General features: G+C 47.9%; 31 protein-coding genes. 19 read left to right on the top strand and 12 right to left on the bottom strand.

Annotation, left to right across the window (positions count from 1 at the left end; translation table 11 throughout):
* Nucleotides 1-197 precede the first annotated feature (197 nt).
* The 3 genes from ACFI32_RS13665 to ACFI32_RS13655 all read left to right on the top strand — a co-directional run bounded on the left by ACFI32_RS13665 (nucleotide 198) and on the right by ACFI32_RS13655 (nucleotide 4,789).
* The gene (locus ACFI32_RS13665) at nucleotides 198-605 is read left to right on the top strand and encodes a CPCC family cysteine-rich protein (protein WP_462627161.1); all 408 of its coding nucleotides are present in this window, start codon (nucleotides 198-200) and stop codon (nucleotides 603-605) included.
* Nucleotides 606-1,021: 416 nt separating this feature from the next.
* Complete coding sequence (locus tag ACFI32_RS13660; RefSeq protein ID WP_462627160.1) at nucleotides 1,022-2,734, top strand: molecular chaperone HscC; 1,713 nt, start codon at nucleotides 1,022-1,024, stop codon at nucleotides 2,732-2,734.
* Between the two features lie 9 nt (nucleotides 2,735-2,743).
* A complete protein-coding gene (locus ACFI32_RS13655; RefSeq protein WP_462627159.1) occupies nucleotides 2,744-4,789 on the top strand; it encodes a J domain-containing protein in 2,046 nt (681 codons plus the stop codon).
* A 184-nt stretch (nucleotides 4,790-4,973) separates the two neighbouring features.
* On the opposite strand, the gene rpoD is transcribed toward ACFI32_RS13655, so the two are convergent.
* The 3 genes from rpoD to ACFI32_RS13640 form a co-directional block, all read right to left on the bottom strand.
* Nucleotides 4,974-6,851, bottom strand: coding sequence for an RNA polymerase sigma factor RpoD (rpoD, locus tag ACFI32_RS13650; protein ID WP_462627158.1), 1,878 nt, complete (start codon nucleotides 6,849-6,851; stop codon nucleotides 4,974-4,976).
* A 442-nt stretch (nucleotides 6,852-7,293) separates the two neighbouring features.
* Entirely contained in the window at nucleotides 7,294-9,414 is a 2,121-nt protein-coding gene (locus ACFI32_RS13645; protein WP_462627157.1) for a DNA primase, read from the bottom strand.
* A 200-nt stretch (nucleotides 9,415-9,614) separates the two neighbouring features.
* On the bottom strand, nucleotides 9,615-10,826 hold the full coding sequence (locus tag ACFI32_RS13640; RefSeq protein ID WP_462627156.1) for an outer membrane protein assembly factor BamD: 1,212 nt from the start codon (nucleotides 10,824-10,826) through the stop codon (nucleotides 9,615-9,617).
* A 776-nt stretch (nucleotides 10,827-11,602) separates the two neighbouring features.
* On the opposite strand from ACFI32_RS13640, the gene ACFI32_RS13635 reads away from it, so the two are divergent.
* The 3 genes from ACFI32_RS13635 to ACFI32_RS13625 all read left to right on the top strand — a co-directional run bounded on the left by ACFI32_RS13635 (nucleotide 11,603) and on the right by ACFI32_RS13625 (nucleotide 14,404).
* Nucleotides 11,603-12,715 (top strand): RluA family pseudouridine synthase, encoded by a 1,113-nt coding sequence (locus ACFI32_RS13635; RefSeq protein WP_462627163.1) that lies wholly within the window; start codon nucleotides 11,603-11,605, stop codon nucleotides 12,713-12,715.
* Between the two features lie 3 nt (nucleotides 12,716-12,718).
* The gene (locus ACFI32_RS13630) at nucleotides 12,719-13,678 is read left to right on the top strand and encodes a purine nucleoside phosphorylase YfiH/LACC1 family protein (RefSeq protein ID WP_462627155.1); all 960 of its coding nucleotides are present in this window, start codon (nucleotides 12,719-12,721) and stop codon (nucleotides 13,676-13,678) included.
* Nucleotides 13,679-13,786: 108 nt separating this feature from the next.
* Nucleotides 13,787-14,404 (top strand): flavodoxin family protein, encoded by a 618-nt coding sequence (locus ACFI32_RS13625; RefSeq protein WP_462627154.1) that lies wholly within the window; start codon nucleotides 13,787-13,789, stop codon nucleotides 14,402-14,404.
* 66 nt (nucleotides 14,405-14,470) lie between these two features.
* Here ACFI32_RS13625 and ACFI32_RS13620 read toward each other — a convergent pair whose 3' ends face one another.
* A complete protein-coding gene (locus tag ACFI32_RS13620) occupies nucleotides 14,471-14,623 on the bottom strand; it encodes a hypothetical protein (protein WP_462627153.1) in 153 nt (50 codons plus the stop codon).
* A gap of 386 nt (nucleotides 14,624-15,009) precedes the next feature.
* On the opposite strand from ACFI32_RS13620, the gene ACFI32_RS13615 reads away from it, so the two are divergent.
* The 3 genes from ACFI32_RS13615 (at nucleotide 15,010) to ACFI32_RS13605 (ending at nucleotide 18,666) form a co-directional block, all read left to right on the top strand.
* Nucleotides 15,010-16,314 carry a c-type cytochrome gene (locus tag ACFI32_RS13615; protein ID WP_462627152.1) on the top strand — a complete coding sequence of 435 codons (1,305 nt, stop codon included), beginning with the start codon at nucleotides 15,010-15,012 and terminating at the stop codon, nucleotides 16,312-16,314.
* 96 nt (nucleotides 16,315-16,410) lie between these two features.
* Nucleotides 16,411-18,012 carry a flavin monoamine oxidase family protein gene (locus ACFI32_RS13610; RefSeq protein ID WP_462627151.1) on the top strand — a complete coding sequence of 534 codons (1,602 nt, stop codon included), beginning with the start codon at nucleotides 16,411-16,413 and terminating at the stop codon, nucleotides 18,010-18,012.
* A 27-nt stretch (nucleotides 18,013-18,039) separates the two neighbouring features.
* Nucleotides 18,040-18,666: a c-type cytochrome gene (locus tag ACFI32_RS13605; RefSeq protein ID WP_462627150.1), complete on the top strand. Its 627-nt coding sequence runs from the start codon at nucleotides 18,040-18,042 to the stop codon at nucleotides 18,664-18,666.
* A 99-nt stretch (nucleotides 18,667-18,765) separates the two neighbouring features.
* Here ACFI32_RS13605 and ACFI32_RS13600 read toward each other — a convergent pair whose 3' ends face one another.
* From ACFI32_RS13600 to tolQ, 5 genes are all read right to left on the bottom strand, one after another.
* Nucleotides 18,766-20,100, bottom strand: coding sequence for a translocation protein TolB (locus ACFI32_RS13600; RefSeq protein ID WP_462627149.1), 1,335 nt, complete (start codon nucleotides 20,098-20,100; stop codon nucleotides 18,766-18,768).
* A gap of 156 nt (nucleotides 20,101-20,256) precedes the next feature.
* Nucleotides 20,257-20,718, bottom strand: coding sequence for an energy transducer TonB (locus tag ACFI32_RS13595; protein ID WP_462627148.1), 462 nt, complete (start codon nucleotides 20,716-20,718; stop codon nucleotides 20,257-20,259).
* Nucleotides 20,719-20,873: 155 nt separating this feature from the next.
* On the bottom strand, nucleotides 20,874-21,848 hold the full coding sequence (locus ACFI32_RS13590) for an energy transducer TonB family protein (protein ID WP_462627147.1): 975 nt from the start codon (nucleotides 21,846-21,848) through the stop codon (nucleotides 20,874-20,876).
* An 85-nt stretch (nucleotides 21,849-21,933) separates the two neighbouring features.
* Complete coding sequence (gene tolR / locus ACFI32_RS13585; protein ID WP_462627146.1) at nucleotides 21,934-22,392, bottom strand: protein TolR; 459 nt, start codon at nucleotides 22,390-22,392, stop codon at nucleotides 21,934-21,936.
* Nucleotides 22,389-23,102, bottom strand: a complete 714-nt coding sequence (gene tolQ, locus ACFI32_RS13580) for a protein TolQ (protein ID WP_462627145.1) — start codon at nucleotides 23,100-23,102, stop codon at nucleotides 22,389-22,391. Before tolQ ends, tolR begins: the two co-directional genes overlap by 4 nt.
* Nucleotides 23,103-23,698: 596 nt before the next feature.
* On the opposite strand from tolQ, the gene ACFI32_RS13575 reads away from it, so the two are divergent.
* The 6 genes from ACFI32_RS13575 (at nucleotide 23,699) to ACFI32_RS13550 (ending at nucleotide 37,928) form a co-directional block, all read left to right on the top strand.
* Nucleotides 23,699-24,994, top strand: a complete 1,296-nt coding sequence (locus ACFI32_RS13575; protein ID WP_462627144.1) for an NCS2 family permease — start codon at nucleotides 23,699-23,701, stop codon at nucleotides 24,992-24,994.
* An 804-nt stretch (nucleotides 24,995-25,798) separates the two neighbouring features.
* Nucleotides 25,799-29,017: a bifunctional proline dehydrogenase/L-glutamate gamma-semialdehyde dehydrogenase PutA gene (putA, locus tag ACFI32_RS13570; RefSeq protein ID WP_462627143.1), complete on the top strand. Its 3,219-nt coding sequence runs from the start codon at nucleotides 25,799-25,801 to the stop codon at nucleotides 29,015-29,017.
* Between the two features lie 11 nt (nucleotides 29,018-29,028).
* Nucleotides 29,029-29,721, top strand: coding sequence for a 1-pyrroline-5-carboxylate dehydrogenase (locus tag ACFI32_RS13565; protein WP_462627142.1), 693 nt, complete (start codon nucleotides 29,029-29,031; stop codon nucleotides 29,719-29,721).
* Nucleotides 29,722-30,051: 330 nt separating this feature from the next.
* A complete protein-coding gene (hrpA, locus tag ACFI32_RS13560) occupies nucleotides 30,052-34,191 on the top strand; it encodes an ATP-dependent RNA helicase HrpA (RefSeq protein ID WP_462627162.1) in 4,140 nt (1,379 codons plus the stop codon).
* Nucleotides 34,192-34,633: 442 nt separating this feature from the next.
* Nucleotides 34,634-36,994: an ATP-binding protein gene (locus ACFI32_RS13555; protein WP_462627140.1), complete on the top strand. Its 2,361-nt coding sequence runs from the start codon at nucleotides 34,634-34,636 to the stop codon at nucleotides 36,992-36,994.
* 19 nt (nucleotides 36,995-37,013) lie between these two features.
* Nucleotides 37,014-37,928, top strand: coding sequence for a response regulator (locus ACFI32_RS13550; RefSeq protein ID WP_462627139.1), 915 nt, complete (start codon nucleotides 37,014-37,016; stop codon nucleotides 37,926-37,928).
* A gap of 22 nt (nucleotides 37,929-37,950) precedes the next feature.
* On the opposite strand, the gene ACFI32_RS13545 is transcribed toward ACFI32_RS13550, so the two are convergent.
* From ACFI32_RS13545 to pnuC, 3 genes are all read right to left on the bottom strand, one after another.
* Nucleotides 37,951-38,799 carry a DMT family transporter gene (locus ACFI32_RS13545; protein ID WP_462627138.1) on the bottom strand — a complete coding sequence of 283 codons (849 nt, stop codon included), beginning with the start codon at nucleotides 38,797-38,799 and terminating at the stop codon, nucleotides 37,951-37,953.
* Between the two features lie 148 nt (nucleotides 38,800-38,947).
* Nucleotides 38,948-39,523 (bottom strand): AAA family ATPase, encoded by a 576-nt coding sequence (locus tag ACFI32_RS13540; RefSeq protein WP_462627137.1) that lies wholly within the window; start codon nucleotides 39,521-39,523, stop codon nucleotides 38,948-38,950.
* Entirely contained in the window at nucleotides 39,474-40,163 is a 690-nt protein-coding gene (gene pnuC / locus ACFI32_RS13535) for a nicotinamide riboside transporter PnuC (RefSeq protein WP_462627136.1), read from the bottom strand. The genes ACFI32_RS13540 and pnuC overlap by 50 nt, the downstream gene beginning before the upstream one ends.
* A gap of 264 nt (nucleotides 40,164-40,427) precedes the next feature.
* Here pnuC and ACFI32_RS13530 point away from each other — a divergent pair, with 264 nt between their 5' ends.
* The 4 genes from ACFI32_RS13530 to dnaX all read left to right on the top strand — a co-directional run.
* Nucleotides 40,428-41,573 (top strand): beta-ketoacyl-ACP synthase III, encoded by a 1,146-nt coding sequence (locus tag ACFI32_RS13530; protein WP_462627135.1) that lies wholly within the window; start codon nucleotides 40,428-40,430, stop codon nucleotides 41,571-41,573.
* A gap of 227 nt (nucleotides 41,574-41,800) precedes the next feature.
* Nucleotides 41,801-42,892: a peptide chain release factor 1 gene (gene prfA, locus ACFI32_RS13525; protein WP_462627134.1), complete on the top strand. Its 1,092-nt coding sequence runs from the start codon at nucleotides 41,801-41,803 to the stop codon at nucleotides 42,890-42,892.
* A gap of 119 nt (nucleotides 42,893-43,011) precedes the next feature.
* Complete coding sequence (lysS, locus tag ACFI32_RS13520) at nucleotides 43,012-44,535, top strand: lysine--tRNA ligase (RefSeq protein ID WP_462627133.1); 1,524 nt, start codon at nucleotides 43,012-43,014, stop codon at nucleotides 44,533-44,535.
* Between the two features lie 150 nt (nucleotides 44,536-44,685).
* Nucleotides 44,686-45,966, top strand: a 1,281-nt coding sequence (dnaX, locus tag ACFI32_RS13515; RefSeq protein ID WP_462627132.1) for a DNA polymerase III subunit gamma/tau, incomplete at its 3' end; no start/stop codon positions are given.

The raw sequence follows: 45,966 nt of genomic DNA, 5'->3' as shown, positions 1-45,966 counted from the left end.
CTCACTTGACAGATGTCACCAGTCGTTAGCGTGACTGCCTCGATATTTGGCTGCGTTTGAGTTGGGTTGTTGATATGCTGTGGTAGTTTTCGCCACAATCTAGGATTATTAAGACGGCGCATCCATAAGTCTGTAAAGTAAGTATTAAAGCTTTTATTGCCAATACCTTCATCGTAACCATTACCAATCGAGCCATAATGTATCGGATAGCATCGACACCAGCCGATAAGCTGCTTAACGATTTAGAATATCAAACTGGGGCAATAGAAAAAGATGTTTTTGACGCGGTATATCATGAGCTAAGTGGGTGCTCAAATGGTTTTTTATCAGCGTTTTATTTAACATTAACTGGGAAAAAATTCGAAGTTATTGGACATGTGCAGCCGTTATACGCCTGTCCTTGTTGCGGTTTGAAGACGCTATCAGAAATTTACGATATAAAAAAAGGGACTGGTTACGATATCTGTCGTTATTGTCAGTGGGAAGATGATGGTACTACTGAAGTGGGAAAACATAGTAGCGTTAATCGAGGTAGTATCAGCGACTATAGACAGCGTATTTTAGAGAATAGCAGTTTTTTCTATAAAGATAAGTGGTTAAGGTGATACTAAGCTTTATAGAAGAGCATAATTTTACCATAAGCAGTGCATCACAATCTGATATACATCATCCTGATATACATCATCAAGCCCTTTGATCATCCTTAATAACCAAAACCGCATAGCCCAGCCGTCACCTCAATGAGCATGCTTCCATTATACTGATATCCTTTTACTGTTGAATATTTGTCTGGAAAATAGCAAAAATCAATCGTAACTAACGCATATTATTGACTGATTTATGTTTATAATACCTGCTGGTCAATAGACTATAGTAGGGTCTATATGTCAGTATCACCAGATTTATATACAGGGCATATTGCAGGTACGGCAGTATTTGCCTTATGTCTCAATAGCCATGTTGACTGTAGATAAAACAGATGACCGTTGACACTAAACAACTGATAAAGAGACATCATAATATGATTATAGGTATCGATCTGGGCACGACTCACAGCTTGTTAGCTGTTTGGCAAGATGGCGCCGCAAAATTGATCCCCAATGCCTTAGGCGCATTATTAACCCCCTCTGTGGTGAGTATCGATAAAGATGGCACGGTGCTGGTGGGGCAATCAGCTAAAGAGCGACTAATCAGCCACCCTGAACAGACTGCGAGCGTCTTTAAACGTTTTATGGGTAGTAAAAAAGTTTATCGTCTCGGCACGCAGCGCTTTAGTAGCGAGGAGTTGTCGGCGCTGGTGCTCAAGTCACTAAAAGCGGATGCTGAGGCGCATTTGGGTCAGCCTGTGACCGAAGCCGTCATCACCGTACCTGCGTATTTTAATGATCACCAACGTCAAGCCACCAAGCATGCGGCCCAAATGGCAGGTTTGACGGTGCGCCGCTTGTTAAACGAACCAACAGCAGCAGCAATGGCGTATGGTTTGCACGAAAATGCCGGCGACTGTGAGTTTTTGGTTTTGGACTTGGGCGGTGGTACGTTTGATGTCACCTTACTGGAGCTGTTCTCAGGGATAATGGAAGTACGCGCCAGCGCTGGTGACAATAGCCTTGGCGGAGAAGATTTTACCCAAGTATTGGTACAAGGGTTTATGGAGCGCTGCCAGCCTAGCCAGCCATCTGGCGAATTTTGGCAGCCACATTTGTCGTTACTGTATGGTGAGGCAGAAACTTGCAAACGTATATTAACCCGTCAAAAAAAGGCGATGATGACTATGACGGTCGATGGCGTCACCTATACATGGGAGGTGAGTGAGTCTACGCTTGAAAAACTGTGTGAACCACTGTTTAAAAGACTGCGTGACACCATTGAGCGAGCTGTTCGCGATGCCAGATTGCGCGTAAAAAATTTGGATGAGGTCGTATTGGTGGGCGGTGCCACCCGCATGCCGATTTTTAGACAGTTGATGACGCGCCTGCTTGGCCGCTTCCCCTCTGTACAGATGAATCCAGATGAGACAATCGCTATTGGTGCAGCTATTCAAGCAGGATTGGTTGCAGAGGATGCCGCGTTAGACGAGGTGATCTTAACCGATGTGGCACCGTATTCTATGGGTGTTGATACCACCATTGAGATTCGGGGTAAGCAATATCAACATGGTGTGTTTTCGCCCATTATTGAGCGAAACACCGTGATTCCCACCAGTAAGGTACACAATTTTTCTCCAATGGACGATCGCCAGCAGCAGGTTCAGTTTAATATCTATCAAGGAGAAGCCCGTTTAACGCGTGACAACATCAAATTGGGTGAGCTCAATGTCGATGTACCAGACAGCTACCGTGGCAGGGCTACGGAGCTGTCTATTGATGTGCGCTTCTCTTACGATGTTAATGGATTATTAGAAGTGGATATTGACATGACCGACAGTCAGGAGCGTTATAATTTGGTCATCCAAAATGGCGCAAAGCAGCTGTCTGAGGATGAAATCAAGCACTCCAAAGATCGACTGTCTGGTCTCAAAGTCCATCCACGCGATCAGGCACAAAATCGTAGCTTTTTGGCACGTGCAGAGCGTCTATACGCTCAGCGTCTGGGCTATGAGCGTGAGCAGCTATCACGCCTGATAGGTTGGTATGAGGGTATTCTTGATAGTCAAGACCCACAAAAAATTCGTCAGGCCAATATTGATCTTGAACAAAGCCTAGAGCAGTTTGAACGTGAAGATTGGTTTTAGCGAGATAAGATGATGACAGAACGATGCTGGGATTATTTGGATATCGAACCCACTGCAGATACGGCAGCCATTAAAAAAGCCTATGCCAAGCAGCTAAAATTCAATAAGCCTGATAAAAACCCACAAGGATTTCGGGATTTGCGTGCCGCCTATGAGCAGGCATTGAATGAAAGCTATTGGTATCTTGAGGAAGAGGATGAAGACGAAGACGAGGATAGTCATCCTGAGGAATTGCTCTTTACTGTAATTAAAAATACGCCAGATGTACCATCGCACTACGACAGTAATGATCATGACGATGATGTAACAGCTGGCGCGGCGTATCATGGTCTTCCTGAAGAAACTCCATTTGCGATAGCGGATGCTGCGCCAGATTCACCATCGCACTACGACAGCAATAATCATGACGATGATGTAACAGCTGGCGCGGCGTATCATGGTTTTCCTGAAGAAACTCCATTTGCGATAGCGGACGCTGCGCCACACTCACCATCGCAGTATGCCAGTAATGATGATTATGAGGCAGAAGATAGTGAAGGGTATCGTGATGTTCCTGAAGATATACCTTTTACGGATGAAGACAGTCTTGAGTCGTCGTTAGAGAATGACCACTCCATATCAGCTTTTGTAGATGATGAGTCAGTATGGGTCGCGTCATGGGAGCAGACGGTTAGCGATGAAGACGCCATGATTGATGGCGGCGATCAGCGTCTGCTTGAGCTTTTGCAGGCACAAGTTGCAGAGCCGCGTCCTTTAGATGAACAAAACGACTTTGAAGAAGCGCTGTTGATGTGGTTGGCTGATAAGCCGCCGCTATTCTCGCTCAGTTATCAATGGGCGAGAGAGTATTATCAGTGGGAGGGGAGATTGACCCACTGGTCCTATGGCCATTATCCTTGGTATATGATTGAGCCGCTTGATGGCCGCTATCAACAAATGAGTTATTTTCAATCACCTGTGGCGTTTCGTCAGTTTTTGATGCTACGCTATCCTGTTGTCTGCATGTACTGTCCTGAAACGAGACCAGAAGACAGTCATAGCGACGATATCAAGCGGATTAAACGCTTTGGTTTTTTTAAATCACTGTTCTTCCCCATTCACGTGATCAATCTGGCATATGAGTTAAGCACGCTAAATGCTGAGCTGGCATATTATAGCCAAGACGAAATGGCCTATAATGATGAGCTGGGAGCAAGCAGCAGTCGTGATGGCAAAATATTTAACGCGCAGTATTGGCAACAAAATGCCGCACTGGCTCAGCTCAACAATTGGGTGTTTAAGCGTTTTATTGAATTTGAAGATTTTGGGGTGATCGCGCTCGGTGCAGCAGTGAGCATCGCCGTATTGTCTTTTGCTTTTCCATCATTATGGCAGAATATCTATCATGATGGCTTAGGCGTCTTTATCACCATAGCGCTATATTACTTGTTTTGGCAGTTGATGCTGCGTTTATTTGCGACGCCCGATACGCTTGTATTGCAGCAACAATCTTGGATAACAGGGTGGCACATTGCCAGTATCGTCCTATTTGTTATGGGCTATGTGATGTGGATGGATATTGCCAGCTTAGATGCTATCGCCGTGTTTGCATCACCTGTTTATTATCTGACCCATATTGTAGGTTTGAGTTTGTTTATCGCCAGCAGTCTGCGAAGCAGTAATTTTGTTTTAAAAGCGATAGCGTGGCATGCAGGCATCTTATTGCTGCTGGTGGCTGTCATTGTACCTTTACTGATGATGACCGTGACACCTAGGCTGTCCACAGCCATTGGAACATCTCCTACAACGCCTTTGTTGTGGTTATTTCTTGCTGTCCCCATAGTGTTTTTTAATCTAAGTGAATCGCATGCGAAATTAGCATGGTTGGCAAAGATCGGTGATGTCTTTGTTAAACTATGGATGTATCTAATGATTATTGGCGCTATTATGCTGTTTGCTCATTGCATTGATACGTTGCCAGAAATAAATTTTGGTTTTACGGCGACAGCCATTATGCTTGTTACTGTCATTATGGCGATAAGTTTGTCGAAGACTATTAATGCGATTGAAGCGTAAAACGATCGCAATGGGTGATACATGAGCGGTGTCACTGATACTTCAATAAACAATCTATCTGGCAGCATATCACTATCATATATGTTGCCCCTTGCATAAAAATACCCCATAAGTTGTGTCCAACTTATGGGGTTCACGTTACAAACTCGGCTTTTGTATCACACGTATGTTAATTACTTAGCGTTTAGTCATTCTCTAAGAACGAGCGCAGATGCTCAGAGCGTGAAGGATGACGCAATTTGCGTAGCGCTTTTGCCTCAATCTGACGGATACGCTCACGGGTCACGTCAAACTGCTTACCCACTTCCTCTAGTGTATGATCCGTTGGCATATCGATACCAAAGCGCATCTTCAGCACGCGCGCTTCACGTTCGGTTAGGTTGCCAAGCACGTCACGAGTCGCTTCGCGTAGACCTGCTGAGGTGGCGTCATCGACAGGACTTGAGATGGTGCCGTCTTCAATAAAGTCCCCTAAGTGTGAATCTTCATCATCACCGATGGGCGTTTCCATTGAAATGGGCTCTTTGGCGATTTTTAACACTTTGCGGACTTTAACTTCGTCCATCTCCAAGCGCTCGCCCAATTCCTCTGGCGTCGGCTCACGGCCCATTTCTTGGAGCAGCTGACGTGAGACGCGGTTGATTTTATTAATCGTCTCAATCATGTGTACAGGAATACGGATGGTGCGCGCTTGGTCAGCGATAGAGCGGGTAATCGCCTGACGGATCCACCATGTGGCATAGGTCGAGAATTTATAACCGCGGCGGTATTCAAACTTGTCTACCGCTTTCATCAAGCCGATATTACCTTCTTGGATCAAGTCGAGGAATTGTAGACCACGGTTGGTGTATTTTTTGGCAATAGAGATAACCAAGCGTAGGTTGGCCTCGACCATCTCTTTTTTGGCACGGCGGGCTTTGGCTTCACCAATGGCCATACGGCGCGCCACGTCTTTCATGTCATGGATTTCCATGTCGAGCTTTTGCTCGTAATCCAAGATTTTGCGCTGCAAGATGATGACATCATCGATGACTTTTTCTAAGCTTTCAGCAAAAGCAGGTTTGCCTTTGAGACGTTCGGTGAGCCAGTCGACGTTGGCTTCGTTGCTTGGGAAGGTCTTGCGGAATTCAGCGCGCGGCATACGGCCACGGCGAATGACTAAGCGCATGATTTGACGCTCTTGTTTACGAACATCATCATAGACATCATGCATGATGGCCATGACTTGGTCAGACAAACGGTTGTTTAGCTTGAGCATCATAAAGCGATTGGCCAGTAGCTCATACGCCGCTTCCGCTTGAGCACTACCACGACCATAGTCAATCAAGGCTTGTTTGGCATTGTCAAATAGCGCTTCGATCTCTTCTAGGCGGGCGCGAACTTCTTCAGGGTCGATACCGCTGGTTTCTTCTTCAGCATCATCATCTTCGACGTCGTCGCTGTCATCATCTTCGTCATCATCGTCAAGATCTGCCTTGGCATTGGCTTTGGTCTTGATAACAGGGATTTTTTCTTCTTCAGCATTAGCATCGGCATCTGTTTCAGGATCCAAAAATCCTGTAATCACGTCAGAGAGCTTTTTTTCACCCTCTAAAACACGCTGATATTCATCTAATACAAACTGCACCGTACCTGGCCAGTAAGCCATGGCGTGTTGTACGTCACGGATGCCTTCTTCGATACGTTTGGCAATGGCAATCTCACCTTCACGGGTCAGCAAGTCCACGGTACCCATTTCACGCATATACATACGCACAGGATCAGTGGTACGACCAGGCTCAGTCTCAACCGACGCCAGTACGGCCGCCGCTTCGTCAGCTGCCATGTCATCGTCGCTTGAGTCATCATTCATCAAGATGTCATCATCATCAGGCGCTGCTTCGAAGATTTTGATGCCAACGTCAGTCAGCATCTGGACGATATCTTCGATTTGGTCGCTTTCAGTGATAGAGTCTGGCAGTTGGTCGTTGACTTCAGCGTAGGTGAGATACCCTTGCTCTTTGCCCATCTGAATTAAGGTGGCCAGCTGAGATGTGGGCTTAGAAACTGACTTGTTGTTCATAAATACTCGCTTTGCTTGTATCGGGCATCTTCATGGTATTTGGTGTTTGTTTATCAGTTTATGTTGCGCTTGCCAGTGGCATCATAAACCATAAATCAAACAGCCATAGTCATAAAAATGAGTTGATATGAATATAGAGGCTCAAAAAACTACAATAAAATGGCTCAAACAGGTGACACCATTTAAAAAAACAATCTTAAAATACTTCAAGCAATACAGATGGATAAAAACCACTGATGACGGCTGTGACGGGTCTTGGTTGTGGCTGTCAGCATAATAACAGCGTATTTTAGCACAGACCACGGTCATCAAGCACGGTGTTCGCATTACTGCTTGGCATAATCATAACAATGGGGATAAAGGCTTTACTTTTAAAGGTCGACCTTAGTTTTGAGTGGTTAATCGATAGGTGAATGGCGCAATACAAATGGCCAAATAAAGGCTACATACTGACCATTTGCGCTGATTGTTCAGCGTGCTGGATTCGTAGCCAATCATTTAACTGCTGTGCTTGCATACGAACAATGGCAAGCTTGACAGTATCTGGGTTACTGACTAAATCCTGTCGTTTTTTCTTCATACTGCGTTCGAGCAGCTGACTCAGCAACTCCTCAATAAGGCCATCGAGACTCAAAACGCTTCGCGTAGTTAACGACTTATAAAACGACCCCCAGTTTCGGCTGAGCGCTTCTTGGGTGCTTGATTGTAGGTTAGACAGGATAAAGTGGGCTGCAGCATTAGCATCTAGTGGTAAATAATCTAAGCAGCGCTGAATGGTACTGACGACATCTAACAAAGGCTCATCCTGCAGGTCGGCCCATGCTAGAGGGCGTAGCGCATCGGAAGGGGCTCTTTGTTTAATATGCATAGGTAAATGAATGCGATTAATACCGGCTTGCTGCCAGATATCATCAATGGGGTTGCCTTGTAGGGTTCGCGGCTGAAATAAAAAGCACAGCTGCAACTGCTGACTGATGGTCATACCACCATCGAAGTTCAGCAGGGCGTCTTTGGCCTCGACATTTTGATTGCGCTTGCCGCCCAGTTTTTGATAAATATCATTGTTGAGCAAATAACGAAAGCTACTGCCTTTAGGCAGCGCAGTCGTTAAGGCGCGCACTTGTGACATGAGCTTGGCTTTGCCCTCAACCAGCGTCAAATCATGGCGCTCGCTCAGATAAGCAAAGATGTATTGTGACAGTGGCATGGCGTGGCTGATTTGCTCACGCATCGCATCGCTACCAAGTGCTTTGATATAAGTATCTGGATCATGATTATCAGGCAAGGTCAAAAAACGCAGCTCTTTGTCATCACTGAGCACGGGCAAACTGACTTCAAGCGTCCGCCACGCCGCCTTTTGTCCCGCACTGTCGCCATCAAAGCTCAGGGTTAACGTTGGGTTGAGCGTTAATAAGCGCGAGATTTGGCTTTCATTGATCGCGGTTCCCATCGAGGCCACCGCGCCATAAATGCCTGCTTGATAAAGCGCAATCACATCCATATAGCCTTCGACCACCAGCCAGCGATCCGCACGCTGAAGGCGCGACTCATAATAACCGTAGAGCACGTGCTGTTTGTGAAACACGGGTGAGTCTGAGGAGTTGATATACTTAGGTTTTACGTCATCATCAAGGGCGCGTCCTGCAAAGCCAATGGTGCGTCCTTGGTTGTCACGAATGGGGAAAATAACCCGATCACGTAGCAGGTCATAGTCGCGGCCTGACTCAGATTGACGCACCAGCCCCAATGCTTTAAGTCCTTCGATGTCTTGCGGGAATTGATGTTCCAAGTGCTGCCAGCCAAACGGCGCATAGCCCAGCCCAAAAGTGCGAATGCTCTCGTCACTGACGCCGCGTGCGCTAAAGTAGTGTTTGGCATGAGGGTGGGTGATCAAGTTGTGTTCATAAAAATCTTGAATACGGGTCAACAGCTCGTAAAGGTTGCCATCTTCATCGGGTACTTGGCTGTTTTCAGGCTGACCGATGCCGCCTTCTGGCCATGATGGCGGCAGCCCATAATTGATATCATCGCTTATGTCATGATCATCACCGTCGTAGTCTGCACCATCATAATCTGCTGCATAAGGAATGTTGGCGGGTGGGTAATCGGTGCTTACATTGTCTTCATAAACAGGATAGTCGCTGCTATTCGCATGCGGGGCATCTTGTCTGTCCCGCATGCCCACGGTAGGCGCTTGCGGCGGCGGATAAGATGGCGGCTGCGGGGTAGGTTTGGTAGGGGTACGCTGATAGCTGACGTTCTTCTGCTCCTCTTTCGGCACCTCGATACCTGTCTGTTTGGACAGCTCGTTGACCGACTCCATAAAGGTCAGGCTTTCATAGTCGCGCAAAAAACTGATGGCGTTACCGCTTGCCCCGCAGCCAAAGCAGTGATAAATATTTTTTTGGGGATTGACATAAAATGACGGTGATTTTTCACCATGAAAGGGACAGCATCCTTTGTATTCACTGCCAGCGCGTTTAAGCGTGGTATGGCGACCAATAATGCTGATTAGGTCAGCTTGGCTGTTTAACTGTTCGAGAATATGATTGGGAATGCTCATGCAAAAAGTCAAATACCGTAGGTGATAAAAAAGAGGAGGCAAAGGGGAGCTGCAAGGTCGCGTCAATATGCAGGCACTATTATATTATCAATACATCAGCAATAGGCAAATAAGGCCAACTAAAATGTTGACCTTATTGGGTATGGTGCACAAGAAGGACCACTCAGACGCTAGCTACTAGAAGGATGGTGCCAACACCATCAATTGTTGTCGTCTACGTCCATCATATCATCATCCACAGGGCCAAGACGGATGCGGCTATTGCTGCCATTAGGAGAGACGTTGCGTGTTGGGTTTATATTTTGTGGATCGACCGCCGCATCATTGGCTGCCGCCGCCGCACTGGCAGGACTGGTCACTTGCGTGGCTTGACTTTCAGGCAGACCAAGGCCAACGTTGATGCCGCGTTGACGGGTCGGCGCGTCAGCGGTGGCAGAAGCACTTGCCGCATTGTCCGTAGGTAGTCTGAGCTGACCTGCATTGCGGATCATTTGGGTTTTGGTTGCACCGTTGTATTCACCGTCCGCAGTTGAGGTGTCGGTAATGCCAGAGCGACCCAATTTGCCAAAGGTTACTTTGTTGAGCCACGAGCGGTTGCGCTTGGTATCAAGCTTGACTCGGCCATCATTGGTGAGCCACTCAGGATAATTGATCTGAAGTAGGGTGGTGTACTCTTGCGCCAAATCTGTCAGGCCAAGTTGTTCGTGGCTGTAGGCGAGTATGGCAAGAACTTCAGGAACAGAATCGCTGAGCGGATAATATTGGAATACCCATTTGGCACGGTTGGCGGCTGCCACATAAGCTTCACGCTCGATATACCAGTTGGCAGCGGTCAGCTCGCTTTGGGCAAATTGATTGTAAATAAAAATCATGCGCTGGGCGGCATCAGGGGTATACGGACTGTTTGGGTATTTGCTGACCAACTCTTGGAAGTTGGCAAAAGCAATACGCAAGTAAGCAGTATCGCGCTTGGCTTGATTGAGCTTGAAGAGTTGCAAGCCCTCTGATGAGCCTTCCATATTGGCCACGCCGCGCACATAATAGGCATAGCTGGCTTGCGCGTTTGCAGGGTAGAGGCGGATAAACTGCTCGGCGCTGGCAGCGGCCGTTTCATATTGGCCGTTTTCGTACTGGGCGTACATCATATCGAGCAGGGCTTGCTCAGCATACTGACCTGTGGGATAAAAGGTGCGCAAGTTGGTCAGGCTTTCGATGGCTGGCAAGTAGTGGCCGCGATCGATGTCGGTGATGGCGTCACGGTAGTAGCTTTGCTCTGATTTTTCTGCCGTCTCGACAGTGTTATCATCGTTGCCAGTCAAATTTTTAAAAGTCTGACAGCCTACCAAGTTAACACTTAGGGCAAGTAGGGTTATTGATGATAATTTAACAAACGTGTTGCCAACAGGGCGCATACTTCTCTCCGACGCAAAACGCACAATAGCAGTGGCGCTATCATACTGTATAACAGATTGGTGAAAAAACAACAGACAATCAAGACATCGCCACCAGCACTGCGGCGTGAGTGGCGGATAATACGCACCAAAAATGGGCGCGCTCACCGCAAAATCTTGCTTACTTTATACAATAACAGACGTTTCGTCTATTTTTCATTGTCTATTTTTGGATACAGGCTAAGTTTATTAGCCGCCAATAAGCGCCGCTGCGCTCATATATATTGCCACGTGAGGACACAAAAAACGGTCATCGCATCAAACGTAGCGTCTATCAGCGCTAAAACAACCAGCACAAAAATAACGGTCTACAGTTTAGCATGTACAGTAGTGATGAGCGATGGCAAATGGCCGTTGCCCCGTCAAATATACAGTAAATTACCACAACGTTATATTGTAGTGAGTTAAGTTCAGTGGTCACAGCATGGTTATATCTGGCGCACAAGTCATGAAAAATCTTCATATTGTAAGCACGCGATCAGATAACGGCGCGCTCCTATAGGGCTTGCGCCATTAGCGTGCTACACTATGGCGATACCAACCGCCTTGATATCGAGCTGTGTGTTGATGGCAACGTTTTTGCCAGCTTGGCTGATAGACAGCGGTTGTGTGACCCAATAACACCTTTATAAAGATAAAATATGTCTTTATTCTTTTGCGACGTATGAGCCTCTATGACGAATGATGCTATGACCACCAATATAACACCAAACCCAACACCAAATGACGCGCCATATCTGTCAGAAGATGACCACTTGGTAGATGCAGACTATGAGCAGCCAGATAATGATATCGATACGGAAGTTGATGAGGATATCGATGAGCTGGATGCTGAAAGCATCGATGACGAAGACCATGCTGACTTGCCGAATGGTAGTGGTACGCTAGATGTGATCAATGCTACCCATACGGTCAGTGTTGATGAAGCGGGCTTGCGTATTGATAAGCTGGCGTCACAGGTGTTTACTGACTTTTCGCGTGCCCAATTACAAGGATGGGTTACCGATGGTAGCTTATTGTGTAACGGCGAGGTACTGAAACCAAAACACCGCGTTAAAGCGGAAGATGTGCTGCACTTATCCACCACCTTGCAGCAGCACAGCGAAGATTTGCCTGAAAATATTGACATCGATGTGGTTTACGAAGATGAGGCGGTACTGGTCATTAATAAACCTGTCGGTATGGTGGTGCACCCAGGTGCGGGCAATCAAACGGGCACGTTGGTCAATGCCTTGCTCTACCACTATCCGCAGCAGCACCATTTGCCGCGTGCAGGCCTTGTTCACCGTATTGATAAAGACACTTCAGGTCTACTGCTGATTGGCAAAACCAAACCAGCGCAAATGGCACTCATGGCGCAGCTTAAAGACAAATCCGTTTATCGTCATTATCAGTGCGTGGTGGCGGGTGATCAAGACAGCCTCAAGCGTCATCGCCGTATCGATGCGCCAATCGGCCGTCATCGCAATCAGCGTACCAAAATGGCCGTAATGACTGCAGGACGTGATGCGGTGACCCATCTGCTTGAGATCACCCCGCTCAATGACAACTACTGCCTGCTTGATGTTGGCCTTGAGACTGGGCGGACGCATCAGATCCGCGTACATTTAAGCCATGTTTCGCATCCTTTGGTCGGCGATCGTGTCTATGGCGGACGCCGTCAGCTGCGTGCTGGCTTGACCGACATGCAGCGCCGCGTGATTACCAACTTCCCGCGTCAAGCGCTGCATGCGTATGCGCTCGGCTTTGTGCATCCAACGACTGATGAAGATATCGAAGTGACCGCGCCGCTACCAGAAGATATGCAACAATTGATCGCTGCACTCAGCGATGGCTATGTTGATGAGTAACTGATGACGACCATTCCTATTGAAGTACGGACAGCACTGGCGCAAGTGACGGTGTTCCAAACGGCTGCGCTGACACCTGTTAATACTGATGAGGCTGATAATGACCATCAGCCAGTAGCCATGTGCCGTCAGGGCAAGGCCAACTATGGTGATTTTAACCTTGGCTTGCATGTGGGTGACACGCCCGCGTCAGTGCTGGACAATCGAATGCGTCTACTGGCGACAATCAATCGACATATTGCGCCGCAGTCTACGGTAGCCAGTCAGCCCCTCACGCGTTTGTACTGGGTTGATCAAGTCCATGGCAATCAGGTACATGATGTTGACATCAAGCGTGAAGACACCAGCGCCTTCAGTATGCGACCAACGGCAGCAGATGCGATGGTCAGCACGCAAGTCGGCGTGGGACTGGCGATCATGACTGCTGATTGTGTGCCCATCGTGCTCTATCAAGCCAAGACAGGACGTATTGCCGCTATTCATGCGGGCTGGCAAGGGCTTGCCTGCGGCGTGATCGCCCAAACCGCCACGCATTTTGAAGCCGATGCGCCCATCACGGCATGGGTAGGGATCTGTATCAGTCAGGATAACTACGAAGTGGGGCAGGAGGTCGGTACTAAGCTGCTGGCAGGTTGCCGTAACCATCAATTGCTACCGACCGCGTATTTGGACACCTTTGATACCCGCTATGCGGTGCCGTCTGAGATGACCACGCAGACGCCGTATTTACATAATACAGTTGATAAATTATCAAATAACGCTACAGTAAGCACGGACAAAATAAAGCTGGACTTACCAAAGCTGGCAGTAGACCAACTGACCGCTGCTGGCATCACGGTATGTACAGATAGGCCGCAGCCTTGTAGTTATGCTGATACGCATTATTACTCTTATCGCCGTCAGACCCACCGTCAGCAGCCAGCGACAGGGCGTATGGCCTTAGTGATTGTCCGTCACTCATAGTCCGCTATTGCCCGTTTGCCGTAGATTACGCTGGCAAGTCAGCGGCTACTTTTTTATGTCTCAACCGTTGATGACTTACCGAATTCACCACCCAATACTAGAGCTTGTATGAATACATCTGTTACCGCATCTTCACTATCGTTGCCAGCCCACACAGCGGCCTTGTCTGTGGCAGTCATTTACCACAGCAACTATGGTCACACCAAGCGCGTGGCTGAAGCCATCGTCACAGGCGCACGCCAGCAGTTGCCTGATCATCAGGTCAAAGCCGTAGATGTGCACGATGTCGATTGGGATTTTTTGGATGCGGCAGATGCCTTGATATTTGGTAGCGCGGTGTATATGGGCAGCGTTACTGCCGAATTTAAAACCTTTATGGATGAAACCTCACAGCGCTGGTATCATCGCAAATGGGAGGGCAAATGGGCGGCAGGCTTTGCCAATTCAGGCGGGCTAAGCGGTGACAAACTTGCAGTATTGCAGCAGATTTGTCTGTACACCATGCAACATGGGATGAACTGGATTGGCATGCCGCTGATGCCGACAGGACATGCCGAGCAGGATCTCAACCGCTTATCAAGCTTTTTGGGACTCATGACCCAGTCGATCGACGCGCCACCAGAGCAGACACCGGGCAAAGGCGATATCGACACCGCGATTTGGTTTGGCGATCACGTGGCCAAAACCATCATCAAACACGCGCCCAATCAAGCAAGCCAAAGTTAAAACGGTTTTGATTTGACAGTGGTGAATGGTTTTTAAGGCAGGTATCTCTATGGATGCCTGCTTTTTTTATACTTGCTTGCTGCTTGGTTTAAGTAACTCATGATTGCCATAACTGGCGGTCACTGGAATGGGACTATCGACAAACTGAAACGACTGGCAGCCAGAGAGCAGAGTCAGCATACTGATAATACTGGCTGCGAGTATGTATTTTATGGTCATAACAATGACTTCCTAGCAAGTGAAGAACAATCGTACTAGGGCGTGTCCCTATGTTAACAATGGTGATAAACGTTTGAATCAGGGACACGCCCTAGACCGCTTATCATAAAAACGCAGGCTTATCGTGATAGGTTTTTTTGGGATATGACACGTTGCTGCACTGTGATAAGTCTATCGAGGCGTTAGTATAGCGCTGCATTCCTGTTCATGCTACTGATGACCTTTTGTAAAAAAATACCGATAACGCATAAATGATCGTGCAATCTATGAAAAATAGTTATAGTTTATAAAGACACAAGCAGGATGTGACAGCAAGGATGCTTGAAAAAATAAAAACAACGTGTGAACGCTGATGATTCAGTAGCGACTGGCGATATGAGGATATTATGAAGTCACTATCTATGGTGTTATCTATCTGTATCACAGGCTTGGTATCATCTGCCGTGTCTGCTCAAGGGCTGCCATTACCCAATGTCAGTCCTGCTCATAGCAACCTTGAAAATCGCGGGGCGTATCTGGCACGCGCTGCTGACTGCATGGCTTGTCATGGTGACAACTACCAAGGCGGCTTACCGATAGAAACGCCACTTGGCAACATCTACTCAACCAATATCACCCCGTCAGTACGCTATGGCATTGGTAACTATACCAAAGCCGATTTTAAGACTGCTTTAAAAAAGGGTCGGACGCCCGATCATTTTTTATACCCTGCCATGCCATATCCCTCTTATCATGATGTCGCTGATGCCGACATCGACGCACTATTTGCCTATTTTCAGACCGTGCCGATGGTTGATGAGCCTCCTGAAAAAACTACGCACTTGCCATTTCCGCTTAATATTCGCAGTCTCATGCTCGCTTGGAACCTTATCAACGTGCCTGCCACCGACAACCGAGCAGGCCTAACCGACAAGCAGCAGCGCGGTGAATACTTGGTCAATAACCTAGAACACTGCGGTACTTGCCATACCCCGCGTAACTTAACCATGGGGCTGGATCAAGACAAATACCTATCAGGCGCGCCGTTTGGCAAACTGTATGCGCCCAATATCACGCCCGATAATAACAGCGGTATCGGACGCTGGAGTGAGCAAGATATCGTCACCTATCTGCGTACAGGTGAGCTACACCAGCGCGCTCATGCAGGTGGCGGGATGGGAGAGGCGGTTTTTCACAGTACGCGCTACCTCACCGATGACGATCTCAGTAGTATTGCCGCCTATCTAAAAGCCATACCCAGTATGCCAACCGATAATACCATCATACCTGTGGTTTCTGAGCGTTTGCCGCCGCCAAGCAGCTCGTCCATCACTTATAACCTACTTGATCAACAGAGCTATCTGGCGCAGGCCAAACAGAGCATCTTAGCAACCGATACGCCAAAAGCGCTGTACCTGTCCGCTTGCGCCAGCTGTCACGGCGTTGACGGTTACGGTCAGCCAGCTGCCCATTATCCCTCTATTGTCGGTTTACGCAGTATTCGCGAGCAGCGCCCTGATCGGTTGGTCAGCGTCATCAACTATGGCGTTCAGAGCAGTTTAAACACCGCCCCCAGCATGCCAGGATTTGGAAAAGACTTAAGCAATGCCGAAATTGCCAGTATCACCAACTATGTGCGCGTCACCTTTGGCAGTCTAGCGCATAGCGAGATCAGTGCCGATGATGTCAAGCGCATTAAGGCGGCCAAGTAATAGTCTGAGCAACGTTTGCTGAATCAGCAAGATTGATAATAACGATAAACCATCATAAAACATGCAGCTATAGACCGTTTTTATAAGGATAGGATCATGACCGACTTGCCTCAATCTCCCACCCGTCGTCAGTTGTTGTCCATGATTGGCAAGACGGCAGGCGGGGCTGCCATGTATCAGGCCATGACCTCGCTGGGTTTTGCCTCTGAGTCAAGTTTTCAGGCCGAGATGAACCTAACAGGCGCACCAGAAGGCGCCAGTATTGTCATATTGGGTGCGGGATTGGGCGGGCTGACCGCTGCTTATGAGCTGAGAAAAGCAGGCTATAAGGTCAAGGTGCTGGAGTTTCAAAATCGCGGCGGTGGTCGCAGCTGGAGCCTACACAGCGGCGATAAATACACCGAGCTTGGTGGCGGCGTGGTCAGCTGCGACTTTGAAAAAGGCAACTATCTAAACGGCGGCCCGTGGCGCTTGCCCAGTCACCATTATGCCGTGCTGCATTACTGCAAAAAGTTCGGTGTGGCGTTGCAGCCCTTTATACAAACCAATGACCGCGCCTATTTGCATCGCACCAACCACTTTAACGGTGCGCCGCAACGCTTGGGTGATGTGACCAACGATGTACGCGGCTATGTCTCAGAGCTGTTATCTAAAGCGGTCAACGTCGGCAGTCTCGATCAGGTGGTCAACAAAGAAGACAAAGAAAAATTGCTCGAAGGCCTCAAAGGCTGGGGCGTGCTTGATCGAGACTATCGCTATGTGGCCAGTCATGAAACCAGCAAGCACCGCGGCTATAGTGTCTATCCGGGTGGCGGGCTGATGCCTGAGGCCAAGCCGTCACAGCCCATTCCCATGCACGATCTGCTACAGTCGGGTATGTGGTCTGACTTGTATCACAACTATACCGTCCACGTGCACCAACCGGTGATGTTTCAGCCTGTCGGTGGTATGGGTAAAATCGGAGAGGCCTTTACCCATGAATGCCGCGAGATGATTGAGTTCAATGCCAAAGTGACCAAGATCAATCAAGACGATAGCGGCGTGACCATTGATTATGTTGACAGCACACAACCTGATGGCCCATCCAAATCCATTCGCGCTGATTGGTGCGTGTGCAATATCCCTTTATCTATTTTAAGCCAAATCGACATCAATGTCTCAAAACCAATGAAGCAGGCCATTGCCGCCGTGCCTTATGAGACGTCTTTTAAGGTCGGTTTGGAGTTCAAACGGCGTTTTTGGGAAGAAGATGAGTGGATTTATGGCGGGATCACCTATACCGATATGCCCATTACCCAAATATCTTATCCCTCCGACAAGATGTTCAGCTCAGGCTCTGGAGTGCTGCTTGGAGCTTATGGCTTTGGCCCAACCTCATATAAGTTTAATACCTTAACGCCAAAAGAGCGCATCAATGCCGCGCTTGCTTACGGTAAACATATCCACCCGCAGTATCCAAAAGAATTTCGTTCAGGCACCTCAGTGGCTTGGCACCGTATCCCATGGACGCTTGGCTGCTATGGTATGTGGAGTGAGTCAAGCCGCGACCAGTATTACCAGACCTTGTGCCGTATCGACAATCGCATTGTGCTGGCAGGTGAGCACTGTTCGCACATCCCAGCATGGCAAGAAGGGGCGATCTTATCAGGGATGGATGCGGCCAAGCGCTTGCATCAAAAAGCCAAACTCATGGGTTAACTGACAATCACAGATGTAGAGACGACTATGACAAGCACCGTACAACCGCCTATGGCGATTCTGATTGGACTTAGCGTCGGTAGTATGCTGCTGGCAGGCTGTAATCAGCACATCAAAAAAGAGGCAGTCACTCTTGCCAGCAAACAGCAAGCGCAGTCGGTCTTTGACAATCAAGCCAGTCGCAATACAGGGGCATGGGGCGGGGTATACATGAGCCGTGCTGAGTTAAATGATCCCAATCGTAATATTGTCGCCAAGCATACCATTCCCATCATGAGCGCAGATAAGTCATTAAAAAAATGGCAAGCAAAGTTTGGCGATACTGACGCGTTCGTCAGCACCAATGGCAAAACACTATACCAAAACTCGTGTGCAGGCTGTCACATGGACAGTGGTGAGGGCGCACAAGGCGCAGGCTATTATCCGCCGCTCGCCCATAACAGCAAAATGCAATCAAAGTACTACATTATTAACATCTTACTTAATGGTTTGCGCGGTATGCCTGCTTTTCAGGGTACGATGAATGATGCACAAATCGCGGCTGTTACGCAGTATGTACATAGTGACTTGAATGATTTTACCGATACCATTACTGCTGATAATGTCGCTGCACTGCGCCATGAGAATCCGCCAGGGGCTGATCCAAGTGAGTAGCTGTGATATTCAGCAATGCTTAGACATAAAAAAGCGCCTGATAAATAGGCGCTTTTTCAAATAGAGACATGCCCTAATAGCATGTTACAGCGAAAATGATTATTTTGGGCTTGCTGACCACACAGGAGAGCGGACAATACCATCGGCCGTTTTGGTCAAGGTTGTACCATCGCTCAATGATTTAATCGTCAGCGCACCTTTGCTGCCTTGTTTGGTTGCGATGACTACACGCTTGCCACTGGGTGAAAAGCTCGGCGCTTCATCAAGGCCCGTACCGCCAAAGCTGGCAATGTTGCTGCCACCGCTGCTCATGACCGCTGCTGATCTGCCACTTAAATAGGCAATCTGTGTGCCATCTGCGTTAAATTGTGGCGTGGCCGCATAGCCGCCCCGAGAGATTTGTTGGCTGCTGCCTGAGCCAAAGGTATAGCGGTAGATGCGGGGCTGGTTGTTTTTTTCGTTGTCATAAACATAGGCAAAGGATTGACCGTCAGGCGCATAGCTTGGCTGAAAACCCTTAGTCAGCCTGCGCGGTGTGCCACCACTGGCACTCATTTCATAAATATAATTATCGCCTTCATGACTGCCAGAGAACAGAATGCGTCCACCATCGGGTGAAAATGATGGGTTCATACTAGAGCCCCACAAGTTGGCGGTGATGGGCTGAGCACCGCCACCACTGACGTTTTGTACATAAATGACAGGATTTGGGTTGTCAGACGGCGCCGGATGCGCCACCTGCACCGAGTAAGCGATACGACTGCCATCAGGTGACCAAGCAGGCGCGTAGATTGACCCTTTGACTGTAGCGATGGTTTGCTCGTTTTCACCTGTGGCATCCATGACTTTGATACGTGAGGTCTTATTCGCACCGACTCCCGTCTCTTCAATATAGCCAATGCGTCCTGCAAAGTCGCTTGGTTGTCCTGTGATTAAGTGATGCACATTGTCAGCGATTACACTTGCAGAGTAGCGCATGCTGTTAGTGTCTCGTTTAGAAGACCGCGTTTGCTTGCCTTCTATCGCGCGTCCTGTTTGGGTGTCAACGACTTCATAATCAATCACCACCTCACCACCTACCGTACGTGTATTACCGACCACGATATAAGGGATTGCGGTACTTTGCCACAGTGGAAGCTTACTTGCCACTTCGCGGCTGGTGTGCGGCTGCTCTGGCAGGTTCTGACTGGTGGTTTGTAGGTCGGTATTTAGTATTCTTGTAGCGATAGGTGAGATGACCGTATCACCAGCAAAGGGAACAAAGGCGACTTGGTTGGTTTGCTTGGGCACCGTATAGTCAAACACCAAAGGCTCAGGCGCAGCATTGGCATACGGTATAGCACAGACCGTGACCGCAGCACCAAGCAAAGGCAATAGATATTTTTTGCCGGCAGCGGCTTGTCTACGAGTTTTCTTAGCAATAGTAACTGACAAAATATAAACTCCTAAAGTCGTATATTTATTATGATTGGCGATAGCAGCAGCGCCTGATAGTCATAAGGTAATGCAATATGAAAAGGGATACAAGTGACACGCTGTAACTCACAAAAGTTGTCGTTTACTTGTGCTCAAGCTAAGTGATGACACACCCTAGTTACTGCCACGTAAAATGACGGTAAAGGTAGGATATCTGGGATCATTACTATCAATCGGGAAGCGGCCAACGGATTTGACTGCTCTGACAGCCTCACGGCTAAATATTGTATCTTCACCAAGTGATGCTATATTGATAACGCGACCGTTCTTATCAACAGTAATGCTTAGATGTGTATTACCTGAAGTCGGGGCAGTTGAATAAAACTGAGAACGAATAAGATTGACGATTTGAGTAGCACTTGCGTCAGAGTTGACATCTTCTCTGTACGAGTGGGTTTTTTGTCTAAAATCATTAGGTATAACAGGCGTATGATCACTTAGGTGATAAGCAGTACTAGTATTGCTTATATTACTGGCGGGCGTTGTACCTGTCACTGATGCTGAACAAGATGCAGTAAACATACTCATCATGACGGCAACAAAAGGCAATAAATGGGGTTTGCGTATCTTCATCAAAGAACTATAGCTCCACTCATGATTAAATGAGAAGATACTGAACAAATTTATACTTTTTGTCAATAAACCAATACTACTTATACAGAAAAGCCTATTTTTAATAGACACAATAAAAAATAGTTTTTTTGTAAGGGGTTTAAAAAATAATAGGACTATCAACGACTTCCATTGAAGGTGATAGGAATATTCGGATATTGAGGATGACTGCTGTCAATGTCAAAGCGCCCGACTGCTTTAGCTGCCCTAACAGCCTCACGGCTAAAGACTGTATCTTCACCAGGTGATTTTGCATCGATAACTCGACCACTTGCATCAACAGTAATAATTAATTGTACGCTACCAGTTTTGCCTGCAGGTGGATTAAATTTTTTACGAATCTCACCTAATATCTGTGCATCGCTTGCACCGCCGCCACCACCGCTAAGTGGACTTCTATTCTGGTTTGAATTTTGCCCAAAGTTATCAGGAAATACTGGGATACCATCATCCTCCATACTATGCGTTTTAGGTGTTTTGCTTGAGTCTGATTCGCTATTACTGTTTCGCGCTGGCGCTTTCCGTTTTTCAATAGGTGGCTGCGGGTTATTATAGCTGTCTTTGTATGCGTCTAACTGTCGTTGTAGTGCTTCTTCCTCACGGCGGCGTTGTTCCTGCCTGTTTTCAATACGTTGATTTGCTTCATCACTCATTTTGCGTTTTGACTCAGCAAGTTCACGCTCGTACTTCTCCATTTTCTCGATTATTTGCTGCTGTTGGCTATTGGTATACACAGGCTCATCAGACTTGGTAAAGACAGAGCGGCGCTGCGCTCCTGTCGTGACATTGTCGCTGCCTGAGCTGGGCGCATAGGTCGCACTGCTGTCAGCGGCGGTATCGCTTTGGCTACTGGCGAGGGCTTGGGCCGCGGCGCGATTGGCCAGTATTTGCCCTTGTATGTCTGCCAGCTGCTCTGGTGACACCATCATTGTCTCAAGGCTGCCTACCGTCTCTACTTCCGTATGCTGATAGCCGTAGATCAATGCCCCAATGATGATGCCATGCGCAAGCAAGCTGAGCAGTGTAGGTAGCGTGATACCATCACCTTCAGGCTGAGTAGGAACATAGACGGCGGAAACGTTTTTCATGGTCATGGGTCATCACATTAAGGTCTTACAACGGTAAAGTGTGGATATCGGAATGGCACAGTGGCGCTCAAGATTCAGCGCTATCGCCAAACTAGGGCTGCGGAACGGGTAAAGGTTTGCCAGTCAGCAAGCCGACTTTTTGAATACCGGCCTGCTGCAGACTTGCCATTAGGGTCATGATTGCACCGTACTGGTTATTTTGATCGGCGTTGATCATCACTTGTACAGGCGCTTCGCCCGCATTGCTGTTTTGCATTTGCAAATTAGACAGCGTGTTGATCAGTTCAGGCTCAGTGATGGACATGTCGACATTGTCTTCATAGCTGATAAAAATCTCACCGCTTTCGGTCAAAGAGACAATAACAGGCAGCTGTTTTTGGCTTAATGTATTGGTTTGCTCCTTGGGCAAATCTACATCAACCCCTGTGGTCAGCATTGGGGTGGTCACCATAAATATCACCAGCAGCACCAGCATCACGTCAATATAAGGGACAACGTTCATCTCGGCATTGAGTGACTTTTTTTTACGGCGATAGGGACTGGGTTTCATAGACCGGATACCTGTGTTCTGTTTGGCGTAGGTGCTACAGGACTGGTGCTGGTCTCGCGTTGTAGCATACCTGTCATCTCATCACAAAATAGCGCGCGTGAATCGTACAAGCGCTCAAGCTTGGCGGTAAAATGATTGTACGCCAATACGGCAGGGATGGCAGCAAACAGTCCCATTGCTGTGGCGATCAAGGCCTCGGCAATACCGGGTGCTACCGATGCCAGTGTCGCTTGCTCAGTCTGTGAGAGACCCAAAAAGGCATTCATAATACCCCATACCGTACCAAATAAGCCTACATAAGGAGCGACAGAGCCGACACTGGCTAAGATAGCGACCCCCGATTCAAGCTGCTGCTGCTGACGACCCAGCCCAACACGCAGTTTGCGCTCAACCCCATCAATAATGTCGTCTTTGGGCTGACGTTTTTTGTGCATCCGCAAATACTCAGAAAAGCCCACATAAAAAATCTGCTCAAGACCTTGGCGATCAGGTGATCCTTGAATACCTTGATACAACTTGGCCAAGTCTTCACCCGACCAAAACCATGTTTCAAACTGCTCATCAAAGCTTCTAGCCGTACCAATACGTGAGCTTAAACGAAAGATAATCACCCAGCTCAGCAGCGACGCAAGCAATAGCAACGCCATCACAATCTGTACCAGTAAACTGGCTTGGGTAATCAGGTCAATAATATTTAATGATTCAGGCATGTAACAGACTCACTGATGATGAACAACAGCCAATGTAAGCGGCGTTAATAAGTGTCGCTAAGTTGGATAAAACCCTATGATACGAATAGGGATGATGATTGGTTGATAAAGTATAGAGTGTATGACACAACACGATGTGGTCACAAGATCATACGAATATGTGCCACTAACTAGCCACTATAGATACTGAGGTTTATTGCGTGGTTTGCGGATACTGTTATCGGCGCACCGCGCCGGGACAATTTGTCATTTAGCGCTAGTGTACTGACAAATTATAAAAAGGTCATTTATTAATGTGTTAAATAATCACAACCCCCTTTGTTTGTAGCGGCTGCAAGCTCACGATACCATTATGATTAAAAGAGAAGTCACATACTAATGTCAGGTAAAAAACCCAGCCATATGGTTATTTTTATTTTTATACCCATAAGGCACGTATATTCATTGAATTTATGAGATAGGTTCTCTAGAATGTTACATTTTGTTAAATCTACCTTCGATATATTTTGTTTGACGTCGCGACTTTGTTGCTGACGTCATCTTTATTTTAGGCTTAACAAACCTGTCTTTTCACAAGCAAGCTGGGCGCGACACTTATGAATGCAATTGAACGCTACTTTGGGATTAACGGTGACAACACCACCGTCAAAACAGAAATCCTCGCTGGTATCACCACCTTTTTGACGATGGCTTATATCATCTTTGTAAACCCCAACGTCTTAGCAGAAGCAGGTATGGATAAGGGCGCGGTATTCGTTGCCACTTGTCTGGCCGCGGCGGTCGGCTGTTTTATTATGGGGCTGTACGCTCGTCTGCCAGTCGCCTTGGCGCCGGGTATGGGTTTGAACGCCTTTTTTACCTATGGCGTGGTTATGGGTATGGGGTATACATGGCAAACGGCGCTAGGCGCGGTCTTTTTGTCAGGGTGTATTTTCATTATCTTAAGCTTATTTAAGATTCGTGAATGGATCATCAATGCCATTCCACTGTGTTTAAAACAAGGTATTGTGGCAGGTATCGGTGCCTTTTTGGCGTTTATTGCGCTGCAAAGCTCAGGCATCATCGTGGCGCAGCAGGCCACCTTGGTTACTCTGGGGGATATGCGTTCATTTGCACCAATGATGGCTGCATTGGGCTTTTTTGTCATCATCGGCCTCGTTTATAAAAAAGTACCCGGCGCTGTCACCATTGGTATCCTACTGGTGACGCTAGTCAGTTTGTTGACTGGTCATACCCAATTTGCGGGTATTGTTTCAGCACCGCCCTCTATCGCACCGACGCTGATGCAGCTTGATATTGCAGGCGCGTTTGATGTGGGTATGATCAGCGTAATTTTTGCATTCTTGTTTGTGGATTTGTTTGATACGACAGGCAGTTTGGTGGGTATTACCAGTAAAGCGGGTCTGATCGACAAAGATGGCAATATTCCCAATATGGATAAAGCGCTGTTGGCGGATTCGACCGCGACTGTGGCTGGGGCTATGTTTGGTACGTCATCGACCACCAGCTATATTGAGAGTGCTTCGGGTGTGGCCTCAGGTGGGCGTACAGGTTTGATGGCGGTTACTGTTGGGGTGATGTTCTTACTCAGCATCTTTTTTGCCCCGCTGGCAGGTATGATTCCCGCTTATGCGACCGCAGGCGCGATTTTTTACGTGTCAGTATTGATGCTGTTTACCTTAAAAGACATCAACTGGGAAGACCTCACCGAAGCTGCCCCTGTCGCTGTGGTGCTGCTACTAACGCCGCTGACGTATTCTATCGCCGATGGTATTGCCCTTGGCTTTATTACTTTCACTGCTGTGAAAGCCATCACAGGCAAATTATCAGAAATCACTGTACCTGTTTGGGTACTTACCTTTGTGCTACTGATTAAGATTGTGTTGCTATAAGCGTTATTGTCACTTTTTTTGCATTGTCACTTTTTTGCCAAAAAAATGACCACTTTGGCAGTTGTTTTACCCTTTTTGTGTATTTTTCAGCCTTTTGCGCACCAGTGATTTGGATTGTCCAAATACTGGTGCGTTTTTGGTTCAATAGGCGGCGTTATTTTGTCACCATATTGAACACACTTATCGCTATAGGATATGGACTGTATCCCTTTGGTTGGTAAGATGATGGACTTTTGTTGTTATATCTACCTAACATGGTCATTTTCTTACCATTAAAGGTGATATTTATTGATTTAAACATGCAATATTATTAGTTTGAAAAAAATTTTCATGATAATATAGCTGAGTTAAGCGCATCACCTCAATCAACGCCGTAGAGGTTTTTCTTACAGTGAATTAGCTTCATCATCGATTGACTGTCATCTTTAGCGCACAGCCGATAAACATGACAGTCAATCACCCTCCTTTCACTACAGACGAGAAGAAGGCACTAATGCCGCTTAACTGTTCGTTGTTGCCTTTGCATTGTTAACGTATTACGTTAAACGTTCGACGACATACTTAACTGTTTCCAGTTTTTACTGGATTTGCTCGTTCTGTGATGGCGCCGTTTGGCCTTAGTTTGTAGTGATATAACACATTTCGCCCTCGCTTTTGGGGCATAACCTTGTTGCCTAGTCATTTTACAAAGTGACTTTTGGTGAATGGCTTGTTCCTCATTTTAATGATTGGCATATTGTGTGATATCTTAGGTCCTAACGCACCATTTATTATGGTTTTATAAACGATAGTTGTGGAGTTGGTATGAACCCAATAGACAAGTTTACCCCGCAAGAACCTATTTTATTTTCGCCGACCGATCTGCTTGCGCCAGAGTATATCCAGCAGTCAGCAGATGAGTTATTCTCACGTATCTCCCCACTTTACTGTGCGTCAGAAGAGCGCTGGTTGGGTGCCTTGTTGCCACTGGCTAAGCCTAGTGATGCAGAGCGCCAAGCAGCTACTGACCAAACACGCAAGTTGGTCGAGCACGTGCGTAATAACGGTAAAGCCGTAAAAATGGTTGATTCATTGCTCCTTGAGTATAGTCTTGATACGCAAGAAGGTATTTTGCTAATGAGTTTGGCAGAAGCCCTCATCCGCGTGCCAGACAGCTATACTGCTGATGCGCTGATTCGTGACAAAATGAGCGTGGCCGATTGGAAAAAGCATTTAAAAGATGACAACGGTTTGGTCGTTAATGCCTCAACTTGGGGCTTGATGATGACTGGCCGTGTGGTCAGCATCGACAGTAGTACCACTGCTTCTGGCTTTTTGGATCGTATGACCAAAAAGATGGGCGAGCCAATGATTCGCGGTGCGATGCAAAAAGCCATGCGTATCATGGGTCACCAGTTCGTACTTGGCGAAACCATTGAAGGTGCTAACCGCAACAGTCAGTCATACCGTAATAAAGGCTACACCTACTCATTTGATATGTTGGGTGAAGCCGCTATTACCAACCGTGATGCTGAAAAGTACTTTAACTCATACCTGCATGCGATTAAAGCAACTGCCGATGTTAAAGTGAAAGAGGGCATGCCAAAGCCATCTGTCTCTATCAAGCTGTCTGCACTGCATCCACGCTATGAAGCCACGCAAGAAGCGCAGGTTATGGGGCTGTTACGTCAGCGCTGTATGCTGCTGATCGAAGCGGCTCGTGAAGTCAATGTTGACTTGAGTATTGATGCTGAAGAAGCAGATCGCCTTGAGATTTCTTTGAAACTGTTTGAATCACTCTACCGTGACCCACTAACCGCAGGTTGGGATGGTCTAGGTATCGTGGTACAAGGGTACTCAAAACGTGCTATCGCTGTCTTTGCTTGGTTGGCTCGTATTTCTAAAGAAGTGGGCGACCGTATTCCAATCCGTTTGGTAAAAGGCGCTTATTGGGATTACGAGATCAAATTGGCTCAGCAAAAAGGCTTGGTTGGTTATCCTGTTTGGACGCGTAAAGAAGGTACGGATACGGCCTACTTGGCGTGCGCACGCTTCTTGTTGTCAGAGCATCTACGTGGTCTGATCTGGCCTCAGTTTGCCACGCACAACGCGCATACGCTAGCATCTGTGATGACCATGAGCTCACACAAAGACTTTGAGTTCCAGCGTTTGCACGGTATGGGTGACGCACTTTATGATCACATCTTGCAAGCTTATGATATCCCTGTGCGTATTTATGCGCCCGTTGGTGCTCACAAAGACTTGCTACCATACTTGGTACGTCGTCTGCTTGAAAACGGTGCCAACAGCTCGTTTGTACATCAGTTGCTAGATAAGTCATACCCAATCGAAAAATTGACCGTGCATCCTTATGATAAGTTGACGGCAAATAGCACTTTGCATAACCAAAGTATCCCGATGCCACTTGATATCTATGGTGATCGCCGTGCAGGCTTTGGCCCGAATATCTTTGTTGAGTCGCAGTGGACACCGTTCAGAACTGAGATTGACAGCTATATCGACAAAAACTGGTTGGCGACACCGATCATCAATGGCGAAGCGATCAATGATTCAGCGGCAGGCAAATTGGCTGATCACGCCATTCGTGCGCCTTGGGACCATAATGTCCACGTAGGTAATGTGTTATATGCTAACGCTGACTTGGCAAGAAAAGCCATCGATGCAGCAGTCGCAGGCCAAGAGGCGTGGAGCGCTGTACCAGCTACAGAACGTGCGGACATCTTGCGTAAGATTGCAGACTTGCTTGAAGACAACTACGCTGAATTCATGGCACTTTGCCAAGTTGAAGCGGGTAAAACCATTCAAGACAGTATCGATGAGATTAGAGAAGCCGTTGATTTCTGCCGTTTTTATGCCAACGAAGCTGAGCGTCTTGACTCTGAAGTACATAGCTTGACTGACCTAAACGGCAAAAACGTGCGTCAGGTCTACCGTGCCCGTGGTACGTTCGTTTGTATCAGCCCATGGAACTTCCCATTGGCTATTTATACTGGTCAGATTGCCGCTGCCCTTGCTGCAGGTAATACCGTCGTGGCAAAACCTGCTGAACAAACCAGCTTGATCGCGCATTTTGCTGCACAGCTGATGTACCAAGCAGGTGTTCCGGCGCATGCACTACAGTTTGTGACTGGTGCAGGTGAAGTGGGCGCTGCGTTAACCGCTGCGGATAATCTTTCAGGCGTTATCTTCACAGGCTCTACCCAGACTGCTCAGCGTATCAACCAAAGTCTCAACAGCCATGCACAAGCCAATGGTGAGCTGCCAGTATTGATCGCAGAAACGGGTGGTCAAAACGCCATGATTGCTGACTCAACGGCGTTGCCAGAGCAGGTCGTAAAAGATGCGGTGATGTCATCATTTGGTTCAGCAGGTCAGCGCTGTTCAGCGTGTCGTATCTTGTGCATCCAAGAAGAAGTGGCTGACGAGTTGATCGAGTTGCTACAAGGTCATATGGCTGAGCTGAATGTCGGCAATCCGTTGTATGTATCAACTGACGTGGGCCCTGTGATTGACAGTGATGCCAAAGAAGGTCTAGATGGTCACATTGAGCGCATGAGATCTGAGCCTACCGCGAAGATTTTGGGTCAAACGCCGATCAGCAGTAACTCAACCGTTAACGAGTCAGACGCAACATTTGTATTGCCAACTGCGATCGAAGTACAAAGCATCGATGTGATTGGTGGTGAACACTTTGGTCCTATCCTGCACGTGCTACGCTACAAAGCTCGTGACTTGGACAAATTGATTGACTCAATCAATAACACTGGTTTTGGTTTGACGCTAGGTATTCACAGCCGTATTGAGCATATCTCTGAGCATATTGAGAGCCGTGTTTGTGTGGGTAACACTTATGTCAACCGTAACCAAATTGGCGCCATCGTAAACGTACAGCCATTTGGTGGTTGTGGTCTATCAGGTACGGGTCCGAAAGCGGGTGGTCCTCACTATGTCGCACGCTTGATGACCTTGAAAACTGAAAGTGACAGCCAAAACAACCCATCTACCCAAAACAACATCGCATAAGGAGTCGCAACATGGCAAATGAATTCAAAAAGAACCATGCTCAGGTTTGTGAAGCTTGGCGATTGCTCGGCGCGGTCAATCGTGCTGCTTATCTTGAAGCCGCTATTCCAAAGCTGGCATTGATGACAGGTGATGCCAACAAAGCGCGTCGCTTATTCAATCACTTGCTCAGCTTTGCGTCGCATCTTGATGAAGTGCATCGTTTAACGGGTGCCACAGGCGAGTCAAACGACTTGTACTTGACTGCACGCGGCAAAACGATGATTTTTGGTGGTGAGACGGGTAAAGCGATGGCGGTACTTGGTCAGCTGATTGCCGCTTTGGTGACTGGTAACGAAGTGATCTTACATTGTCCAAGCCAAGAAGACATGTGTAATGAAGCGGCTAAAGCCTTGTATGACGCAGGCATTACTGAAGATGTACTAAGCGTTGCCAATGACTCTCAAACCGTCACCTTGCTACATATCGATCGTTTAGCACAAGTCGCTGTTGCAGGTAATAGCGCCGATGCACAAAGCATCAGCCAAGAGCTTGCAGGTACCGATGGTATCTTAACGCAAGTGATCGCGGTGACCGATATGGACGGTTTTACTGAGATGTTGACAGAAGACTATATCCATCGCTTTATCACAGAGCGCGTTAAAACCATCAACACTACTGCCATTGGCGGTAACGCAAGCTTGCTAGAGCTTGGCGCATCTTAAGCACTTAAAGCAGTAATTGCAGGACAAATAGTAACTATTTGCCCTGCTCATAACGATCATTCATTGTCGGTTGACATACTTTTGGTATGTTAATGGTCAGTGGCTGATCGTTTTTTATTGGACGCAAAAAAGACAGTATCCATTATGGTTGAAATGGTGTCATGCCGCTATCAGCTACAGCGTCTTTGGTTTTCGCCTGCGGCTCAATAACCTTGAATCATTGCCAAAATAACCCCATAATCTAAGCACTTCTTATAAAAAATAGCCTAAGTAAATATGCCTAATCCATTGGAAAGTATTCAACCCATGACAGAAACACATTCATCCGATATGCCCACGTCTTCAGATAACAATACCAGTACCGATGATATGGCAGATATTCCTGTGCTCGCAAAAGATCGCCATTATCTAAGCCGCTTAGAGCATGACATCCGTCGCCTACGCAAAAATAGTGATAAAGATGAGCGCAAGCAGCAAGAGTTGGATAAAAAAAATGCGCAGTATGACAAGATTAAAACGCGTTCACAGCAAACGGTAGAGACGCGGATAGACAGTATCCCCAATAACTTGGCTGAAAAACTCAATCTTGATCTGCCTGTCAGTCAGCGCGCCGAGGACTTGGTGCAAGCCATTATTGACCATCAAGTGGTGATCGTCGCAGGGGAGACAGGGTCGGGTAAAACCACGCAGTTGCCGAAGCTGGCCATGCTTGCTGGACGCGGCATCACGGGTCAAATCGGTCATACGCAGCCACGCCGATTGGCAGCGCGTAGCGTGGCCAACCGTATTGCCGAAGAGCTGGGCGAGCCACTGGGTAATACGGTCAGCTTTAAGATCCGCTTTAACGAGCAAGGCTCGGCCCAGTCAGTGGTCAAGCTGATGACCGATGGTATCTTGCTTGCTGAGCTGGGCCATGATCGTTTTTTGAGCAAATATGACACCATCATTATTGATGAAGCGCATGAGCGCAGTCTCAATATTGATTTTATTATGGGTTATTTAAAAAATATCTTACCCAAGCGTCCAGACCTTAAAGTTATCATCACTTCAGCCACGCTTGATACCAAGCGTTTTAGTGAATACTTTAGCCGCTATGATGCCAAGCTCAAGCGTCAAGTTCCAGCACCGATTTTTAATGTCGAAGGGCGTAGTTTCCCTGTTGAGGTGCGCTATCGCCCGCTGACGGACGAGCCAGTGACCAGCTCAGATGATGACAGTTATGATGATTTTGAAGATAACCTGCCTCGTGCAGTGGTCGCAGCGGTAGAAGAGTGCTTCAGCGACGCGCACAGCAAAGGCCATCCTGATCAAGCCGATATTTTGATTTTTGCGGCGACCGAGGCGGAGATTCGTGAGCTGCAAGACGTGCTTGATCGGCATGGGCCGCGGCATACTGAGGTGCTGCCGTTGTTTGCGCGCCAAACGTACGATGAACAGCAGCGTATTTTCCAGCCTTCAGGCCGAGGCCGCCGTATCGTTATCGCCACCAACGTGGCAGAGACAGCGTTGACCGTACCGGGCATCCGCTATGTGATTGACTTAGGGTTTGCGCGTATCTCGCGTTACTCGTATCGCTCGCGGGTGCAGCGTTTGCCGATTGAGGCCATCTCACAAGCCGCCGCCAACCAGCGTAAAGGTCGCTGTGGCCGTGTCGCGCCGGGTGTGTGTATTCGCCTATATAGCGAAGAAGATTTTACCAGTCGCCCTGAGTTTACTGAGCCTGAGATTTTGCGTACCAACTTGGCCTCGGTGATTTTGCAAATGGCCAATCTACGTTTGGGTAGTGTCGATAATTTTGATTTTATTGAGCCGCCTGATAGCCGCTTGGTCGCTGATGGGCACAAACTGCTTGACGAGCTGGGTGCAATCACACGCAAAACGGAGTCAAGTGCGCCAAGTAAGCCCAAACGTCAAGGTCTCGATCACCTAAAGCTGACCAATACGGGGCAAAAAATGGCGCGTATGCCCATTGATCCCAGATTGGCGCGTATGCTGGTCGCAGGTAGCGACTTTGATTGTATTCGTGAAATGCTGATCGTGGTGGCGGCGCTGGCGGTGCAAGACCCACGCGAACGCCCTGCCAACAAGCGCACGCAAGCGGATCAAAAGCATGCGCTGTTTCGTCAAGATGACTCAGACTTCTTGTTTTACTTAAGCTTATGGCGCGCCTTGTTTGAAAAAGATGACGATGGTGGCCGACTGTCGAGCAATCAGCGCAAGCAGTTTGCCAAAAAGCATTATCTCAGCTTCCCGCGCGTGCGTGAGTGGCATAAGACCCATCGCCAGCTGGAACAGATGGTGACAGACCTCAAACTGATGGGTAATACTGATAAAGATGAGGGTAAAAACAAGGCCGCAACAGGTGATGTTACCGTCATCAATGATGAACAGCAAAAAGCGGTCAAGTATGCCAACTTGCATCGAGCCCTGCTAACTGGCCTGCTGTCTATTATCGCGCACAAAACCGACAATCGCGGCGAATATCTGGCAGCGCGTCAGCAAAAAACCAAAATATTCCCTGCCAGTACAGTCTTTAAGCAAACCCCGCCATGGGTAATGGCCTTTGAGATGGTCGAAACCTCGCAAGTATTTATGCGTACGGTAGCCAAGATTGAGCCAGAATGGGTAATCTCAGCTGCAGGCAATTTGCTAAAATATCACTACTTTGAGCCGCATTGGTCGAAAAAGACAGGCCGCGTCAAAGCCTATGCGCAGATCAGCCTGTTTGGTTTGATCATTATTGGCAAGCAGCTGGCCAACTATGAGCAGGTCAATTTGGTCGAGGCGCGTGAGATTTTTATTCGTGACGGACTCGTGACGGGTAATTTTGGTCGTAGCGCGCCATTTTTGCAGCACAACATGGACAAAGTCGCGCATGTTGAGCGTATTGAAGATAAACTGCGTCGCCGTGATTTATTGGTTGATGAAGAGACACTGTATCAATTCTATGATCATAAAATACCAGAGCATATTGCCAGTCGCAAAGCGTTTGAAGATTGGCGTGCAGAGATGGAAAAGACAGACAGTAAGTATCTGTTTTTCTCAGACGATGACGTATTGACCAGTCAGGCACCGACCACAGGCGACTTTCCTGAAGTATGGCAGCTTGGCGATCTCAAGCTGCCCTTGCGTTATGTGTTTGATCCCGCCAGCGATGACGATGGTGTGACCATTCGGGTGCCGCTGGCCGCTTTGCCGCAGCTGGATGCGGTTGAGCTGCTGTGGGGCGTGCCCGGCTGGCGCTTTGAGCTGGTCTTGCAGTTGCTCAAGTCATTGCCCAAAGACATTCGTCGCCAGATCGTACCGATTCCCGATACGGCAGACAGCTTATTTGATGAGTTAGCACCAGAGCAGTCGCAAGGGCTACTCAAGCAGATTTGCCAAGCGTTGCATCGTCGCGGTATTGTTTCAGTGACGCCAGATCAGTTCACCCCGTCTGCTATTGATCGCTATTTGCAGCCACAAATCTGTGTGGTTGATGACAAAAACCGCATTATTGAAAAAGGACGAGATTTGCAAACCTTGCAGATCCGTCATGCCAGCGAGACCAGTCAAGCGGTAACGGAGCAGCAAGGGGTGCACAGTCGCTTCCCTGAACATTTTAACTTTAGTAAAAATCACCACAGTGCAGGAGTGGTGATGAAACAGTTTGCAGCTTTGGTCGCTGATGAGGCAGGCGAGGCCGTATCAATACATCAATATACCGATGTCACCGCCGCCCTACAGGCACATCGTGTGGGTGTGTTGACCTTGATGAAAGGCCAGCTGGGAGCTAAGAAAAAACAGCTGACCAGTCAGATTGATAAGGTATTCAAGCTGGCGTTTGCACCGCTTGGCGACATGGAGTCACTCAAGACGGTCGTCATTGACGCTACCTTGGATGCCACGCTTGAAGAGCATTATGTGTTGTTCGATCACAGCGCGGATTTGCCAGAGAGTGCTGATGCACGGGCGGTCGGGTTGGCTGAGGAATTGCCGTTCACGTCAGAGGAGTATCAGCAAACCGCAGAGGTGGTGTTGAACCATTTCCTATTGACTGGACAAACGGTGATCAAGCAGTTAAAAAATGTCTACACGCGTTGGCAGCGTATTCGTCAAGGACTTTTGATGCTGGATCGAGAAATCTTTGGCGAGTCGATAGACGATATGGAAGACCAGCTAGAGGATTTGCATTTGGCTGATTTTGTGTATCGTATGGACTACAGCCATTGGCAGCAATATCCACGCTATCTAGAGGCGCTTGAGATCCGCCTTGAACGCCTTGAACATAACCTTGATGCCGATCTGGACGGTGTCTATGCGCTGGATCTGCATATGGAGCGGCTGGCAGGGCGCGCGGACAGTGAGGCAATCAGCGACTATCGCTGGATGGTTGAGGAGTACCGCATTCAGTTGTTTGCCCAGCCAATGAAAACGCGCATGGCCGTCTCACCCAAGCGCTTGAGCAAAATGTGGAACAGCGTCAGCTAAAGCGCTCAATAGGCGTTTAATAGATGCTCAGCCGCCTCTCAATCACGCAGAAACCAGTCGCTTGCTACCGATTTAATAGATGGTAGTCGCAGGTGATTGGCTTCTGCGTTTTTTTGTGCTTACTGTTTTATAGAAACTTAACAGGCCATTTTTAGCTTACTTAACTGTCATCTGCAGTATGGCGGATACGATTGGCTCAATTTTTGTTGCTGTTTTCTACTGGTATTTGACATTCATCCCCAATTTACGGCCCTTTATCATCAACTTGTCATATTTCTGATTTATGCTTAAGCCCAATATTAACGGTAACTGTCTGGCAGTTTACCAGCAAGATCTTGCTGGATACGGCATCGATCTCGTATAACCCCTTGTTTTTATGTGGGTATGGCGAGGATAGCTGTTGTCTGTTAGATCGCGTTGTCACAGATTAGGGCGTGTTCTCATGGGTATAGCCAGTAAGTTTGGCAGTATCACCACACGAATGCTGATGATTCTGTCATTGGCATTTTTGCTTATTATCATCATGGTTTATTGGGTTATGGATACCCAAGCCAAACCGCGTATCTCAGATTTGACCTCAGAGACGGTGGTTGAAACGGGGAATGAGGTCATCAACAGCATCATGGTCAGTATCAACCATGTCGATGGGATGGCTAAAGCGACCAGTGCCATCAGTGGTGGTTTGCCCAAAAATGAAGCGGTATATGAGGAGACGATTGGCAACTTGATGCAGCAGACTGACCGGCGTATCGTTGGTGGCGGCGTGTGGTTTGATCCCAATATGTATCAAGCCGATCAAGAGCGTCAGTCGTTCGTTTGGACACGCGACGGGTCAGGCGTGATGCAGCCCACAGAGCGCTATAACAGTGATGCCGAAACGCCCAACCCTTACTACCGTGATTGGTGGTATATCCCTGCCATGTATGCGCGTCATGACCACTGTGTCTGGAGCCGCGCTTATGTCGATCCTGTTAGTAACAACCCGATGATGACCTGTGCCAAGGCACTTTATGACAGCCAAAACCAAGCCTTTGATGGCGTGGTGTCTTTTAACTTGTTACTGGACAATCTGGACACTGCCATGACGCGCTGGCAAGAAAAAGTCGGTGGCTATGTGTTTTTGGTCGATTTGGACAATCGGTTTTTGACCTTTCCAGATCAGTCTATTGTCAAGCAAGTCACCGCGAGTAATCCGCAAGGCGAGATGATGACGGCAAGCCAGCTGGCAAGTGACCATGCTGCATTTACACCGATTGCAGACAGCTTGGATGCGGTAAACCGCGATTTGATAGACGAGGCCACCGCAAAAGATGAGGGGCGTTACAATCTGGCCGCGCGCAGTATCTTAAGCACCACCAATATGAACAAAATCAGCACCCAAGAATCAAAACTGCTGTCAGCATTGCTACTACTCAATGTGGATCAAGATTTTAACTTAGTAGACAGCCACTTGGTTGACACCATCGATGTGCCAAATGATTTTGTGCTGCAGGAGCCAGCGACGGCGTTTGTGTTTCGTATGCCGTTTACCTATTGGAAGATGGTGGTGGTCAAGCCCAACAGTGACCTGATGAGCGTGGCCAATGGCCTATCCAACCAACTGATACGCGCCATGCTGCTGGGTTTCTTACCGATCTTGTTGCTGACCGCATGGGCATTTCGCCGTTACTTTACCGATCCGCTCAAAAGTATGGCCAGCTCAGTGGCAGATATGGGTCACCTGATTGAGAAAAAGCAATATCAAAAACTGGGCGCGCACAAATTACCCAACTCCAGCATCAGCGATATTCAACTGATTAGTGATAAAACCAATCAACTGATTGATCGCGTTGTCGAAAACGAAGGCGCATTGGCAGAAATCAATGTTCACCTTGAAAAGCAAGTTGCTGCTCGTACGGCAGACTTGCAGCAAGCCATGAATGAGCTAAAAGCCTCACAAGTGCAGCTGGTACAGTCAGAAAAAATGGCTAGCTTGGGGCAGATGGTGGCAGGCGTGGCGCATGAGGTGAATACGCCGCTTGGCTACGTGCGCAGTAACGTTGAGCTGGTCGGTGACAACCTTTCGCGCTTTGATGAGCTGATGCTCAATACCGAGCATTTATTGTGTGCCCTTAATGATACCAACCATGACAAAGCGCAAATCGATCAGCTGATCGCCAGCACCTTGCAGTGTTGTGACGACATCAAAGAAGATGAGGTCAGCGAAGACTTGGCAGGCTTGGTCAGCGATAGTCTATACGGTATCGACCAAATCGCAGAGCTGGTGGTCAGTCTGCGCGACTTTTCACGCATTGATGAGTCAAAAGTCAAAAACGTGGATATCAATGACTGTATCAATAGCTCATTGGTGATGGCGCGTAACAACCTCAAAACCTTGGACGTGCACAGCGAGCTGGCCGAGCTGCCCACCGTTCAATGTAATCCCTCACAGATCAACCAAGTGCTGCTAAACCTCTTTAACAATGCCGCGCAGGCCATCCCTGCTGGACAAAAAGGTGCGCTGACCATCACCTCAAGCGTTGCACCAACTGATGACAGCGTTCAAATCACCGTCACTGACAATGGTAGTGGTATGGATGATGAGGTTTTGGCGCGTATTTTTGAGCCATTTTTTACCACCAAAAAAGCAGGTGAGGGTACAGGACTTGGGCTTGCCATCTGCGCGCAGATTATTGAACAGCACGGCGGTACCATTGGCGTTGATTCTGTTATCGGGCAAGGAACCACCTTTGCCATTCACCTGCCCATACAAAAGGCCGCACCCGCTGCCAAAACACCAAGCAAAGTATTATTTGACAGCTAAAACAACCAAAGAGATGACCATGCAAAAACCAAAAATTGCCTTTATCGATGATGAACAGCGCATTTTACGCAGTCTAAAAATGCACTTTCGTCAGTCACATGATGTCTTTACCACTACTGACCCTGAGCAACTGATCGACTATATCAGCAGCAATGAAGTGCAAGTGGTCATCAGTGATCAGCGCATGCCAGATAAGCAAGGCACCGAGGTATTACGCGAGGTCAAAGAAGCCTCACCCAATACCATTCGTATTCTGTTAACGGGTTATGCCGATTTAAATGCCGTGATTGATTCGGTCAACGAGGGTGAGATATACCGCTATATCACCAAACCTTGGCAAAATGATGAGCTCAAAAAAATCGTCAATAAAGCCACCGAAATCGCCCAGCAAACGCGCGACATCGACGATGTGGCCATAGAGCCTATCAGTGGCGGCGCCCATCGGCAAGTACTGGTACTTGATGATGACGAAAGTGTCTACCAGCAAATCAAAAAACATTTTGACAGCACTTATCAGATCAGCTGGGCAAGTAGCTTAGAGCAAGCCTCAGAGCTGCTGCAGCGCAAAAAATTCGGCGTGGCGATTGCAGATGTGACTTTGAACAATGACAATATCGCGCCTGTGGTTTATGCGCTTAAAAATATTCAGCCAGACTTGATGATGCTGATGCTGACTGAGTTTAAAGACGCGCATATGATTATTGATCTGATCAATAAGGGACAGATTTACCGCTGTCTGCCGCGCCCGACCAATTTGGCCATGATGAGTATCAGTCTAGACCGCGCCTACCAGCATCACGAAAAGCTGGTACAACAGCCCATTTTGGCTGCGCGCCATCATGTCGATGAAGTTCCTGAGTCCGAATCGTTTGGCTTATCGGGCAAAATCAAAGGCTTTTTTTCAAAGCTAAAAGGCTGGCGCAAAAACAAGTGAATATCGCATCAAGGCGGGACAGTCAAGCGGTAGGTTTTTTACTCAAGATAAACACCAAGACTGCCCCTAAGATCAAGGCGCTGGTAATGGTAAAACGCGCGGTCAGTGGTTCAGCCAGCCATATGACACCAGCTGCAGCTGCCAACACAGGCACGCACAGCTGCACAATAGCGGCTTGGGTGTTTTTAAGTAACGGCATCGCCACATACCAGATGCTATAACCCACACCTGAGGCAATCGCCCCTGATGCACACGCCAGCAAGATGCCTATAGCACTGATAGGGTGGCTTTGTATGGCTGCAAACCACAGCAGTATCGGTAGCGCAACCAAACTTCTAATGAAGTTAAAGCCAGTGGTGCGCAGAGGTGACAAGCAGTTTTTGCCACGGATACTGTATATTCCCCATGCGCCGCCGCTGACACTCATCAATATCGCCGCTTTAAGTGACGGCACCGCCGCAGAGGGCAGCATCAAATAGACAAAACCCAAAACGGCAACGACAAACGCCAGCCACTGCAGCGCGCTCAATTGCTCTTTTTTATAAATACCCCAGCCAATCATGGTCAGCTGCACCGCTGAAAACAGCAGTAGCGCGCCCGTCCCCGTATCCAGCTGCACATACGCCAGCGAAAAGCACAGCGCATAAATAAGCAAACACAGTGCGCTGATCCAGCTGCCTTTATCAGAGAGTATGGCCATATCCCATGTGCCTTGCTGCTTTTGATACGAGGTGCGTAGCGTCATGATAAAAAACAAGCAAACGGCGGCGCTCAGTAGCCGTATCGCAGTAAAATACCATGGGCCAATATCACCACCTGCCAGCGCCATACGGCACAATAGCGAGTTGGCAGCAAAGGCAACCAGCGCCATTAAGGTATAACAAGTGACGGTAAAGGTGGTTTTCAGAAGTCAGTCCTAGTGGTATAAATTATGAGTAGCGAGCATGAGCAGTATGATAATTAATGGCTATTTTCGTATCAGTATTGACAAAAAATAGCCTAAGCAAGTAAAAACAATTCTATTTTAACCAATCCACTACCTGAGTAACCCTGTCTTTCCTATTACCACTGATATAGCGAAAATCTTTGCCATAACTGGTTAGCTGATCAATAAAAAAATCTCTAATAGCCTTGCGATCATGTGGACTGTCGCGCAAATCATCAGCAACCCACGGTATATCTGCATCAGTAAGTAGGATCATATCGTAATGCTGCACTAACGCCGCCTGCTGTAGTGCAGAAGGGCAGTCGTCATAGTACCATTTGGCATAGGTCATCAGCTCAAACAAACTGGTATCACAAAATAAATAGCGACCATGAGCCGCCGCTTGCGCTGCCAGCTGGTTTTCAAGGGCGATTTGTCCTTTGGCAATGGGTAGCAAGTCATCCCACGTACAGGTCTTTTGTTCCAGATCCAATTTTTTTTGCAGATAGGTACGCATATATTCGGGCACCCAAACACTGTCAAAATGCGTGGCCAAATCACGACATAAAGTGGTTTTGCCCGTGCTTTCAGCGCCCAACACCGCAACGGTAAAGACCGTCTCAGGCGTATGCTGTTGTAAGCTGGATGCGATAACGTCGTTGCCATTCATAATATGCCCAAATTGCGATAAACGTAAATACCGCGTATTGTAGCGCGGTAAAGGTAAGGCCTTTGTAAAAATACAACGGCACAGAGATACTGTCAGCGACGATCCATAACAGCCAGTGCTCAATTTTGCGCCGCGCCATCAGCCACATGGCCATTAAAAATAGCGCAGTGGTGACCATATCGGTGTAGTCAACCCACGTAAACAGATGCAATCCCAGTACCGCGCCATCAAAGCTAAAGTTATTATTAATCACTGGTCGCAAGTAATAAATCAGCGCCACAAAGCCAACGGTCAACACCGATAATGTCGCCAGTATCGGCACATCACGCTGCTCGATATGTTCAATTTGTACATGATCAGGCTGCGCGCCGTCTTTGTGCTGTGACCAGTTGATCCAGCCATAAATACTCATGGCGCTATAGTAGGCATTGATCAGCATATCGCCAAACAGCTGCCACTGCCAGAGCAAATAGACAAAAATCGCGGTGCTGATCAGTCCGATCGGAAACGCCAAGATACTGGTGCGGCGGGCGAGTAACACGCTGGCTACTCCAAATACCACCCCAATCAGCTCAAGCACGATGGAGAGAGTCGGGTAGTCGGCATACTGGCCAAAGAGCCAATCAAAAAGTGCGGCCATAGTGATTTCCAGATATCATATTGATATGGTTATTGGTTTTAGGTCGCCCATTATATCGCAGCTTGGCCGTCATGCAGACGGTCTTTGCCAGATACTGACGTGCTCTTGATTATTTGTAACAAACCATTAGAAAAAATATAATATTCAGGCATAATAAGCACATTGGTTTTAAGTTTACAATTATTCACCGAAAGCAGCTGTGCGCTGCTTTTCAAATTTTATACTTATTGTTGAGCGCAACAGTAGGAAACAAGGAAGCTTATCATGACGACTTGTATTACCGGCACTGGCCTGTATATTCCACCTTATAGCATCAGTAACGAAGAGCTGGTAGCGTCATTCAATCAGTATGTTGACAATTATAACGAACAACATGCTGACGAAATTACAGCAGAAACCGTCACCCCACTTCAGCATTCTTCAGCCGCTTTTATTGAAAAAGTATCTGGCATCAAGTCTCGCTATGTGATGGAGCGCGAAGGTATTTTAGACCCTGAAATCATGGCTCCTGTGATTGCCTATCGCCAGCTTGGTGAAGAGCTGTCGGTGATGGCCGAGATGGGGTCAGCGGCGCTAAAAGATGCCCTAAACGATGCAGGGCTTGAAGCCAATGACCTTGATGGTATCATCCTTGCCTGCTCAAGCTTTCAGCGTACTTACCCTGCTATTGCCATTGAGATTCAAAACGAAATCGGTATGGTCGGCGGCTTTGCCTATGATATGAACGTCGCGTGTAGTGCCGCTACTTTTGGTATTTCACAAGCGCACGGCTCAATCGTATCAGGGCTTGCCAAGCGTGTGGCGGTGGTCAACGTTGAAATCACCTCAGCGCATTTGAACTGGCGTAACCGTGACAGTCACTTTATCTTTGGTGACGTGGCGACGGCATGTATCATCGAAGATTTGGACACGCCAAAAGGCTATGAGATCTTAAATGCCAAGCTGTTCACCGAGTTTTCGACCAACATTACCAACGAATACGGCTTTATGGATCGCTCTGAGTATTTGGCTGCGCAGACAGAAATGTACGCGGACATCAAAGAGCCAGTCACGCCGAAGCTGTTTTTACAAAATGGTCGCAAAGTCTTCCGTGAAGTGTGCCCGAAAGTCTCGCAAATCATCACCGATCACTTGCATGACAACAACTTTGCCGCCAGTGATGTAAAAATGATGTGGCTCCACCAAGCCAATGCCAATATGCTGGACTTGATCTTGCGCACGGTCGTTGGTAAAGACGCTGATAAAGCGATTGTCCCAAGCGTGATCGATGAGTTTGCCAATACCAGCTCATCAAGCCCAATGGTGGTCTTCCACCGTTATAAAGACAGCTTACAATCAGGTGATTTGGGCGTGATTTGCTCATTTGGTGCTGGTTACTCAATTGGTTCTGTATTGGTACGCAAAGTATAATAATCACTGTCATGACGACGATATGCCGCTTATGGATGTACTGAGCGGTTCGATCAGACATTTATATCAATAGCCAAGCACTGTCTTGGCTATTTTTATGCTCATAAGTTGAGTGATTTAAAACAATTTGCATGGATTGGTGCGAAGATTGCATTGCGGTTTTAATTTTGTCGCAAAAATTTGCTATAATCGCCCTCTTATTCCTATCATTCAGATAAAGCCCAGTTATGAAAGAATCCTTGCGCCTGCGTTTAGACCAGATGGTAGACCGTTATGAAGAGGTTACCGCTTTATTGTCCGATCCTAGTGTGATCAGTGATAATAATCAGTTTCGTGCGCTGTCTGTCGAGCACAGCGATTTGATGGAAATCACCACCCTATGGCAAAATTATGTGCGTGCTGAAGCCGATCAAGCCGATGCAGAAGACATGCTGGCTGACGCGACAGACCCTGACATGAAAGAGATGATGCAGGATGAGATTGATACGGCGCGTGAGACCATCACTGAGATGGAAGAAGCGCTTAACGTCATGATGTTGCCAAAAGATCCTAATGACAAAGTGCCTGCCTTTTTAGAGATTCGCGCAGGAACAGGCGGTGATGAGGCGGCGATTTTCTCAGGTGATTTGTTCCGCATGTATCAAAAATATGCGCAAACTCAAGGCTGGCAAGTTGAAGTGTTATCTGCCAGTGAAGGCGAGCATGGCGGTTATAAAGAGATCATCACCCGCGTATCAGGCAATAGCGTCTATGGTCGCCTCAAGTTTGAATCGGGCGCTCACCGCGTCCAGCGTGTGCCTGAGACCGAAAGTCAAGGCCGCGTGCACACATCAGCCTGTACCGTTGCGGTCATGCCAGAAGTTGAAATCGATGATACCGTAGACATCAATCCTGCCGATATCAAAATGGATACTTTCCGCTCAAGTGGCGCGGGTGGTCAGCATGTCAATACGACTGACTCAGCGGTACGTTTGACCCACATTCCAACGGGCACCGTGGTAGAGTGTCAGCAAGAGCGTAGCCAGCACAAAAACCGCGCACATGCGATGAAAATGCTGGTCTCTAAAATCCAGCAAGCAAAAGTGCAAGCGCAGGTCGATGTGGCGGATTCTATACGTCGTGACTTGGTCGGTAGTGGCGATCGTAGTGAGCGCATTCGCACCTATAACTTTCCGCAAGGCCGCATGACCGACCACCGTATCAACCTGACCTTATACAAGCTTGACGCTATCATGGAGGGCGACTTGGATGAGATTCTTGATGCCTTATTGCGTGAGCACCAAGCAGATTTGATGGCCAGTATTGGCGGTGGCGATTAAGCCTCGATTTTATAAACCGTTTACCTATGGCGATGCTGGTTATTGATAAATAATCAGCATTGCGTTGATTTTTCTGTTGTTATTTATCCATTTCATTACCTAATAATATTGAGAGTATTATGTCAAAGCAAAGCAATCAAGACCAAAATCCAGCTGTAGAAGATGCCAATGAGCTGATCGCGCAGCTGCAAGCCAAGCTAGACGATATCAGTGCTTCAGGTAAACAGCCGTATCCAAACACCTTTAAACGCACCGATTATGCGCAAGATTTGCAAACCGCGTTTGATGGCGTATCAAAACAAGAGATCGAAGAAAAAGCGGCCAATGGGGAAAAAACACAGGTCAACGTTGCAGGTCGCGTGATGCTCAACCGTGGCTCATTCATCGTCATCCAAGACATGACGGGTCGTATTCAGTTATATGTGGCACGTAAAGAGCTTGATGACGAAACGCGTGCCAGCATCAAAGCCCTAGATTTGGGCGATATTGTTGGTGTCTCTGGTTATATCGGCCGTTCAGGTAAAGGTGATCTGTATGTGCATATTGAAGCGATCAACCTACTGACCAAATCGCTACGCCCGATGCCCAACAAATTCCACGGCTTGGCAGATGTGGAAGCCCGCTACCGCAATCGTCATCTTGACTTGATGACCAACGAAACCACGCGTGATACCTTTGTGGTGCGTAGTCAGGTCATCAGCGGTATTCGTCAGTTTATGCTGGGCGAGCGTTTTATGGAAGTTGAAACGCCGATGATGCACCCGATTCCAGGCGGCGCGGTTGCGCGTCCGTTTGAGACCCATCACAACGCGCTAGACATGCCGTTATATCTGCGTATCGCGCCAGAGCTTTACCTCAAGCGTTTGGTGGTTGGCGGGTTTGAGCGTGTTTTTGAGATCAACCGTAGCTTTCGTAACGAAGGTGTCTCAACCCGTCACAATCCTGAATTCACCATGATTGAATTTTATCAAGCCTATGCGGATTATCATGATTTGATGGATTTGACCGAGCGCTTGTTTAATCAGCTGGCGACAGATATTTTGGGCACCACTGAGCTGACTTATCAAGAAGAAGCCATCAGCTTAAAAGCACCGTTTGCGCGTCTGTCGATGTCTGAGGCGATTGCACAGTATGCTGAAGGTTTTGATATGAGCCGCATTGATGATCGTGAATATTTGGCTGATTATGTTGCCAACACGCTTAAGCAGCAAGTCAAAGACGTGTTCGGTGTGGGTAAACTCAAAACCATCATTTTTGAAGAAACTGCTGAGCATCAATTGCGTCAGCCAACCTTTATTACTGAATATCCTGCTGAAACCTCGCCACTGGCGCGCCGCAATGATGACAATTCTGACATCACGGATCGCTTCGAGCTGTTTATTGGCGGCCGTGAGCTTGCTAACGGCTTTAGCGAGCTGAATGACCCTGCTGATCAAGCGGAGCGTTTCCGTGGTCAGGTGGCTGAAAAAGACGCTGGCGATGACGAAGCCATGCACTTTGATGAAGAGTATATCGAAGCCTTGGCTTATGGTCTGCCACCGACAGCTGGTGAGGGTATTGGTATCGACCGTTTGGTCATGCTATTTACAGACTCTGCTAGTATTCGCGATGTGATCTTGTTCCCGCACATGCGCCGAAAATAGTCAAAACCTCCGTTATCTTGCTATATCAGCACCTAAAGTTTATGACCAAGCAGTGCTGATGAGAGAGTGCGACACCTATGAGAAGCCAGACGTATGCGCTGGCTTTTTGCTATAATCAGCAGACTAAATCACTTGGCACATTGGATGGATATGACGCAGCAATATCAAGTCTTAGCCCGTAAGTACCGACCCAAAAACTTTCATGAGCTGATTGGGCAGACGCACGTCTCCCAAGCACTGATCAATGCCATTGATTACAATCGCTTGCATCATGCGTACTTGTTCACGGGCACACGCGGCGTGGGAAAAACCACCATCGCCCGTATTTTAGCCAAGTGCTTGAACTGCGATACTGGCGTGACCAGCACGCCCTGCGGTGTGTGTGACAATTGTGTGGCGATCGATCAAGGCCGTTTTATCGACCTTATCGAGATCGACGCCGCCTCTCGTACCAAGGTGGAAGATACGCGCGAGCTGCTAGACAATGTGCCTTATGCGCCAAGCCAAGGTCGCTACAAGGTTTATTTGATCGATGAAGTGCACATGCTGTCGACACACAGCTTTAATGCGTTATTAAAAACGCTAGAAGAGCCGCCTGAGCATGTGAAGTTTTTGCTGGCGACCACGGATCCACAAAAGCTACCGATCACCATTATTTCGCGTTGTTTGCAGTTTGTGCTGCGTCCACTACCGCAAACGCTACTGGCAGATCATTTGGCAGATATCCTGACACAAGAGCAGGTGGCTTATACGCAGCCTGCGCTATGGCAGCTGGCGAGTGCGGCCAAAGGCTCGGTACGTGATGCGTTATCATTGACCGATCAGGCGATTGCGTTTGGTCAAGGCGGTCTCGATGATGCCACTGTCAATGCAATGCTGGGTCTGATTGATGCGGCAGATTTGGTGCATCTGATTACGGATATTTACAATCATGACACCACCGCTGTGGCAGCGCATATTGAGCAGATGCGCGCGCAGATGGTCGATGCCACCAGTATGTTTGATGGGCTTGCCGAGCTGCTACACCAGCTGGCACTGTCACAGATTTTGCCGCACGTGGCGCTCAATGTGAATGAGGCACAAGCTGAAATCATTCATACGCTTGCACAGCAGATCAGTGCTGATGTGCTTCAGCTGTATTATGAGATTGTGGTACAGGCGCGTGAGGGTATTAAGCTTGCCAATACGCCGATGCAGGCGCTGGAGATGTGTATTTTGCGCCTGCTCGCGTTTCGTCCGCTGCCTGATGACGAGATCCGCGTTTTTGACAGCAGTGATCATATAGGTAGCAAGGCTGCTGATACAGCGACCAGCATGGCCAGTATTGATCTGGCAGATGATGCCGCATATTCAAATGATCATACACCAGCCGAACCTGTTGCCGAACCTGTTGCCGAACCTGTTGCCGAACCTGTTGCCGAACCTGTTGCC

It is taken from the genome of Psychrobacter sp. PSi21 (assembly GCF_054960615.1).
This window is presented reverse-complemented; position numbering and strand designations above follow the sequence as displayed.

Coding starts and splice junctions, on each gene's coding strand:
- ACFI32_RS13665 (WP_462627161.1), top strand. CDS start 198: ATGTATCGGATAGCATCGACACCAGCCGATAAGCTGCTTAACGATTTA.
- ACFI32_RS13660 (WP_462627160.1), top strand. CDS start 1,022: ATGATTATAGGTATCGATCTGGGCACGACTCACAGCTTGTTAGCTGTT.
- ACFI32_RS13655 (WP_462627159.1), top strand. CDS start 2,744: ATGATGACAGAACGATGCTGGGATTATTTGGATATCGAACCCACTGCA.
- rpoD (WP_462627158.1), bottom strand. CDS start 6,851: ATGAACAACAAGTCAGTTTCTAAGCCCACATCTCAGCTGGCCACCTTA.
- ACFI32_RS13645 (WP_462627157.1), bottom strand. CDS start 9,414: ATGAGCATTCCCAATCATATTCTCGAACAGTTAAACAGCCAAGCTGAC.
- ACFI32_RS13640 (WP_462627156.1), bottom strand. CDS start 10,826: ATGCGCCCTGTTGGCAACACGTTTGTTAAATTATCATCAATAACCCTA.
- ACFI32_RS13630 (WP_462627155.1), top strand. CDS start 12,719: ATGACGACCATTCCTATTGAAGTACGGACAGCACTGGCGCAAGTGACG.
- ACFI32_RS13625 (WP_462627154.1), top strand. CDS start 13,787: ATGAATACATCTGTTACCGCATCTTCACTATCGTTGCCAGCCCACACA.
- ACFI32_RS13620 (WP_462627153.1), bottom strand. CDS start 14,623: ATGACCATAAAATACATACTCGCAGCCAGTATTATCAGTATGCTGACT.
- ACFI32_RS13615 (WP_462627152.1), top strand. CDS start 15,010: ATGAAGTCACTATCTATGGTGTTATCTATCTGTATCACAGGCTTGGTA.
- ACFI32_RS13610 (WP_462627151.1), top strand. CDS start 16,411: ATGACCGACTTGCCTCAATCTCCCACCCGTCGTCAGTTGTTGTCCATG.
- ACFI32_RS13605 (WP_462627150.1), top strand. CDS start 18,040: ATGACAAGCACCGTACAACCGCCTATGGCGATTCTGATTGGACTTAGC.
- ACFI32_RS13590 (WP_462627147.1), bottom strand. CDS start 21,848: ATGACCATGAAAAACGTTTCCGCCGTCTATGTTCCTACTCAGCCTGAA.
- tolR (WP_462627146.1), bottom strand. CDS start 22,392: ATGAAACCCAGTCCCTATCGCCGTAAAAAAAAGTCACTCAATGCCGAG.
- tolQ (WP_462627145.1), bottom strand. CDS start 23,102: ATGCCTGAATCATTAAATATTATTGACCTGATTACCCAAGCCAGTTTA.
- ACFI32_RS13575 (WP_462627144.1), top strand. CDS start 23,699: ATGAATGCAATTGAACGCTACTTTGGGATTAACGGTGACAACACCACC.
- putA (WP_462627143.1), top strand. CDS start 25,799: ATGAACCCAATAGACAAGTTTACCCCGCAAGAACCTATTTTATTTTCG.
- ACFI32_RS13565 (WP_462627142.1), top strand. CDS start 29,029: ATGGCAAATGAATTCAAAAAGAACCATGCTCAGGTTTGTGAAGCTTGG.
- hrpA (WP_462627162.1), top strand. CDS start 30,052: ATGCCCACGTCTTCAGATAACAATACCAGTACCGATGATATGGCAGAT.
- ACFI32_RS13555 (WP_462627140.1), top strand. CDS start 34,634: ATGGGTATAGCCAGTAAGTTTGGCAGTATCACCACACGAATGCTGATG.
- ACFI32_RS13550 (WP_462627139.1), top strand. CDS start 37,014: ATGCAAAAACCAAAAATTGCCTTTATCGATGATGAACAGCGCATTTTA.
- ACFI32_RS13545 (WP_462627138.1), bottom strand. CDS start 38,799: ATGGCGCTGGTTGCCTTTGCTGCCAACTCGCTATTGTGCCGTATGGCG.
- ACFI32_RS13540 (WP_462627137.1), bottom strand. CDS start 39,523: ATGAATGGCAACGACGTTATCGCATCCAGCTTACAACAGCATACGCCT.
- pnuC (WP_462627136.1), bottom strand. CDS start 40,163: ATGGCCGCACTTTTTGATTGGCTCTTTGGCCAGTATGCCGACTACCCG.
- ACFI32_RS13530 (WP_462627135.1), top strand. CDS start 40,428: ATGACGACTTGTATTACCGGCACTGGCCTGTATATTCCACCTTATAGC.
- prfA (WP_462627134.1), top strand. CDS start 41,801: ATGAAAGAATCCTTGCGCCTGCGTTTAGACCAGATGGTAGACCGTTAT.
- lysS (WP_462627133.1), top strand. CDS start 43,012: ATGTCAAAGCAAAGCAATCAAGACCAAAATCCAGCTGTAGAAGATGCC.